At 34.7% G+C, this 57,671-nt stretch carries 66 protein-coding genes and 1 riboswitch (2 of these 67 running past the window's edge); of the genes, 46 read left to right on the top strand and 20 right to left on the bottom strand.

Features of this window, described 5'->3' with window-relative positions:
* The 4 genes from M1D73_RS06525 to M1D73_RS06540 form a co-directional block, all read left to right on the top strand.
* On the top strand, positions 1–1,095 hold the 3' portion of the coding sequence (locus M1D73_RS06525; RefSeq protein WP_000061930.1) for a LutB/LldF family L-lactate oxidation iron-sulfur protein. 327 nt of this gene lie to the left of the window's left edge; only the last 1,095 of its 1,422 coding nucleotides appear in the window; its start codon lies beyond the left edge, outside the window; its stop codon occupies positions 1,093–1,095.
* On the top strand, positions 1,095–1,805 hold the full coding sequence (locus M1D73_RS06530) for a LutC/YkgG family protein (protein WP_000147189.1): 711 nt from the start codon (positions 1,095–1,097) through the stop codon (positions 1,803–1,805). The genes M1D73_RS06525 and M1D73_RS06530 overlap by 1 nt, the downstream gene beginning before the upstream one ends.
* 113 nt (positions 1,806–1,918) lie before the next feature.
* Positions 1,919–2,641 (top strand): prepilin peptidase, encoded by a 723-nt coding sequence (locus tag M1D73_RS06535; protein WP_000495726.1) that lies wholly within the window; start codon positions 1,919–1,921, stop codon positions 2,639–2,641.
* Positions 2,642–2,655: 14 nt separating this feature from the next.
* Positions 2,656–2,967, top strand: a complete 312-nt coding sequence (locus M1D73_RS06540; protein WP_001103770.1) for a cyclic-phosphate processing receiver domain-containing protein — start codon at positions 2,656–2,658, stop codon at positions 2,965–2,967.
* Between the two features lie 27 nt (positions 2,968–2,994).
* Here M1D73_RS06540 and M1D73_RS06545 read toward each other — a convergent pair whose 3' ends face one another.
* From M1D73_RS06545 to phaQ, 7 genes are all read right to left on the bottom strand, one after another.
* Complete coding sequence (locus M1D73_RS06545; RefSeq protein WP_000893025.1) at positions 2,995–3,846, bottom strand: formate/nitrite transporter family protein; 852 nt, start codon at positions 3,844–3,846, stop codon at positions 2,995–2,997.
* Between the two features lie 202 nt (positions 3,847–4,048).
* On the bottom strand, positions 4,049–4,843 hold the full coding sequence (locus tag M1D73_RS06550) for a TerC family protein (protein WP_000383314.1): 795 nt from the start codon (positions 4,841–4,843) through the stop codon (positions 4,049–4,051).
* A gap of 295 nt (positions 4,844–5,138) precedes the next feature.
* Complete coding sequence (locus M1D73_RS06555) at positions 5,139–6,458, bottom strand: TrkH family potassium uptake protein (protein WP_000822360.1); 1,320 nt, start codon at positions 6,456–6,458, stop codon at positions 5,139–5,141.
* Positions 6,459–6,567: 109 nt separating this feature from the next.
* Entirely contained in the window at positions 6,568–6,753 is a 186-nt protein-coding gene (locus tag M1D73_RS06560) for an alpha/beta-type small acid-soluble spore protein (RefSeq protein ID WP_000241212.1), read from the bottom strand.
* 147 nt (positions 6,754–6,900) lie between these two features.
* A complete protein-coding gene (locus tag M1D73_RS06565; protein ID WP_001067916.1) occupies positions 6,901–7,344 on the bottom strand; it encodes a MaoC family dehydratase in 444 nt (147 codons plus the stop codon).
* A 101-nt stretch (positions 7,345–7,445) separates the two neighbouring features.
* The gene (phaP, locus tag M1D73_RS06570; protein WP_000448594.1) at positions 7,446–7,970 is read right to left on the bottom strand and encodes a polyhydroxyalkanoic acid inclusion protein PhaP; all 525 of its coding nucleotides are present in this window, start codon (positions 7,968–7,970) and stop codon (positions 7,446–7,448) included.
* 42 nt (positions 7,971–8,012) lie between these two features.
* The gene (gene phaQ / locus M1D73_RS06575; protein ID WP_440046464.1) at positions 8,013–8,465 is read right to left on the bottom strand and encodes a poly-beta-hydroxybutyrate-responsive repressor; all 453 of its coding nucleotides are present in this window, start codon (positions 8,463–8,465) and stop codon (positions 8,013–8,015) included.
* A 198-nt stretch (positions 8,466–8,663) separates the two neighbouring features.
* Between phaQ and phaR the strand changes: the two genes are divergently transcribed.
* The 5 genes from phaR (at position 8,664) to M1D73_RS06600 (ending at position 13,887) form a co-directional block, all read left to right on the top strand.
* Positions 8,664–9,146, top strand: coding sequence for a polyhydroxyalkanoic acid synthase subunit PhaR (gene phaR, locus M1D73_RS06580; RefSeq protein ID WP_000566942.1), 483 nt, complete (start codon positions 8,664–8,666; stop codon positions 9,144–9,146).
* A gap of 150 nt (positions 9,147–9,296) precedes the next feature.
* Positions 9,297–10,040: an acetoacetyl-CoA reductase gene (locus M1D73_RS06585; protein ID WP_000250414.1), complete on the top strand. Its 744-nt coding sequence runs from the start codon at positions 9,297–9,299 to the stop codon at positions 10,038–10,040.
* Between the two features lie 85 nt (positions 10,041–10,125).
* Positions 10,126–11,211, top strand: a complete 1,086-nt coding sequence (phaC, locus tag M1D73_RS06590) for a class III poly(R)-hydroxyalkanoic acid synthase subunit PhaC (protein ID WP_000206336.1) — start codon at positions 10,126–10,128, stop codon at positions 11,209–11,211.
* Positions 11,212–11,305: 94 nt separating this feature from the next.
* A complete protein-coding gene (locus M1D73_RS06595; protein WP_121868147.1) occupies positions 11,306–12,514 on the top strand; it encodes an NAD(P)/FAD-dependent oxidoreductase in 1,209 nt (402 codons plus the stop codon).
* A 23-nt stretch (positions 12,515–12,537) separates the two neighbouring features.
* Positions 12,538–13,887 (top strand): TrkH family potassium uptake protein, encoded by a 1,350-nt coding sequence (locus M1D73_RS06600; protein ID WP_001204705.1) that lies wholly within the window; start codon positions 12,538–12,540, stop codon positions 13,885–13,887.
* Between the two features lie 38 nt (positions 13,888–13,925).
* Here the strand turns inward: M1D73_RS06600 and M1D73_RS06605 are convergent, their stop codons facing one another.
* The gene (locus tag M1D73_RS06605) at positions 13,926–14,261 is read right to left on the bottom strand and encodes a DUF3905 domain-containing protein (protein ID WP_121868148.1); all 336 of its coding nucleotides are present in this window, start codon (positions 14,259–14,261) and stop codon (positions 13,926–13,928) included.
* 148 nt (positions 14,262–14,409) lie between these two features.
* On the opposite strand from M1D73_RS06605, the gene M1D73_RS06610 reads away from it, so the two are divergent.
* The 11 genes from M1D73_RS06610 (at position 14,410) to cbpA (ending at position 27,005) form a co-directional block, all read left to right on the top strand.
* The gene (locus tag M1D73_RS06610; protein WP_000240799.1) at positions 14,410–14,562 is read left to right on the top strand and encodes a hypothetical protein; all 153 of its coding nucleotides are present in this window, start codon (positions 14,410–14,412) and stop codon (positions 14,560–14,562) included.
* Between the two features lie 228 nt (positions 14,563–14,790).
* Entirely contained in the window at positions 14,791–15,867 is a 1,077-nt protein-coding gene (locus tag M1D73_RS06615; protein ID WP_000750893.1) for a putative 2-aminoethylphosphonate ABC transporter substrate-binding protein, read from the top strand.
* 19 nt (positions 15,868–15,886) lie between these two features.
* On the top strand, positions 15,887–16,888 hold the full coding sequence (locus tag M1D73_RS06620) for a putative 2-aminoethylphosphonate ABC transporter ATP-binding protein (RefSeq protein WP_000006197.1): 1,002 nt from the start codon (positions 15,887–15,889) through the stop codon (positions 16,886–16,888).
* A complete protein-coding gene (locus tag M1D73_RS06625) occupies positions 16,889–18,646 on the top strand; it encodes a putative 2-aminoethylphosphonate ABC transporter permease subunit (protein WP_000425521.1) in 1,758 nt (585 codons plus the stop codon). It begins immediately after the preceding gene.
* Positions 18,647–18,667: 21 nt separating this feature from the next.
* Entirely contained in the window at positions 18,668–19,462 is a 795-nt protein-coding gene (gene phnX, locus M1D73_RS06630; protein ID WP_000687397.1) for a phosphonoacetaldehyde hydrolase, read from the top strand.
* Between the two features lie 15 nt (positions 19,463–19,477).
* On the top strand, positions 19,478–20,575 hold the full coding sequence (phnW, locus tag M1D73_RS06635; protein ID WP_121868149.1) for a 2-aminoethylphosphonate--pyruvate transaminase: 1,098 nt from the start codon (positions 19,478–19,480) through the stop codon (positions 20,573–20,575).
* A complete protein-coding gene (locus tag M1D73_RS06640; RefSeq protein WP_000862162.1) occupies positions 20,572–21,756 on the top strand; it encodes a saccharopine dehydrogenase family protein in 1,185 nt (394 codons plus the stop codon). The genes phnW and M1D73_RS06640 overlap by 4 nt, the downstream gene beginning before the upstream one ends.
* A gap of 40 nt (positions 21,757–21,796) precedes the next feature.
* A complete protein-coding gene (locus M1D73_RS06645; protein WP_481158007.1) occupies positions 21,797–22,579 on the top strand; it encodes a DeoR/GlpR family DNA-binding transcription regulator in 783 nt (260 codons plus the stop codon).
* Between the two features lie 420 nt (positions 22,580–22,999).
* Complete coding sequence (locus M1D73_RS06650; RefSeq protein ID WP_481158039.1) at positions 23,000–25,300, top strand: NEAT domain-containing leucine-rich repeat protein; 2,301 nt, start codon at positions 23,000–23,002, stop codon at positions 25,298–25,300.
* A gap of 325 nt (positions 25,301–25,625) precedes the next feature.
* Entirely contained in the window at positions 25,626–26,255 is a 630-nt protein-coding gene (locus tag M1D73_RS06655; protein WP_000896006.1) for a class II aldolase/adducin family protein, read from the top strand.
* Positions 26,256–26,381: 126 nt separating this feature from the next.
* Positions 26,382–27,005, top strand: a complete 624-nt coding sequence (gene cbpA / locus M1D73_RS06660) for a cyclic di-AMP binding protein CbpA (protein ID WP_001264208.1) — start codon at positions 26,382–26,384, stop codon at positions 27,003–27,005.
* 183 nt (positions 27,006–27,188) lie between these two features.
* Here cbpA and M1D73_RS06665 read toward each other — a convergent pair whose 3' ends face one another.
* Positions 27,189–27,959: a divergent polysaccharide deacetylase family protein gene (locus M1D73_RS06665; RefSeq protein ID WP_481158008.1), complete on the bottom strand. Its 771-nt coding sequence runs from the start codon at positions 27,957–27,959 to the stop codon at positions 27,189–27,191.
* Between the two features lie 475 nt (positions 27,960–28,434).
* On the opposite strand from M1D73_RS06665, the gene M1D73_RS06670 reads away from it, so the two are divergent.
* The gene (locus tag M1D73_RS06670) at positions 28,435–28,716 is read left to right on the top strand and encodes an aspartyl-phosphate phosphatase Spo0E family protein (RefSeq protein WP_000495536.1); all 282 of its coding nucleotides are present in this window, start codon (positions 28,435–28,437) and stop codon (positions 28,714–28,716) included.
* A 29-nt stretch (positions 28,717–28,745) separates the two neighbouring features.
* On the opposite strand, the gene M1D73_RS06675 is transcribed toward M1D73_RS06670, so the two are convergent.
* The gene (locus tag M1D73_RS06675) at positions 28,746–30,242 is read right to left on the bottom strand and encodes a DUF3149 domain-containing protein (RefSeq protein WP_000865067.1); all 1,497 of its coding nucleotides are present in this window, start codon (positions 30,240–30,242) and stop codon (positions 28,746–28,748) included.
* 195 nt (positions 30,243–30,437) lie between these two features.
* Here M1D73_RS06675 and M1D73_RS06680 point away from each other — a divergent pair, with 195 nt between their 5' ends.
* From M1D73_RS06680 to M1D73_RS06695, 4 genes are all read left to right on the top strand, one after another.
* A complete protein-coding gene (locus M1D73_RS06680) occupies positions 30,438–30,884 on the top strand; it encodes a MarR family winged helix-turn-helix transcriptional regulator (protein ID WP_000203336.1) in 447 nt (148 codons plus the stop codon).
* Between the two features lie 156 nt (positions 30,885–31,040).
* Entirely contained in the window at positions 31,041–32,735 is a 1,695-nt protein-coding gene (locus M1D73_RS06685) for a M3 family oligoendopeptidase (RefSeq protein ID WP_000008577.1), read from the top strand.
* 137 nt (positions 32,736–32,872) lie between these two features.
* A complete protein-coding gene (locus M1D73_RS06690) occupies positions 32,873–33,406 on the top strand; it encodes a DinB family protein (protein WP_000941961.1) in 534 nt (177 codons plus the stop codon).
* Between the two features lie 108 nt (positions 33,407–33,514).
* Positions 33,515–33,631: a DUF6254 family protein gene (locus tag M1D73_RS06695; protein ID WP_000038355.1), complete on the top strand. Its 117-nt coding sequence runs from the start codon at positions 33,515–33,517 to the stop codon at positions 33,629–33,631.
* Positions 33,632–33,642: 11 nt separating this feature from the next.
* Here the strand turns inward: M1D73_RS06695 and kinB are convergent, their stop codons facing one another.
* Positions 33,643–34,851 (bottom strand): sporulation sensor histidine kinase KinB, encoded by a 1,209-nt coding sequence (kinB, locus tag M1D73_RS06700; RefSeq protein WP_121868150.1) that lies wholly within the window; start codon positions 34,849–34,851, stop codon positions 33,643–33,645.
* 206 nt (positions 34,852–35,057) lie between these two features.
* Positions 35,058–35,101, top strand: a riboswitch (PreQ1 riboswitch).
* A 93-nt stretch (positions 35,102–35,194) separates the two neighbouring features.
* Between kinB and queC the strand changes: the two genes are divergently transcribed.
* From queC to queF, 4 genes are read left to right on the top strand one after another with little or no spacing between them, the layout of a single operon-like run.
* Positions 35,195–35,857 carry a 7-cyano-7-deazaguanine synthase QueC gene (gene queC, locus M1D73_RS06705; RefSeq protein ID WP_000711595.1) on the top strand — a complete coding sequence of 221 codons (663 nt, stop codon included), beginning with the start codon at positions 35,195–35,197 and terminating at the stop codon, positions 35,855–35,857.
* Positions 35,857–36,348, top strand: coding sequence for a 6-carboxytetrahydropterin synthase QueD (gene queD / locus M1D73_RS06710; protein WP_000368414.1), 492 nt, complete (start codon positions 35,857–35,859; stop codon positions 36,346–36,348). Before queC ends, queD begins: the two co-directional genes overlap by 1 nt.
* Positions 36,341–37,057 carry a 7-carboxy-7-deazaguanine synthase QueE gene (gene queE / locus M1D73_RS06715; protein WP_000036294.1) on the top strand — a complete coding sequence of 239 codons (717 nt, stop codon included), beginning with the start codon at positions 36,341–36,343 and terminating at the stop codon, positions 37,055–37,057. The genes queD and queE overlap by 8 nt, the downstream gene beginning before the upstream one ends.
* An 18-nt stretch (positions 37,058–37,075) precedes the next feature.
* The gene (gene queF, locus M1D73_RS06720) at positions 37,076–37,573 is read left to right on the top strand and encodes a preQ(1) synthase (protein WP_001986050.1); all 498 of its coding nucleotides are present in this window, start codon (positions 37,076–37,078) and stop codon (positions 37,571–37,573) included.
* Positions 37,574–37,621: 48 nt separating this feature from the next.
* On the opposite strand, the gene M1D73_RS06725 is transcribed toward queF, so the two are convergent.
* Entirely contained in the window at positions 37,622–37,807 is a 186-nt protein-coding gene (locus tag M1D73_RS06725) for a YkvS family protein (protein ID WP_001165082.1), read from the bottom strand.
* A gap of 260 nt (positions 37,808–38,067) precedes the next feature.
* Between M1D73_RS06725 and M1D73_RS06730 the strand changes: the two genes are divergently transcribed.
* Positions 38,068–38,223: a hypothetical protein gene (locus M1D73_RS06730; protein ID WP_000461432.1), complete on the top strand. Its 156-nt coding sequence runs from the start codon at positions 38,068–38,070 to the stop codon at positions 38,221–38,223.
* A gap of 88 nt (positions 38,224–38,311) precedes the next feature.
* A complete protein-coding gene (locus tag M1D73_RS06735; RefSeq protein WP_000703104.1) occupies positions 38,312–38,914 on the top strand; it encodes a hypothetical protein in 603 nt (200 codons plus the stop codon).
* Positions 38,915–38,949: 35 nt separating this feature from the next.
* Here the strand turns inward: M1D73_RS06735 and M1D73_RS06740 are convergent, their stop codons facing one another.
* Positions 38,950–39,528, bottom strand: a complete 579-nt coding sequence (locus M1D73_RS06740; RefSeq protein WP_000619542.1) for a GNAT family N-acetyltransferase — start codon at positions 39,526–39,528, stop codon at positions 38,950–38,952.
* A gap of 334 nt (positions 39,529–39,862) precedes the next feature.
* On the opposite strand from M1D73_RS06740, the gene M1D73_RS06745 reads away from it, so the two are divergent.
* The 11 genes from M1D73_RS06745 (at position 39,863) to M1D73_RS06795 (ending at position 49,422) form a co-directional block, all read left to right on the top strand.
* Positions 39,863–40,057: a hypothetical protein gene (locus M1D73_RS06745; protein ID WP_000356684.1), complete on the top strand. Its 195-nt coding sequence runs from the start codon at positions 39,863–39,865 to the stop codon at positions 40,055–40,057.
* Between the two features lie 100 nt (positions 40,058–40,157).
* A complete protein-coding gene (locus M1D73_RS06750) occupies positions 40,158–40,475 on the top strand; it encodes a hypothetical protein (RefSeq protein WP_121868151.1) in 318 nt (105 codons plus the stop codon).
* Between the two features lie 477 nt (positions 40,476–40,952).
* A complete protein-coding gene (gene nrdI, locus M1D73_RS06755) occupies positions 40,953–41,312 on the top strand; it encodes a class Ib ribonucleoside-diphosphate reductase assembly flavoprotein NrdI (RefSeq protein ID WP_000959447.1) in 360 nt (119 codons plus the stop codon).
* Positions 41,299–43,383 carry a class 1b ribonucleoside-diphosphate reductase subunit alpha gene (gene nrdE / locus M1D73_RS06760; RefSeq protein ID WP_001215839.1) on the top strand — a complete coding sequence of 695 codons (2,085 nt, stop codon included), beginning with the start codon at positions 41,299–41,301 and terminating at the stop codon, positions 43,381–43,383. The genes nrdI and nrdE overlap by 14 nt, the downstream gene beginning before the upstream one ends.
* Before the next feature lie 81 nt (positions 43,384–43,464).
* Positions 43,465–44,433, top strand: a complete 969-nt coding sequence (gene nrdF, locus M1D73_RS06765; RefSeq protein ID WP_001203029.1) for a class 1b ribonucleoside-diphosphate reductase subunit beta — start codon at positions 43,465–43,467, stop codon at positions 44,431–44,433.
* Positions 44,434–44,649: 216 nt separating this feature from the next.
* Positions 44,650–45,030 carry a GntR family transcriptional regulator gene (locus tag M1D73_RS06770; protein ID WP_000687512.1) on the top strand — a complete coding sequence of 127 codons (381 nt, stop codon included), beginning with the start codon at positions 44,650–44,652 and terminating at the stop codon, positions 45,028–45,030.
* On the top strand, positions 45,027–45,725 hold the full coding sequence (locus M1D73_RS06775; protein WP_000137744.1) for an ABC transporter ATP-binding protein: 699 nt from the start codon (positions 45,027–45,029) through the stop codon (positions 45,723–45,725). The genes M1D73_RS06770 and M1D73_RS06775 overlap by 4 nt, the downstream gene beginning before the upstream one ends.
* Positions 45,722–46,513 (top strand): ABC transporter permease, encoded by a 792-nt coding sequence (locus tag M1D73_RS06780; protein ID WP_000080432.1) that lies wholly within the window; start codon positions 45,722–45,724, stop codon positions 46,511–46,513. Before M1D73_RS06775 ends, M1D73_RS06780 begins: the two co-directional genes overlap by 4 nt.
* A 14-nt stretch (positions 46,514–46,527) precedes the next feature.
* On the top strand, positions 46,528–47,430 hold the full coding sequence (locus tag M1D73_RS06785) for an ABC transporter ATP-binding protein (protein ID WP_000528788.1): 903 nt from the start codon (positions 46,528–46,530) through the stop codon (positions 47,428–47,430).
* Positions 47,430–48,206, top strand: coding sequence for an ABC transporter permease (locus M1D73_RS06790; RefSeq protein ID WP_000475456.1), 777 nt, complete (start codon positions 47,430–47,432; stop codon positions 48,204–48,206). The genes M1D73_RS06785 and M1D73_RS06790 overlap by 1 nt, the downstream gene beginning before the upstream one ends.
* A 202-nt stretch (positions 48,207–48,408) precedes the next feature.
* Positions 48,409–49,422: a CPBP family intramembrane glutamic endopeptidase gene (locus tag M1D73_RS06795; protein ID WP_000558808.1), complete on the top strand. Its 1,014-nt coding sequence runs from the start codon at positions 48,409–48,411 to the stop codon at positions 49,420–49,422.
* A gap of 28 nt (positions 49,423–49,450) precedes the next feature.
* Here M1D73_RS06795 and M1D73_RS06800 read toward each other — a convergent pair whose 3' ends face one another.
* Both M1D73_RS06800 and M1D73_RS06805 read right to left on the bottom strand, forming a co-directional pair.
* Positions 49,451–49,633 (bottom strand): DUF3913 family protein, encoded by a 183-nt coding sequence (locus M1D73_RS06800; protein ID WP_000707107.1) that lies wholly within the window; start codon positions 49,631–49,633, stop codon positions 49,451–49,453.
* A gap of 100 nt (positions 49,634–49,733) precedes the next feature.
* On the bottom strand, positions 49,734–50,186 hold the full coding sequence (locus tag M1D73_RS06805) for an Lrp/AsnC family transcriptional regulator (RefSeq protein WP_001175498.1): 453 nt from the start codon (positions 50,184–50,186) through the stop codon (positions 49,734–49,736).
* Positions 50,187–50,312: 126 nt separating this feature from the next.
* On the opposite strand from M1D73_RS06805, the gene M1D73_RS06810 reads away from it, so the two are divergent.
* The 3 genes from M1D73_RS06810 (at position 50,313) to M1D73_RS06820 (ending at position 51,773) form a co-directional block, all read left to right on the top strand.
* On the top strand, positions 50,313–50,723 hold the full coding sequence (locus tag M1D73_RS06810) for a carboxymuconolactone decarboxylase family protein (RefSeq protein ID WP_000439756.1): 411 nt from the start codon (positions 50,313–50,315) through the stop codon (positions 50,721–50,723).
* Positions 50,724–50,733: 10 nt separating this feature from the next.
* Positions 50,734–51,288: a cysteine hydrolase family protein gene (locus tag M1D73_RS06815; RefSeq protein ID WP_000184436.1), complete on the top strand. Its 555-nt coding sequence runs from the start codon at positions 50,734–50,736 to the stop codon at positions 51,286–51,288.
* 86 nt (positions 51,289–51,374) lie between these two features.
* Positions 51,375–51,773 (top strand): SseB family protein, encoded by a 399-nt coding sequence (locus tag M1D73_RS06820; RefSeq protein WP_000435265.1) that lies wholly within the window; start codon positions 51,375–51,377, stop codon positions 51,771–51,773.
* Between the two features lie 33 nt (positions 51,774–51,806).
* On the opposite strand, the gene M1D73_RS06825 is transcribed toward M1D73_RS06820, so the two are convergent.
* On the bottom strand, positions 51,807–52,727 hold the full coding sequence (locus tag M1D73_RS06825) for a S66 peptidase family protein (RefSeq protein ID WP_000640079.1): 921 nt from the start codon (positions 52,725–52,727) through the stop codon (positions 51,807–51,809).
* A 115-nt stretch (positions 52,728–52,842) separates the two neighbouring features.
* Between M1D73_RS06825 and M1D73_RS06830 the strand changes: the two genes are divergently transcribed.
* Positions 52,843–53,931 (top strand): NAD(P)H-dependent flavin oxidoreductase, encoded by a 1,089-nt coding sequence (locus M1D73_RS06830; protein WP_000495279.1) that lies wholly within the window; start codon positions 52,843–52,845, stop codon positions 53,929–53,931.
* 21 nt (positions 53,932–53,952) lie between these two features.
* Here M1D73_RS06830 and dltD read toward each other — a convergent pair whose 3' ends face one another.
* The 4 genes from dltD to dltA all read right to left on the bottom strand — a co-directional run.
* A complete protein-coding gene (gene dltD, locus M1D73_RS06835) occupies positions 53,953–55,128 on the bottom strand; it encodes a D-alanyl-lipoteichoic acid biosynthesis protein DltD (RefSeq protein ID WP_121868152.1) in 1,176 nt (391 codons plus the stop codon).
* On the bottom strand, positions 55,125–55,364 hold the full coding sequence (gene dltC, locus M1D73_RS06840; RefSeq protein ID WP_000807310.1) for a D-alanine--poly(phosphoribitol) ligase subunit DltC: 240 nt from the start codon (positions 55,362–55,364) through the stop codon (positions 55,125–55,127). Before dltC ends, dltD begins: the two co-directional genes overlap by 4 nt.
* A 68-nt stretch (positions 55,365–55,432) precedes the next feature.
* Positions 55,433–56,608 carry a D-alanyl-lipoteichoic acid biosynthesis protein DltB gene (gene dltB, locus M1D73_RS06845; RefSeq protein WP_000127933.1) on the bottom strand — a complete coding sequence of 392 codons (1,176 nt, stop codon included), beginning with the start codon at positions 56,606–56,608 and terminating at the stop codon, positions 55,433–55,435.
* Positions 56,605–57,671, bottom strand: partial view of a D-alanine--poly(phosphoribitol) ligase subunit DltA gene (dltA, locus tag M1D73_RS06850; protein WP_000770505.1) — the 3' portion only. The gene runs 448 nt beyond the window's last position; 1,067 of the gene's 1,515 nt are visible here — the last part of the coding sequence; its start codon lies beyond the right edge, outside the window; the stop codon is at positions 56,605–56,607. The genes dltB and dltA overlap by 4 nt, the downstream gene beginning before the upstream one ends.

Consider the following 57,671-nt stretch of genomic DNA (forward strand, 5'->3'; position numbering starts at 1 on the left):
GTAAAATCAAAGTCGATGGTAACAGAAGAAATTAGTATGAATCATGCGCTTGAAGAGATTGGCTGTGAAGTATTAGAGAGTGACTTAGGAGAGTATATCTTGCAAGTAGATAATGATCCACCTTCACATATTATTGCACCTGCACTTCATAAAAATAGAACGCAAATTCGCGATGTATTTAAAGAAAAGCTAGGCTATGAAAATTCTGATGACCCATATGAAATGACAAAGTTTGTTCGTAAACAACTTCGTGAGAAATTTATGGATGCAGAAATTGGTGTAACTGGTTGTAACTTTGCTGTTGCCAATACTGGATCTCTTTGTTTAGTAACGAATGAAGGTAATGCAGATCTTGTTATGTCAATTCCTAAAACACAAATTGCGGTAATGGGTATGGAACGTATGGTTCCGACAATGGAAGAATTAGATGTTTTAGTTGGTTTACTATGTCGTAGTGCAGTAGGTCAAAAATTAACAAGTTATGTAACAGTAGCAGGACCAATTCAAGAAGAGGAAGTTGATGGACCTGAAGAATTCCATTTAGTGGTTGTTGATAATGGTCGCTCTCAAATTCTTGGATCTGAATTCCGTTCCGTATTACAATGTATTCGTTGCGCTGCTTGTGTTAACGTATGTCCTGTATATCGTCACGTTGGTGGACATTCATATGGATCGATTTACTCAGGACCAATCGGTGCGGTATTAACACCGCTTCTAGGTGGATATGATGATTACAAAGAGCTTCCTTATGCATCTAGTTTATGCGGAGCATGTACAGAAGCTTGTCCAGTAAAAATTCCATTGCATGATTTATTATTAAAACATCGTCAAGTCATCGTTGAGCAAGAAGGTCGTGCACCACTTGCAGAAAAACTAGCGATGAAAATGTTTAGTATGGGTGCTTCTTCAGCTGCTTTATATAAAATGGGTTCAAAAATGGCACCAGCGGCAATGAGTCCATTTACATCTGGTAATCGTGTATCAAAAGGTGTTGGACCACTTAAAAACTGGACGGATATTCGTGAATTCCCAGCTCCAAGTAAAGAACGATTCCGTGATTGGTATAAAGATCATAAGAAAGGCGGGGATAAATAATGACAGGATTAATTCAAAACCGTGATGCCTTTCTAGATAACATTGCAAAAGAACTTGGGCGCGCACGTAAAACAGAAGGTGTAGAGCGTCCAGTATGGAAAAGTAATGTGAATATAGAAACGTTAAAAGATTATTCACAAGAAGAATTACTAGAAGTGTTTAAAAAGCAATGTACAAACATTCATACAACTGTAGTAGAAACGACAAATGACCGTTTAGGTGAAGAACTTCAAAAAGTAATCATGGAAAACGGCGGGGGACCTATTTTATTATCAGCAGATGATCGTTTTGATGCATATGGTTTAACATCTTTATTTAAAGAAGAACTTCCAAAGCGAGACGTTGAAGTAAACGTATGGGATCCAGAGAGAAAAGACGAAAATATGCGTTTAGCTGAAAAAGCGAATATTGGTATTGCATTTAGTGATTATACATTAGCCGAATCTGGTACAATTGTTGTACAAAGTCATAAAGGGCAGGGACGTTCTTTACACTTTTTACCGACTGTATATTTTGCTATTATTCCACGTGAAACACTTGTGCCTCGTATTACACAAGCAGTTCAGGATATGAACTCACGCGTAGAAAATGGGGAGACAGCGGCATCTTGTATTAACTTTATTACAGGGCCAAGTAACTCGGCTGACATTGAGATGAATCTTGTTGTCGGAGTACATGGACCATTAAAAGCAGTATATTTCATCGTATAAAAGAGGGGAAAGCAGGCCGGAAAATGGCCTGCTTTTTTAGTAGAATAAAGGATAATATGAAGTAGAAGTTCTCTCCTTTTTTTGCTATGTTTTTTGGGAAAGGAGAGGAAGGGATGTTCACTTATTTATATGCACTGTTAGCAGGGATGGTGTTTGGTTCTTTTTTTATGTTAGTTGCGGTGAGGGTTCCATTAGGTGCGTCTATTATTACCCCGCGTTCACATTGTTATTATTGCAAATATGTGCTAAGGCCAAAAGAACTAATCCCCATCATTTCATTTTATATACAAAGAGGCTGTTGTACGAATTGTAAGAGGAAAATTCCAATTATATATGTAGCATTTGAATGTATAACAGGAAGTATATTTCTTCTTACCGTGTATATGATTGGAATAGAACGAGAACTTATTATCATTTTATCCCTTTTTTCGCTACTTCTTATTATTTCAGTTACAGATTACTTATATATGTTAATTCCTGATTGTATTTTAATTTCGTTTGCGGTTTTACTCATTCTCGAAAGTGTTTTTGTACAATTAGTTACTTGGACAGATAGTATAGTTGGTAGTGGTGTTATATTCCTTTTGTTATATTGCATGCAAAAGATATATCCAGAAGGGCTTGGCGGAGGAGATATAAAACTACTTTCGTTACTTGGTTTTATAGTAGGAGTGAAGGGAGTTTTTATCGTTTTATTTTTAGCATCTTGTTTTAGTCTTTGTTTTTTCGGGATTGGTATCGGATTAAAACGTATAGAAGTACGAAAGCCAATTCCATTTGGTCCTTTTATTAGTCTTGGGGCAATGTGCTATGTATTAGCTGTTTATTCAAATTAGAGAGGGAATCGAAAATGAACGTATATATGGATGATCAAAGAAGTTGCCCGTTCGGGTATGTGTCCGCAACTACAGTAGAATGTGCCTTGCAAATGGTTCGGGATTATGATGTGAATATTCTTTCCCTTGATTATAATATGGGCTGGGGAGCAAAAAATGGACTAGATTTTGTAGAAGCTTTTTGTACAGAGGGATTATATGTAAATGAAATTCACCTTCATACGAATGATGTCATCGGTATGCACAAGATGAAACAGAGAATGGATAAGGGAAAGGAAGAAGGAGAAATTAATCCTCACCTTGTTGTTAAATACGTGGGAAGCTAAAAACTCCAAAGTAAAACTTTGGAGTTTTTAGTGTTTCATATGTGCTTGTAAAGGAATAATCTCTTCTTGTTGAGCTACTGCGATTTCAGTTTCTTCCTGTTGAACTTCAGGTGTTTTCTTTGTTAAGTAGTGGTATACCATACCGACAAATACTGATCCGCCAATAATGTTACCGATTGTAACAGGAATTAAGTTATGAATAGCACCTGAAAAAGAAATTGTCTCAGGATGCGGTGAAACTAAAGATAAAGCAAAGAGTGATAAGTTTGCAATACTATGTTCGTAACCAGATAAGAAGAATGTGAAAACAAGTAGCATCATGACTATTATTTTTGCTGTGTCACCTTTAACCTGAGAAGGTAAGAAACAAGCAAGACATACGAGCCAGTTACATAAAATGGCTTTAAAGAATAACTGCATTGTAGGTGTGTTCATCTTTCCTTCAACGACTTTATTCATTAAGTGACCGTGATCAATTGCTTCAAAAATTCCAGTTGCGTAAAATAGTAAGGCAAAGAATAACGCGCCGGCTAAGTTACCTGCATAACAAGCAACCCAGTTACGTAGTGTATCAGAAATCGTTGTTTCTTTTCTTAAAGTTGCTACAGTAAAGTACATTGTGTTCCCAGTAAACAATTCAGCACCGCCATATATAATAAGTACGAGAGCAATCCCGAAAAACATAGAAGCAGCTAAATAAGTTGCTGGTGAATCTGCAATGTGAAAAAAGTTACCTAATTTAAAACATAGTACAATAATAAAACCGATATAAATACCCGCAAGTGCAGCACGAATGAAATATTGCATTGGGTTTGTATCTAGTATTTTCTTTTTGCTTTTAGCCAGTTTGACAACATAATCTAGTCCTTGTTCTAGCATGAGTAATACGCTCCTTTAGTAAATCTTCTATAAATACTCCTTATATGAATAAAGTACATGGAATTGTTCTCACTTTCAATAAGTTTGTGCAATGTTTCACAAAAAGGACATACATACATTAAGAAAACGTTTACAAAAGGTAGTATAATGTAATTTTTTCTGGACATTGAGAGGAAGAAAGAAAAAAGAAAAAGCGCTGTAATTACAGCGCTTTTTCGTCTAAATTCTTTTCTACTTTTACTTCTACTTCTTTTGAGAAGAACCAACCACCAACTGCGATTCCGACTAATACAATCCAGAATGTAAGCTTCCACGGAGTGGATTCTGGGAATGAATGTGGAATTACATTTAATGCAGGGTGTGCTAATGTATAAACTGCTAGCTTCACACCAACCCAACCTACAATTAAGAATGCTGCGGTTTCAAGTCCTGGTTTACGTTTTAAGATTTGTACGAAAGCAGTTGCTGCAAATCGCATAATGATTAATCCGATAAGTCCACCTACAAAGATAACAGCGAATTGCCCAGTATCAAGACTACCAATTGTACCTAATCCTGTTTTTGGTAAAGTCATTGCTAGTGCAACAGCAGCTAAAATTGAATCAACTGCGAAGGCGATATCAGCAACCTCAACTTTAAATACAGTCCACCAAAAGTTCTCTTGTTTTTTCTTTGCTTCTTTTTCTTCTGTTTCTTCATCTGTATTCTTTTTAACATATGTTTTAAATAAGTGATTACCAGCGATAAACATAAGGTAGATGGCACCGATTGCTTGCACTTGCCATACATCGACTAAGAACGAAATCATAAATAACGATCCAAATCGGAAAACAAATGCCCCCGCTAATCCATAAAATAGTGCTTTCTTTCGTTTTTCTTCTGGTAAATGTTTTACCATAATTGCAAGAACAAGAGCGTTATCAGCCGCTAAAATCCCTTCAAGTGCAATTAGGATGAGTAATACCCAACCATACTCCAATAATAATGATACATCCATGTACATTCTCCTCTCATTTCTATAAGTTCTAAATAAGTGAAGAATTTCCCCACTATTTAGTTTCCCCATACTCCTGCCTATTAACTTTGGAAAAATCTGGAAGTGAATGCAAAAAAGACCTCTGCCGTTAATAGGCAAAGGTCTTGCTAGACATATGTAATAAAAAATGCCAACAAAGCCGGAAGAACTAAGTTCTACGTAATGACGACTTTGTTTCCAAGAAATATTCTTGGACGCTACTCCCCTTTGGAGATATGTTATTGTATTCTCATTATATGGATAATTTATACGGTTGTCAACCTGTTAAAATATCTTCATTCGGATATTTTATTTTCAGGTTCTTTTTACGAGCAAATGAAAAAGCCAATGTTAAAGGACCCATTTTCCCGAAAAACATCATAAAGATAATAATAGCTTTTCCGATTATAGTTAAGTGGGGTGTTAAATTCATACTGAGGCCAACAGTCCCAAATGCTGAAAATACTTCGAAAGCACTCATCAATAGAGGAACTCGCTCAGTAATACTCAAAATTAAAATAGCAAAAAAGATAAATGAAATGGAAATAATAGTAATGGTTAATGATTTGACAATGAGAGTATCTTTAATGGATTTTTTAAATACGACAATATCCTCTTGTTCTTGTAAAAATTTAAATACGCCAAAAAATATGATTAAAAATGTTGTTAACTTAATCCCACCACCAGTTGAAGCGCTACCAGCACCAATAAACATAAGGAGCATCATTAATAGGAGAGAAGGTTTTGACAATGTAGAAATATCAACAGTATTAAACCCGGCAGTTCGCGTTGAAATTGCTTGAAAATAAGAGGCCAATCCTTCTTCAAATGGGGTAAAACCTCTCATAGAAAGGGAGTTATGGAACTCGAATATAAAAATAAAAAGGGTAGCAATAATGTTGACGATTAGAGTAGAAGAGAGCATAAGTTTTGAATGTAGTGTAAGGTTTTTAAAGTTTTTCTTTCTTTTTATGTCTACGATTACTGTAAAACCAATTCCACCTAAGATGATGAGAGAGGAAATGACGAGATTGACAAGAATGCTATGAGAATGGGACATTAAATTATCGCTCCACACAGAAAAGCCAGCATTGTTAAAGGCTGAGATTGAATGGAAAAAACTATAATAGATCCCTTTCATAACCCCATATTTTGGTACCCATTCAAAAGAAAGAATTATAGTAGCGATACATTCGACTGTAAAAGAGAATAAAAATAATGCTTTGGCAAGACGGATGATGCCGCCGATATTCGTTTGATTTAATGCTTGTTGCAGTAAAATTCGATTTTGAAGACCGATTTTTCTTCCGAGCATAATCGCAATTAAGACAGCAAAGCTCATAATGCCAAGCCCGCCAACTTGTATAAGCGTTAAAATGACACATTGTCCAAACAAAGTAAATACTTTTCCAGTATCTACAACACCAAGCCCAGTAACAGTACAAGCGGAAACGGTTGTAAATAAGGCATCGAGCCATGAAATGGACGTTGTCGTAGCAATGGGTAGTTTTAATAAACATGTGCCGACAACTGATAATACAAGAAAAGACAAAGTAAGAACGCGGGGAGGGCTCATGCTAATATTAATCCGTTTCATTTTACAGATCGCTCCTTTCGTTTTGATTAGTATGTGAAAAAGCACCATTATGTATGTTGAAAATAGAAAGAGGCAGAGAATATCTGCCTCTAAGCCATATGTTATATTATTATCCACGTAATTGTTGTTGAGCTAAAGCAACAAGACGTTTTGTTACTTCACCGCCAACTGAACCGTTAGAACGAGATGCTGTATTAGATCCTAAGCTTACACCAAATTCTTGTGCAATTTCATATTTAAATTGTTCAAGTGCTTGTTCTGCACCTGGAACTAATAATTTGTTTGTTTTTACCATGTTGATACACATCCTTATGAGTAGTCCAGTTCAGCTAAGTTCTTATCTAAACTGGTAACGTTATTTTATGTGGAAACGACGTACTCATACGCGGAAGTAATCGGTGCGATTAGAAGTTCTTGGATAGAAAAAAGAGTAGCAAATTTGCTACTCTTTTTTTAGTATTGTCGCTGTTCCTTCCACGACAATATCATCTGATTGATTATATATGTTTGTTTGCAGCGTAATGATTTTTTTATCATCACGCTTTTTAATAACCTCTGCCACAACGCGAAGTGTATCACCGATTTTGACAGGGGCACGGAATGAAACATTTTGGGATAAATAAATCGTATTTTTGCCTGGGAGTTTCGTTCCAAGGATGGTAGAAATAAAACTCGAAACGAGCATACCGTGAGCAATACGTTCTTTAAACATTGTCGTTTTTGCAAAAGAATCTAAAATGTGAATAGGATTCACATCCCCAGTCAATTTTGCAAAATTGATAACATCTTCATCTGTAATTGTTTTTGTAAGGGATGCTTGATCACCGACTTGAATCTCATCATAGCGAAGCTCCGGAACAGTTTGTGCTTCTTGAAATGGATTCATTTTGTCCTCCTTCTTTTCCATATCGAAAAATGTTAGCCATCTTGATGTAGTAGGAGGAAGAAAGAGTTTTGTTTGTGCTGCGGTTAGCTCCCACATTTTTCTTACTTGATGGAAGTAAATAGATTTTTTGAGTTTTCCTCGAACTTTTTTGCGAGTTCCAACTGTTTTGACTTGAACTCTTCCAAAAAACCCTCTAACTGTTTTTGAGCCTCTTCACGTTGTAATTGTTGTTGCTCAATAAATTGTTTTGTTGTTTCTTCAAATTGGCCGCTTGTTTGGGTAAGAATTGACAATGATGTTTTTGTAGGAGAAACAGTAAGCTGATGCATATGAGCAGAAAGTTCCTTCCATTTGTCCTGCCACTCGTTAATTTGATCATTTAAGGAGTTTCCAGTTAATTGTTTCACGTAATCTGTATATTGGTTATTGAACTGAGCAGTGAGTTGTTGTAGTTCTTTTTCTAGTTCATCTACTCCTGATGTTAATTTATGCAAAGCGTCTTGTTGTTGTTTTAATGTTTCTAAAGTAAGTTGCTCTAATTGCTTCCCAGCTGAAGAGAAAAGGGAAAGTGATTGAGACCAGTTTTTCCAAAATGCATCGACTAATTCGTATGGTTTAGTTTCCATTGTTTGACCCCCAAATGTTTTTTTGCATATTGTGAACGCAGATTACTCTGCTGTACCACCAGGTGAAGATGAAGAATCCTTTTCATCCTTTTCTGGAGAAGTAGAAAATGGAAAGAATGCATTGGTGTATAACGTGAAAAACGTTCGCAACATATTTTGATAATGTTCAAAAGAAGTCGCACATGTTGTTAAATATTGCTCTCCATATTCAGTTAAAGAATAAATTCTTTTTGCCGGCCCTCCATCGCTTGTATCCCAAGTAGAAGAAATAAGGTTTTCTTTTTCTAATTTGCGTAGTGTTCTATAAACATTACCTTGGTCAACAGAAGAAAAGCCGATATCCATTAGCATTTGAATAAGTTTGTAACCATGAAGACTCCAGTCTTTTAGACAGAGAAGTAAGAAGGGAACTAAGAAGTTTTTTGGCATGGAGCTTGGTTGTTTCGCTTGGTTGCTCTCCAAACTTTCGCGTTGTTCTGGTTCATTTTGTAGCATGATTGTGCATCACCTCATGAATCAGTTAGATGGAATTTTTTGCTTATAAGTGCAATTTACACCTATCTGTTTTTAAAGTCAACACATTTGTTAGAAAATAGAAAAAAATAAAATATAGACTTGAAGTTTTATTCAGAATATTAGAAAATAGTGAATAGGTTGAATTGTTTCAAAAACGAAAAAGGGAGTGTAGGTAAAGTGATTGATCAAAAATTCGATCCACTACAAGCATGGAAAAATGCTTATGAACAAACCGAAACATTTTGGGGAAAAGCGCTCAATGAAACAATTAAAACAGAAGAATATTCTGCTTGGATGGGCAGCGTTCTAGATTTGAATTTGTTTTATCAAAAAGCATTAAATGATACGACAAAAAACTATTTAGAACAAGTAAATGTGCCGACGAAAGAGGATATCGCAAGAGTGGCTACGCTTGTTATTAACTTAGAAAATAAAGTAGATAACATTGAGGAGTTTCTAGAGGAGAAAGTAGATTCTTTAGGGCAAGCTCCTACATTAAAGCGTGATGTAACGAAAGTAAAACAAGATATTCGTACGCTTGAAACAAAAGTAGATCAAATTTTAGAATTGCTAGAAAAGCAAAATGCAGTACTAGCTAAACTACAAGTACCTGTAAAAGAAGAGGTAAAGCCTGCGAATAAACCAGAAAATAAAAAATGATAAAAGCGCTTGTTTATAACAGATAAAAGAGAGAGGGAGAATCTCTTTTCACGTATAAACAGCGAAACATAATTATATATGGACTCTATAGTATGAGTACCAAAATGATTCATAACAATCGTTCACAAATTCATTTAAGGGGGAAAAGAAATGGTTCAATTAAATGGAAAAGTAGCAATCGTAACAGGTGGAGCAAAAGGAATTGGAAAAGCAATTACAGTAGCATTAGCACAAGAGGGAGCGAAAGTAGTTATTAACTATAATAGCAGTAAAGAAGCAGCTGAAAATTTAGTAAATGAATTAGGAAAAGAAGGACATGACGTTTATGCAGTGCAAGCGGATGTTTCTAAAGTAGAAGATGCAAACCGACTTGTAGAAGAAACTGTGAATCATTTTGGTAAAGTTGATATTCTTGTTAATAATGCTGGTATTACAAGAGACCGTACATTCAAAAAGTTAAATCGTGAAGATTGGGAGCGCGTAATTGACGTGAATTTAAGCAGCGTATTTAATACGACAAGTGCGGTTCTTCCATACATAACGGAAGCAGAAGAAGGAAGAATTATTAGCATTTCTTCTATTATTGGTCAAGCAGGTGGATTTGGCCAAACAAACTACTCAGCAGCAAAAGCGGGTATGTTAGGATTTACAAAATCATTAGCGTTAGAACTTGCAAAAACAAATGTCACTGTAAATGCTATTTGCCCAGGATTTATTGATACTGAAATGGTAGCAGAAGTACCAGAAGAAGTACGTCAAAAAATCGTTGCAAAAATCCCGAAAAAACGTTTTGGTCAAGCTGATGAAATTGCAAAAGGTGTAGTATACCTATGCCGTGACGGTGCGTATATCACAGGTCAACAATTAAACATTAACGGCGGATTATATATGTAATGAAGTAAGAAAAAAGTGCATATCCATAGCAGGAATGCACTTCTTTTTTTTTAAGAAGGAAATCGACCAAAAAGGAGATAGAAAAATGACTACATTCGCAACAGAATGGGAAAAGCAATTAGAGCTATACCCAGAAGAGTACCGAAAAGCATACCGCCGAGTGAAAAGGGCGAGTGAAATTTTATTACGTGAACCAGAGCCGCAAGTCGGATTAACGCCGAAAGAGGTTATTTGGACGAAGAATAAGACGAAGCTTTATCGCTACATTCCAAAACAAGAAAAAACACAAAGAGTTCCAATTCTGTTAATATATGCTCTTATTAATAAACCATATATTATGGATTTAACTCCTGGAAATAGTTTAGTGGAATATCTAGTGGATCGTGGTTTTGATGTATATATGCTTGATTGGGGCACATTTGGTTTAGAAGATAGTCATTTGAAATTTGATGATTTCGTGTTTGATTATATTGCAAAAGCAGTAAAAAAAGTAATGCGAACTGCAAAATCGGACGAGATTTCTTTACTTGGTTATTGCATGGGTGGAACGCTAACTTCTATTTATGCAGCGCTTCATCCGCACATGCCAATTCGTAATTTAATTTTCATGACAAGTCCTTTTGATTTCTCTGAAACAGGATTGTATGGTCCTTTATTAGATGAGAAATACTTCAATTTAGATAAAGCGGTTGATACATTTGGAAATATTCCGCCAGAAATGATTGATTTCGGAAACAAAATGTTAAAGCCAATTACGAACTTTGTTGGTCCATATGTTGCTCTAGTAGATCGTTCAGAGAATGAACGCTTCGTCGAAAGCTGGAGATTGGTTCAAAAGTGGGTTGGTGATGGTATTCCGTTCCCAGGTGAATCATACAGACAGTGGATTCGTGATTTTTATCAAAATAATAAATTGGTTAAGGGTGAACTCGTTATTCGCGGACAAAAGGTAGATCTTGCAAATATTAAGGCGAATGTCTTAAATATTTCCGGGAAACGTGATCATATCGCTTTGCCATGTCAAGTAGAAGCATTACTAGACCATATTTCTAGCACAGATAAACAATATGTATGTTTACCAACAGGGCATATGTCTATCGTTTACGGTGGAACAGCTGTAAAACAAACATATCCGACGATTGGAAATTGGCTTGAAGAGCGTTCTAATTAAAAATAAAAAATCCAACTAGCCTATGTTAGTTGGATTTTTTTGTGAAAAATAACAAAACATAGAAAGGAGAAATTTATATTTTAGGAGTATAATTATGAAACTTATGACAGGTAAGTTGTTTTGGAATACAGGAGTTTCAGTACCTTGTTATCCACCGTTAGGAAGTGATATGATATGTGATGTGCTTGTAGTCGGAAGTGGCGAAGCAGGTGCCCATATAGCGTATTCTTTAGCGAAAATAGGTATGAGTGTAATGCTTATTGAAAAAAGAGAAATTGCATGTGGTAGTACATTTGCAAATGTAGGTGTATTACAGTTTATTCATGATAAATCGTTAACCTCACTTATCCATACATTTGGTGAAGAGAAAGGGGTACGAGCATATAAACTGTGTTACGAAGCGTTACGGACAATGGAGAAAGTGGTACCTACTCTCGATATTGATCCCTATTTTATTCCGAGAAGTAGTTTATATTATGCAAGTAAAAGTGAGGATGTCTCATTTTTACAAGAGGAGTACAATACGTTACAGAATTATGGATTTCCTGTTGAGTATTTTACAGAATCTGATATTAAGAAACGTTATCCTTTCATAAAACAAGCGGCATTATATACACACGGTGATGCCGAGGTGAATCCGTATTTATTAGCGCACAGTCTTTTGCATAAAGCAAATCAAATGGGAGCTAATATATATGAACATACAGAGGCAATACATATAAAAAAACGTAAAAATGATTTAATTTGTTACACGAAAATAGGAAATCAAATTGTAGCAAAGAATATTATTATGGCGACAGGTTATGAAGCGCTTTTTGGAAAGAAAGAAAGAAAGAAAGAAAGAAAAAATACAACAGTAGACACCTCTTATGCAATTGTAACAAATGAAATAGATCAGTTTGAAGGCTGGCATGAGCGATCGTTAATTTGGGAAACGGCACGACCCTACTTATATTTTCGAACGTATCGAAGCCGCATTATAGTAGGCGGATTAGATGAAGCGCTGCAAATTCAAACAATTGGTGATACGAAATTATTGCATAAGCGTGATATCCTTATTAATATTGTAAAAGAGATGTTCCCGCAGTATAAAAATATACAGGCAGACTACTATTGGGCAGCCGCATTTGGTGGTACTCATGATGGTCTCCCCATTTTAAAAGAAGACGAAAAGATACATAATTTGTTTTACGCATTGCCGTATGGAGGTAATGGAACTGTATATGGAATGGTCTTTGCCAAATTATTTGAGCAGTTATTTACAAATAAAGAAAGTAAAGATTTTTCTTTATTTAATCGATAGAAAAAAGGTAGCGAAGTGATGGAATGAGAGATATAAAAAAGTTTTTACAAAAATTACGTCCTGTACAACTCATCGTTTTGTTTTATTTGTTAGCAGTAGTTGTATCGGTGATATTGCTTAGTTTACCGTTTGTTACGAAGCCTGGTGTGAAATGGACATTTATAGATGCGCTTTTTACATCGGTTAGTGCGGTAAGCGTTACGGGACTGTCTGTTATTACGATTTCAGATACGTTTACTACAGCAGGAATTATTGTTTTAGCCCTTATTCTACAATTAGGCGGCTTAGGAATTATGGCGCTTGGTACATTTGTTTGGATCATTACGGGGAAAAAGATTGGTTTGCAAAGAAGAAGATTAATTATGGCAGACCATAATCAAGGGAATTTATCGGGTCTTGTAGAATTGATGCGTTCTATTTTGATTGTAATTATTTCAATAGAACTTATTGGAGCAATCCTATTAGGTACAAGATTTTTACTTTACTTTCCGACTTGGAAAGAAGCTTATTTTCACGGTTTCTTTGCAGCTGTTAGTGCGACTACGAACGGCGGATTTGATTTAACAGGACAATCATTAATTCCTTATAAAAAAGATTATATTGTTCAAATGATTCATATGTTACTAATTATTTTAGGAGCGATTGGTTTTCCTGTGCTAATGGAAGTGAAACAATTCCTTAGTAAAAGGAGACAACAATTATTCCGTTTTTCATTATTTACAAAACTGACGACAACAACATTTTTTGCACTCGTTGTTGTTGGTACAATTATGATTTTTTTACTGGAGAGAAATCATTTTTTAGTAGGAAAGTCATGGCATGAAACTGTATTTTATACATTATTCCAATCTGTGACGACGCGAAGTGGTGGACTTGCTACGATGGATATACGTGAATTGTCACAACCGACGCTTTTATTTATGAGTATATTAATGTTTATAGGGGCATCTCCAAGTTCGGTTGGGGGCGGAATACGTACAACAACATTTGCTGTTAGTATATTGTCACTATATACCTTTGCAAGGGGTGGTAGAACAGTTAGAGTCTTCAAACGTCAGCTACATGAAGAGGATGTACTGAAAGCATCTGTCGTTATGACGATGGGGATTTTGTTATGTGCTACTGCGCTATTCATTTTATCTATTACGGAAAATGTACCGCTTATGAGCTTAATTGTTGAAGTTTGTTCTGCTTTCGGAACGACGGGACTATCAACAGGTGTTACGCCTGATTTAACAACTGTTGGGAAACTTGTACTTATTGTGCTTATGTTTATCGGACGCGTTGGTATTTTAACATTTATTTTAGCTAGTGGTGGAAGGGAACAACCACCTCGCTATAAATACCCGAAAGAGCGGATTATTATTGGATAGTATGAAACCATTCTACCTACGTTAGGTAGAATGGTTTTTTAGTCGTTAATTCCAAATTGTGGATGCATAAAAGTTTCATTTTTATTATCCGCTTCGTTTTTTAGCAACTCTTGATTTTCTTCTGAAATCCACCCAATATCATTTGTAGGATGGATCCACTCATCGCCAGCCATAATGGCAGGATCTATTTTATCACTCCAATTGTTAAGTGGACTGTTCTCGGAATTATATTTACTGTCTCCAATTACAACATCATATTGATTCACAAAAGGTTGTTGCATCGTTTTTCCTGTTCCTTTAAAAGATGGAAAATTCATTTGATGCGGGAGCGTTTCGTCTAAAATTGGTGATTGAATCTTTTCTTTTTTCTTCAAAATTATCGCTCCTTTTTATAATGATTTCTTCATACGTAGTATTTCCATCTAACGCCTCTTATGTACTTGTTAACACTTGCCAGTAATAATTATTTTAAGTTGTTTCAAACTAGAGTAGAAAGTGATTTCTTGAGAGCAGGTGAATGTATTGGTAAAAAGAAAAGTGAAACAAAATGCGGCAATCAATAATAATAAAACTCCGAAAGAAAGCTTACCAGATGCAGAATTTGCATTAGAGTATGAAGGAGAAAATAGCGCAAAGTATGCTAATCGTAATTCAAAAAAAGGGAAACAAAAATGAGGCGTTTTTTACAAACGCCTCATTTTTTTGTGGGATTATAAAGGTTTTTTTAATTATTTGTAAATTTAGTGTTTTCTATTAGCAGAAAAATGCGAAAAAACATAGAAGTAGCAACGTATTACACAAAAATAAACAACAAACAAAAGATTAATGTTGGTTTAATACTGCTTTTACACTAGTTGTTTATATTTGAGTTGTACATAAGATTTGTAAAAGGAGAGAGAAACAGTGAAAAAAACAATCTTTAAAGCTGTAGCGACTGGAATGGTATTTTCGTTATTAATGGGGTGTGGTGCAAAGAAGGAAGAAAGTGCTGGAGCGAAAGTGAAAGATGACAAATTATCTGGATCATTAACTGTTTACACAGCAATTGAAGAAGAGCTTGTACCAATTTATCTTGATTCCTTTAAAAAGAAATATCCTGATGTGAAATTGAACATTGTACGTGATTCAACAGGAGTTATTACTGCGAAATTGCTAGCTGAAGGGAAAAATACACAAGCAGATGTTGTATGGGGAACTGCGGCATCAAGTCTATTAGCTTTAGATAAAAAAGATATGTTAAAAGGATACTCTCCAAAAGGAGCAGATCGTGTTCTTCCACAATTTAAAGATGATAAGCAACCTGAAAAATGGGTAGGAAATACTGCATTTATGACGGGGATTGCTGTAAATAAAGAAGAGTTAAAGAAGAAAAATTTACCGATGCCAGAATCATATGAAGATTTAACGAAACCAGAGTATAAAGGAACACTTGTTATGCCACATCCAGCATCATCTGGAACAGGATTTTTAACAGTTTCTGCATGGCTACAAATCATGGGTGAAGATAAAGGCTGGGATTACATGAAGAAACTTCATGATAATATGGCAAGTTATACGCATTCAGGATCAAAACCAGCGAAATTAGCAGGAGCAGGTGAATATCCAGTCGGTGTATCAATGGTTTATAGTGCTTTAAAAGAGAAACAAAAAGGTGCACCAGTTGAAGTTGTACTGCCGAAAGAAGGATTAGGGTGGGAAGTAGAAGCGAACGCACTTATTAAGAAAGATAATGCGAAAAATGATAAATTAGCACAAGCATTTTTAGATTGGGCAATTACTGATGATGTAATGAAGTTATACTTTGAGAAAAATGGATTTGCGACAATTAAAAATGATTATAAACTTCCAGAGGGATTCCCGAAAGATGTTACTGAAAAATTATATAAAAAGAATGACTTTAAATGGGCAGCAGAAAATCGTGACAAAATTTTAGAAAAATGGGAAAAAGAGTTTGGCCAAAAAGCAGAACCGAAAAAGTAAGTGAGTGGGAGAGAGAAAAATGAGCGAATATTTATCAATTCAACACATTCAAAAACAGTTTGATGCATTTACAGCGTTAAAAGATATTTCTTTTACTGTGAACAAAAATGAGTTTGTTTGTTTATTAGGCCCGAGTGGCTGTGGGAAAACGACGTTGCTTCGCATTTTAGCGGGACTAGAGGAACCAACGACTGGCAGTATAGCTGTGAATGGAAAAGATATTACAGCATTGCCTCCTGGAAAGAGAAACTTCGGAATGGTTTTCCAATCGTATGCTTTATTTCCGAATTTAACAGCACTTGAAAATATTGAATACGGCTTAAAGACAAAAAAATATGGGAAAGCAGAAGTGAAAGAGAAAGCGCTAGATGCGTTAAAACTTGTAGATTTGCTGAATGTAAAAGATAAATATCCTGCTCAAATGTCTGGTGGACAACAGCAGCGAGTAGCACTTGCACGTGCGCTCGCTCTGTCTCCAGATATTTTGTTACTCGATGAGCCGTTATCAGCTTTAGATGCAAAAGTGCGTGAAAAATTACGTAGGGAAATGCGTGATTTGCAAGAGAAAATAGGAGTAACGACGATTATGGTAACGCATGATCAAGAAGAGGCATTAACAATGGCTGATAAAATTGTTGTAATGAATCATGCGGAAATTATGCAGATTGGAACACCAGAGGAGATTTATCAAAGACCAGCCAATCCGTTTGTGGCAGATTTTATTGGTTCTATTAATTTCTTTTCGAAAAATAACGAAGAACATGCAATTCGTCCTGAACATGTAACAATTGTACAAAAGGACGGTATTAAAACAGTTGTGGAAAGTATGGAATTTCGCGGATCTGTATATCGGACGGAAGTGCGAGTCTTAGAAGAAAACACACACCTTTATAATGAGAAAATTGTAGTGGATATATTAGCATCAGAAGTAGAAGCAACGGCTATTAGAAAAGGAAAGCCGATTCAAATCTCTTTCTCAGAAAATCATATGTTGTCATATGGAAAGAAGGTCATTGTATAGATGGAGATGTTAGAAAACTATAAGGTAGAAAGTACGAAAAAAAAGATTAAGAGAAGTATAGGGAAAGAGGAATGGATCCAACGGCTCGTAATTATCGGTATGATTTTTTCTTTCCTTATCATACTTGTATTACCGCTATTACAACTATTTACACAGGCTTTTTATAATAAAGATGGAGTTTTCGTTGGTTTAGCGAATTTCAGTAAATATTTCACAACACCAACTTTAGTTCAGTCTTTACAAAATACAGTATGGATTTCGGGCGCAACAACAATTATTTCAGTTGCAATCGCATTCGTTTACGCATATGCAATTGCCCGTACGAATGTTTTTGGAAAGCGTGTATTTCAGTATGTAGCGTTATTACCATTGTTCGCACCAACGATGATGCACGGTATAGCACTTACATATTTATTTGGTAATCAAGGGCTAGTAACGAAAGGAATGTTTGGTTTATTTGAAGGTATACAAATCCCTTTATATGGACCAGTAGGAATTGTAATAGCTGAAGTTATGTATACATTTCCACAAGCCTTTCTTATATTGCTAATTGCCTTCCAAGGATCTGATTATCGTTTATATGAAGCTTCTAATATGTTAGGGGCGAGTAAAACAAAGCAATTTTTCACGGTTACTTTACCTAGTGTAAAGTACGGATTAATTAGTGCAATGTTTGTTGTGTTTACACTTAGTTTTACTGATTTTGGGGCACCAAAAATTGTTGGTGGTCAATATAATGTGCTTGCTACTGACGTATACAAACAAGTAATTGGACAGCAAAATATGCCGATGGGTGCAACTGTCGGAATGATTTTATTAATCCCAGCTATATTCGCATTTGTAGTTGATCGTATTACGCAAAGAAAGCAGGCGAATTTCTTATCTTCAAAAGCAGTACCATACAGAATAATAGCTAATAAGAAAAGAGATGTAATCTCATTCATATATTGTAGTGTGATTACACTTATGATCATTCTATTATTTGTTGCAGTTGGTATTGCTGCAAGTGTGAAAGTATGGCCATATAATATGAGTTTTACATTTGAGCATTTTAATTTTTCAAGTTTAACAGGAGATGGACTTGAAGCATTTAAAAATAGCGTAATTGTTTCAGCAGTTACAGCAGTTATTGGGGCGATTTTAACATTTGTATTCGCATATGCAATTGAGAAAATAGACCAGCTACAATTTTTCAGAAAAACAGGTTACTTTTTCTCTATAGTGCCGTTAGCGATACCAGGTTTAGTACTCGGATTAGGATATGTCTTTTTCTTTAGTCAACCAACGATTCAAATTCTTGGACTATCAGTAACGAATCCGTTTCATTCTTTATACGGAACAATCGCTGTATTAGTACTAGTAAATATCATTCATTTTTATTCTGTAACATTTGTCACGGCAACGACTGCCTTAAAGAAATTAGACCGAGAGTTTGAGCTTGTTTCGCAGTCGATGGGTATTCCGTTTTATAAAACATTCTTCCGAGTAACAGTACCAATGTGTTTACCAGCAATTTTAGAAATGGTAATGTACTACTTCGTAAATTCAATGGTAACTGTATCGGCAGTTGTATTCCTATATGCAGCTGATTTTAAACTAGCTGCCGTATCAATCGTAAATATGGATGATGCAGGAAATGTAGCACCAGCAGCTGCAATGAGTGTACTTATTGTTGTTACAAATATTGTAGTGAGAGTTGTATATGAATGGGGAACGAAAGCACTTCGTAACCGAACTTCACAATGGCAAAAAAGATAAGTAAGAAGGGTGATGGACAGAATGAAAATTGAAGCAGTTATTTTTGATTGGGCAGGTACGACGGTTGATTACGGATGTTTTGCACCGCTAGAAGTATTCATGAAGATTTTTCAAAAACGTGGCGTTGAAATTACAGCAGCAGAAGCACGTAAGCCAATGGGATTATTAAAAATAGATCATGTAAGGGCACTAACAGAAATGCCTCGTATTGCGGATGAGTGGAAGCGTGTCTTCGGTCAATTACCAACAGAAGCAGACATCCATGAGATGTATGAAGAGTTTGAAGAAATTCTCTTTTCTATTTTACCAAGTTATGCTACGCCGATTGATGAGGTAAAAGAAGTAATCGCTTCTTTACGTGAGAGAGGCATTAAAATCGGTTCAACAACGGGCTATACGAGAGAAATGATGGAAATTGTAGCAAAGGAAGCAGCGTTACAAGGATATAAACCTGATTTTCTTGTTACGCCAGATGATGTTCCAGCAGGCCGCCCATACCCATGGATGTGCTATAAAAATGCAATGGAACTTGGTGTGTATCCGATGAACCATATGATAAAGGTAGGGGACACAGTATCAGATATGAAAGAAGGTAGAAATGCTGGAATGTGGACAGTTGGTGTAATTCTTGGAAGTAGTGAGCTCGGTTTAACGGAAGAGGAAGTGGAGAGTATGGATTCGGTAGAGCTTCGTGAAAAAATAGAAATAGTTCGTAATCGGTTTGTTGAAAATGGGGCTCATTTTACGATTGAAACGATGCAGGAGCTCGAAAACGTAATGGAACATATCGAGAAACAAGAACTTATTATTTCATAAAAGGGGTACGGGATCATGAATGAAAATCACTACTTATTATTAACACCAGGACCATTAACGACAACAAAATCAGTAAAAGAAGTTATGCTATACGATTGGTGTACGTGGGATGTTGAATATAATACGATGGTGCAAGAAGTAAGAGCTAAACTTGTATCGTTAGCGACGAAGGAAGAAGAGAAATATACAACAGTGTTAATGCAAGGAAGCGGTACGTTTTCAGTTGAAGCAGTAATTGGCTCTGTTATTCAGGGAAATGGGAAGCTTCTCGTTTGTACAAATGGTGCGTACGGTAAGCGCATTGTACAAATGGCAGAGATGTTACAGATTGATGTAGTGGTCAGCCAAACAGAAGAGTGGGAACCTACTAATATTGTAGAAGTAGAAAAGTTATTGGAAGAAAATAAAGAGATTACGCATATTGCAGTTGTTCATTGTGAAACAACGACAGGCATTATAAATCCAATTGTAGATGTATGTAAATTAGGAAAGCAGTATGGAAAGGTTACAATTGTTGATGCGATGAGTAGTTTCGGCGGGATTGAAATAGACATTGCTGATTTACAAATTGATTTTTTAATTAGTAGTGCGAATAAGTGTATTCAAGGGGTTCCTGGATTCGGATTTGTAATCGCAAAACGTGATGAATTATTGAAGTGTAAAGGGCAAGGACGCTCTTTATCTCTTGATTTATATGATCAGTGGGAAACGATGGAAAAACAAAATGGGAAATGGCGTTTTACTTCACCTACACATGTTGTACATGCTTTTTATCAAGCGCTACTTGAGTTAGAAAAAGAAGGTGGAGTAAGAGCACGTTACAATCGATATTACAACAATCAAAAACTACTAGTGAATAGAATGGGAGAAATCGGATTTAAGCCACTAGTAGATAAGAAATATCAATCTCCTATTATTACATCTTTCATTTATCCAAAAGAGGGGTTTGAGTTTCAACAGTTATATAACGAATTAAAGCGTTATGGATTTGTTATTTACCCTGGAAAAATTTCGAAAGTAGATACGTTCCGCATTGGAAATATCGGTGATGTACATGAAGAAGATATTAATCGCTTAGTTGATAGTATTGCTAAAGGAGTTGTTATTGGGTGAAAGTATTTTGCTTAGGTGGAGCAGGTAAAATTTGTCGTGAAGCTATTTTGGATTTAGTTCAATTTTCATCTTTTGAGACGATTACTGTGGCCGATTTTAACGAGGAAGAGGGCCGTAAAGTAGTAGAATGGCTCAACGATCCTCGTGTTGATTTTGTAAAAGTAGATGTAACAAATCACGAGGATACGGTTGCAAAAATGAAAGGTTATGACATTGTAATGGACGGTACGACGATAAAGCTAAATGGATTGTCGACTCGCTGTATTGCAGAAGCAGGCTGTCACGGTGTGAACTTAAATGGATTTGGTGAAGAAAATGAATCGCATGCTATATTTGTTCAAAATGAAAAAACATGTTTGCCTGGGTTTGGTATGACGCCAGGTGTAACGCAAATGATGGCAATGCATGCAGCAAATCAACTGGATACTGTAGAGTCTGTCCGCGTAAGTCACGGTTCGTATCGTCCGATTGCTTTTTCTGCTTCAATTACAGAGACAACGACATATGAATATGATCCACATTTACCATCGCGTACAGTGTATGAAGATGGTGAATTTAAACAAGTACTTCCGTTTGCGCGTCCGAGAGAAATAGAATTGCCAGCGCCTTATGGTAAGGAAACGCAGTATATCATTCCGCATTCTGAAACGATTACGTTAGCAAAGGCACTAGAAAATAAAGGTGTCAAACTGATAGAGACGAGAGGAACTTGGCCGAAGCAAAATATGCAACTTGTACGTGCTTTATATGATTACGGCATATTGCGTAATGATCAGATTGAAATAAACGGGAAAGAAATAGGCATTATGGATTGTATTTCGCAGTATTTATTGCAATCGAAAGAAGGACAAGAAACAGAGCTTTATGGTTATGCACTTCATGTAGAAGTAATAGGTATGAAAAATAATGAGAAGCAAAGACATGTGTTATATCATACACATCCGTTATCTGATGGTTCTGTTGTAGGATGGGAAAAATTAAGGGCGTATACGAGAAACGTCGGTATTCCATTTGGGATTGCTGCAGAGTTAATTGCAACTGGAAATGCAAGTAGGGTGGGTGTTGTTACGCCTGAAGAAGCTTTTGAAAATCCACAATTAATTTTTGATGAACTAGCAAAGCGCGGTATTCATATTCATGAAGAAGTTTCTACTTACAAAGAAAATTATAACTTTGTATAAGTAAGGAAGCTTATGAGGGAGATATAAATGAGGTGAATCTATGTCTGTAGTAGGAGAAGAAAGAAAGCGAACCATTCTTGAAAAGGTAGAATTTAAAGGAAAAGTAAAGGTTTCAGAATTAGCGAGAGAATTTGCTGTATCAACAGAAACGATTCGTCGATATTTAGAAGAATTAGATCGTGAAAAGAAGCTGAAAAAAGTGTATGGTGGAGCTGTTCAACTTCCAGGCGCTGGGGTAGAGGCGCCAATGTTAGAAAGAGAAATGCTACATATAGAAGAGAAGAAAAGAATTGGTTATAAAGCAGCGACATTTGTAGAAGATGGTGATGTCATTGCAATTGATGATGGAAGTACACCGCTTCAAATGGTTCCATACCTTGTTCATCGTAAAAACTTAACGATTGTAACAAGTTCATTTCCAGTCGCAACACAATTAATTTCTTCTATTAATAAAAAGATGTTTCACGGTGAAGTTTTATTTATAGGTGGAAAAGTATCTCCAAAGCATTCGCGTGTATCAGGGTCTATTTCTCAGCAAGTAATACAGCAATTCCATTTTCATAAAGCGTTCGTTTCGATTGATGGGTTATTACCTAGTTTTGGAGTTTCCAGCTTTGAATTAGAGAAAGCGAAATTGTCAGAGGCGATGTTGAAATTAGCTGAGAAGACATATATTTTATGTGATCATACGAAGGTAGGCGTGAAAGGGAATTATCGTATAGCAGCATTTTCACGTATTCAACATGTAATTTGTGATAAAAAAATGCCATATAGTTTTGAAGAAGAACTTATGAAGCATAATATTCAGTGGACAGTTTGTTAAATAAAGTGAAAGTGCCTAAACTCCCGCCTAATTTTTAGGAGGGAGTTTTATTGTCTGCAAATCGTAAAATAAAAGATTTGCATTTATGCAAAAAGTGGACACATTTTCTCATCTCTTTCATATAATTTACCAATACAAAAAAAGTTGGTCGAAGGAAAGAAGGGAGAACATGTCAGAACGAATATATAATAAACTTGTATTGTACGCGAATATTTTGCAAAAAATTGGTGTCATCAATGAGAAGGAAAAAAGTGAAATTCTTCATACGATAGGTAAAAAAGCCCTTTGAATAAAGGGCTTTTTATTTTTTATCTTTAAAAATATAAATTTAATGTAATATTCTCATTGACAATGATAATGATATTCATTATCATTTATTTGTGGGTAATTGATAAGGGTTATCAATTATAAAAATTGTATATGATAGGGGATATTATTTTGAAAAAAAATTATATGAAGGCGCTAGTAGTAGCGACAACATTAGCAATTCCATTTGCTACGTATTCTACTCCAGCATTAGCGGCATTAAAAGTTGAAGCAAATCAATCGGTAGCAGCAGCGAGTGATCGCACGTATGATACTGAGATTAAAATATATAAGGACCAAAAAGATGAGCCATCTATGGTTTCTCAATATATAAAAGATCCTAAAGTAACGATTGCAGCTGGCAAAAAAATTGTCACTGTAACAATGCAAGATAGCGATTATTTTCAATATCTTAGAATAGAAGATAAAAACCAGCCTGGTGTATTTCATGATGTGAAGGTTTTGTCAGAAGATAAGAGGAAGAATGGAACGAAGGTAGTTCAATTTGAAATTGGCGAGTTTGAGAAGAAGCACAATATGCAAATGCATATACTTATTCCAGCTATTGGATATGATCACAAATATCAAGTTCAATTTGAAATTAAAGATCCAACTGTAGGTAACAAAGAAACAGAGAAATCAGATGATAACTCTAATTCAGGAAATACGGAAACGGATAATCCAGTTGATAATCAAAATATGATAACAGATAACAAATTAAGAGAACTTGTGAATAAAAAAGTATTTAATAGAAAAGATTTAAATACACCAATTACGAAAGAAGAGTTATTACAAGTAAAGGATTTATTTTTAAATACAAATGAGATACTTGATTATAGTGCATTAAAATATATGCCAAATTTAAAATCTTTAACAGTTGCGAATGCGAAGATAAAAGACCCGTCGTTCTTTGCGAACTTAAAGCAATTAAATCATTTAGCTTTGCGTGGTAATGAATTTGCAGATGTAACGCCACTTGTTAAGATGGATAATTTAGAATCTCTTGATTTAAGTAATAATAAAATTACAAACGTTGCACCACTAACTGAAATGAAAAATGTAAAAAGTTTATATCTATCAGGCAACCAAATAGAAGATGTAACAGCATTAGCGAAAATGGAACAACTAGATTACTTGAATTTAGCAAATAATAAAATTAAGAACGTTGCTCCATTAAGCGCTTTAAAAAATGTAACATACTTAACTTTAGCAGGTAATCAAATTGAAGATATTAAAGCGTTATATTCATTACCTTTAACAGACTTAGTATTAACACGTAATAAAGTTAAAGATTTATCCGGCATTGAGCAAATGAAGCAATTAGAAGAATTGTGGATCGGGAAAAATGAAATAAAAGATGTTACTCCTCTAAGTAAGATGACACAGTTAAAACAATTACACTTACCTAACAATGAGTTAAAGGATATTACTCCATTATCAAGTTTAGTAAACTTACAAAAGCTTGATTTAGAAGCGAATTATATTTCAGACTTATCACCAGTTAGTAATTTAAAAAAATTAGTATTTCTAAGTTTTGTTGCAAATGAAATCCGTGATGTCCGACCAGTTATAGAACTAAGTAAGACGGCTTATATTAATGTCCAAAATCAAAAAGTATTTTTAGAGGAAACAGAAGTAAATAAAGAAGTAAAAGTACCTATATATGAAAAAGATGGTGAGATTTCTACGAAAATCCGTCTGAAGAGCGATAATGGTACGTATAGTAATGGTGTAGTGAAATGGAGTACACCAGGTGAGAAAGTATATGAATTTGGTGTGAAAGATCCATTCGCGGATACAGGAATCTTCTTTACAGGATCTGTTATTCAAAATGTAGTAGAAAGTAAAGACGGTAATACATCTAAAGAAGATGAGAAAACAGAAGTGGTAGAATTTAAAGATGTACCAAAGGGACATTGGTCAGAAGAAGCAATTAATTACTTAGCGAAAGAAAAATTATTTATAGGCTATGGAAATGGTGAATTTGGATTTGGTGATAACATTACTCGTGGACAAGTAGCACTTCTAATACAAAGGTATTTAAAATTAGAAAATAATCTAGAACAAAAAACGGCATTTACAGATACGAAAGGAAATATGTATGAAACGGCTATTGATGCAGTGGTTCAAGCTGGAATTATGACAGGCTATGGAAATGGTATGTTCCGTCCAGATGGAGTATTAACTCGATATGAAATGCCAGTAGTACTACAAAGAGTATTTCAGTTAAAAGAAAATGAAAATAGTGCAGAGAATTTTAAAGATGTACCAAATGGCCATTGGGCGAAAGGATATGTGAAAGCTTTAGTGGATAATAAAATATCAAAAGGCGACGGGGAAGGGAATTTTTTAGGAGATAATTTCGTAACACGTGAACAATACGCACAGTTTTTGTATAATGCAATAAAGAAATAAAGTGAAACTTTATTCAGTGGGGGTTTTGTTCATTCCCTACTGATTAGTAGCCCTCACCAATCGGGCTGCCCGTTAATGCGGAATAAAAAATGAGGAAAATACGCTATTCTTTAATTAAAGAATAGCGTATTTTTTATGTGCAAAATGAAATAGATAGGAGTATAGACATATGAATAGCCTATTTTAAAGAAGAACCACGAAACTATATTGACAAAAAAGCGTTCTCATGTGATAATTCAATTAAATTTTTAGAATAATCAAAAAATATTCCTTTTACATAGAAAGGATTCGAACCTTATATGAATATTATGCCGGGGGTGACGAAATGTTATTTTTTCTGAAGAAATGGAATGAATTAAAAGATGTGAAATCTGAATTGGCACTTCGTGATTGGTTTTATGGTACCAAAATTAGCTTATCGCTATGTACGTCAAAAGAGCCGTTAACATTTTTAGTAAATGTTGAGGGAAGAGATAAAGGGCTATTTTCGGAAGAAGATTTTATTGTCGTAAATTGCATGTGCGAGTCAGTATTTGAAAATGAAGAAAAACCAGCTGCAGAGTCATTTATGCATGCGGATATTTATAAAAAAAGTAGTGCAGGATGTATTTTACAAGTGCAGACTGTAGATAGTCATTTAATATCAGAGTTATATGGGGAAGAAGGAGAAGTAACGTTCGATAAACGCAGTGTGGAGCGTGTTTTCGGAAAAGAAGGTATAACAGAAATGACAATTCCAATTGTAGAAGATGAAAAAAAATTCGCTGATTTATTAGAAAGCAATGTTCCGAATTTCATTGAAGGTGGAGGAGTAGTTCTTGTTCATAATTACGGCATGATTGTGTGGGGAAAAACGCCAGAAGAAGCGAAAAAATGGCTAGAGGGTATAGAATATTTAATGAACTATCATGTAAAGTTATTAATGATTAAGGGTGCAAGGAGCTCTGTTATATAAAAATGGATGTGATATGGCTACAAGTTAATAAACAAATGAAAGCGTTTTAAAAATAATTTCACTCATAAAATATAGGTCTCCTTATTATATATAGATTACATGTTGACATGTAAGGAGGAACATATTTTGCGAGTTAAATATCATTTTCTGCCAAAGCAGCAAGTAACATTTTGCAAGATAAATGATTCTGGTGAAGAGGCACTGCAAATGATGAACGAAACGGGATTTCGAGCCATCCCGGTATTAGCAGAAGATGAGAAGAAATTCACGGGGATTATTTATAAAGTAGATTTATTAGAAAAAAAATGCAATAGCGGATTAGAGCATGTAAGTGCAGGGGATATGCTTGATGATTCCAATGCATTTATTTTTGAAAAGGATTCATTCTTCAGAGCTTTTTATGTAATTCGTCGGCTTCCGTTTTTAGCCGTGCTAAATGATTATAATGAATTTGTCGGTATGTTAACGCATTCGAATATATTTGATGTTATTGAAGATTCATTTGGTATGCGAACAGGTGGTTATATATTAACAATTGCAACACAAGATTGTAAGGGAACGATTAAAGAGCTTGGGACATTGTTAAAAGCATATAATATCGGTGGCCTATTTACGTTAGATAACGGTGATCAATATATCCGCCGCGTTATTGTAAATATATCAGATGAGTTAGATGAAACAAGATTAAAGCAATTAATCGGAAAAATAGAGAAAAAAGGATTCAGAGTGAGTCATGTAGATTATATTTAAGTTAAAAAAAGTACCTATCTGTTATATATAGATAGGTACTTTTTTGTCCCGCCATTTGTGGGCAGTAAAATCCGCGCCTCAAAATTCAGCGCAAGTAAAGAAGTTAAGTGGGGGGACGGATTGCCCATAAAAGCCCAATTGGTGAGGGCTGATTAAAGTTTTACTTTATGTGAGTAATGAACTTTATTTTGAAACAGGAGGCGGGGATAATGCTAGATCAGATAAGAAAATAAAGTCTGCATGCTCACGAATTTTAGGGATAGAAGTTTCAATAACGCGTGATGTAATTTCACCTGGAGGGCCCACATGCCCGATAGCTACCATAATAGGTTTTTCTTGAATTTTTTTGATGAGTAATTGGGCTTGTTTTGAAATATGTCCTGCTGTATACACATCATCAAAAAATAGTTGGTTTTCAATAATAGGAACTCCTAATTCTTTTCCGATTTTTGGGACGACACTATTAGGATTCGTTTTACTATCTAAGTAAAATAAACCGTGTTTTTTACAAGCAGCAAGTATAAGGCGAACAATTCTTTCATCCGCTGTTACTTTTGACCCCATATGATTGTTCATTCCAATTGCATGCGGTACTTCTTGAATCGCTTGTTCAAGTCGGTTGTTTATTTCTTCATCGCTTAAATCAGTTGTAATTGCTTTCGGCCCAAGCCATTCTTTTTTACCTTTTATAGGTTCCATTGGCATATGTATAATAACTTCATGGCCTTTCTTATGGGCAGCTATTGCATCTTCTTTTGTGGAAGGAAGAAAAGGCATAACAGCAACAGTGAGTGGAATGGGAAGTGATAACATTTGATTAGTCCCCTTCATATTATTTCCGAAATCATCAATGACAATAGCAACTTTATTCGTATGAGCGTTTGCTTGAATAGGAAATAAGAAGGACGGTAAAAACAAAACAATGATGAATAATGCAATCGTATAATTTCGCATATAAATATTTCCTTTCTATTGTTATCCCGCTATTTGTGGGGAGTAAGACTCCCACCTCAACATTGGGCTGGATAGGTGGGAGATTCACTGCCTACCCGATTGGTGAATGCTAATAATCAGTGGGGGCTGAACAAAAAACACTGATTAAAGTTTCACTTTATCAATCATCATTATGTTTTGCTTTTTTATATAAATTAAACAAAAAATGTCGAAGAAAAGTAGGTGGGAAATTAAGAATCCACGGTTTACGTAGCATTTATAAAAAAACAAGATGAAAAAAATGTCTATTATTGCGAATGTATTTACAAAGATAGAATAATTTGTAATAATTCTCAAAGTGAGGGTAAAGATTTGTAAATTACAGGGAGAAAATGTTAAAATTTCTGATTCTTCAAATTTGCATATGATTAAGTAGTTAAAAAAGTCAATGGAGAAGTGAAGTTAAGAGCATGGAAGTATAATAAGGGGGATATGGATGTTTACTGTAAAAAGGAAGTACACATTAGAAAAGCTTTCACGTGATATTCATATGAAACGTGAAGAAATGATTCAACTAGGATTAACAAGTGGGCTAAATAGTAGGGAGACAATTCAAGTTAGTCAAGAATTGGACAAGCTTATTTTACAATATCAATGTTATAAAGAAAAACAAACACCGAAATGGTTTTCAATTATAAAAATACCTATTTTCCAAATCGGGTATGAAGGAAAATCAAATAATTTTTGGCGAATGCTTGTGGCTGGTTTTATGAAATAAGTATAATTACCCTTATAGGATAAGGATAATTATACTATGTGTAACGGAATTTCGATATGAACTGCTGTTCCTTCGTTTTCTGTACTGTCAATAAAAATATGCCCATTATACATCTCTACAATTCGTTTACATATGACAAGTCCAAGACCTGTTCCAGTATCTTTATTAGTAAAGAACGGATGAAAGAGGTGTTTTTGAATATGTTGCGGAATCCCTTTTCCAGTATCTATAATCTGCAATTGTGCGTGTGTTTCATTGTTTTTTACTACAATGGTTAGTGTATCACTAGAAGTCATGGCCTCAATTGCATTTTTTGTAATGTTTAAAACCACTTGTTTCATATGGTCTTTCGAACAACGGATATGAACAGGATGGTCTGGCAAATGTAAATGGAATACAATGTTATGTAAATTCGCCTCAGATTGAATAATTAATGCTACCTCATTTAGAATTTTTCTTACATCATACGTTTGTTCGATGATGGCGGTTGGCTTTCCGAGAATAAGAAATTCACTTACAATTTCATTGATTCGCTCTATTTCTTGTTCAATTACGGAAAAGTAGAACTGATCTTGCTCATCTTTATATTTCTCTTTTAATAGAGCGACGAGTCCTTTAATTCCAGTAAGAGGATTACGGATTTCGTGTGCTGTACTCGCTGCAAAAGTTCCAACTAATTCAATTTTTTGTAGTTCATTTTGTTGCCTTTCAATTTTTGTTTGACGTTTTAACAACATATATTGAGCAAGTAAAAATAAAATAGACATTAAAAATAAAGTAGCTATACACTCTATTGCAACCCACTGGTATAAGGTTTTTTGATGAATAGGTAATGGAGAAACAGAGACCTTCCAATTTAATCTTTGGAGTGGGGTAGTAAGCATATTAGAATGCGTATCACTTGTGTCGTTATTATCATCGGTTAGAAAAACTACATCATGTTTATCAGTTACCTCAAAATGGTATTGTGGTTTAATGGCATTTAAAGAAGATGAAATGTAATCAAAGCGTAAACTAGCTAATAATAATCCTGAGAGCTCCTTCTGTTTATTAAATATGGGGGCAGCAATCATAATAGCTTTATGTCCAAGAACGCGATCAGTAATGACTGATGATACAGTGGTTTTTTTAGTTTGGAGCGCGTCTTGAATATATTTACGGTCTGAAACATCTATAGGCTTTGATTCATCTTCAGATGCGATTGTAATGACTCCTTCTGGTGTAGCGTAATATAGACCAGAAAAGCGTGCATCGTTTCCATCTGTATCATGTACAATTTGTTTAATACCATTTATATTACCAGTCTCGGTGCCTACAACTTTTGCAAGCATGTCTAAAGCAGAAATTGCTTCACCAAGATGATGATCCAAATAATCTCTATATAAAAAGAGAACTGTATGAGCAGATAATTTGTTTTCCTGTTTCATTTTATATGTATGATACGAATAAAATGTAGCACCAATCCCTATTGTCGGTAGGATAACAAGCAATATATATACAATTATGCTTTGGAATTTGACTTTCAAATGTGGTACTCCTTCTTTTTTTATTATCATTATATATAAACTATGTTAAAATTGTCATGTTTTTATTCAAGAATGATTCTTAATATATTAGGGGAGAGGAAATGGATGAGTGAATGCTCATTCGGAATTCACAGGAAGTATGAACTGGCATTTTCTTTTTATTGCTGAGAATTTAAGTGAAGGGTTGAAAGTTGTATGACATCAAATAATGAACGAGAAGATATTTCTCAATCTTTAAAAGTATTTATTGCATTATCTCGTGTACATCGTTCTGTTATGGATACTACAAATAAATCTATACAAAGTAACGGGTTAAATCCAACTGAATTTGCTGTATTAGAACTGCTATATCATAAAGGCGGTCAACCACTTCAGCAAATTGGTGAGCGTATTTTAATAGCTAGTGGCAGCATTACATATGTTGTAGATAAGCTGGAGAAAAAGGGATTAGTAAAGAGAATTCCATGTCCGAATGACAGACGTGTTATTTACGCGCAATTAACTGAGTCTGGCGAGAACTTTATTGCTTCTATTTTTCCGGGGCATGAGAAAGTTATACATCAGTCTTTTGAAATGTTAACGAAAGATGAAAAAGATGAATTACTTGATTTATTAAAAAAAATTGGGAAGTATGAAAAATAATATGTTCCAAAGGAGCTTTGGATAAATAAATCCAAGGCTTTTTTATTTGTAATGAGCTCAGGGCAATCACTGCCGAAATTTGTTGAAAATTAAGAGGAAATTCAAGAATACGTATTGAATTATAATAAAGGTATGTAATGGAGAGGAGGCTCGTTCATGTCATTTAAAGACTATGAATATAAACGCCCAAATATTGAAGAGTTAAAAGAGAAATTTACTGTTGCTTTAGAGAAGTTTGATAACGCAAAAACTGTAGAAGAACAAAAACAAGTCATTCATTCAATTAATGAGATTCGCAACGATTTTGGTACAATGGGAAACCTTTGTTACATTCGCCATTCTGTTGATACGACGGATACTTTTTATAAGGAGGAGCAGGATTTCTTTGATGAATTCTCTCCAGTTGTACAAGGATATGGTACAAAATATTATAAGGCACTCATTAATTCTCCATTTCGTGAAGAATTAGAGGCGTATTATGGAAAACAATTATTTGCTCTAGCAGAATGTGATTTAAAAACATATTCAGATGAAGTCGTGAAAGATTTACAATTAGAAAATAAATTATCATCGCAATATACACAGTTATTAGCATCTGCAAAAATTGACTTTGCTGGAGAAGAAAGAACGTTATCGCAACTGATTCCGTTTATGCAAGGAAAAGAAAGAAGCGAACGTAAAGCAGCAAGTGAAGCATACTACGGATTTTTAGCTGGAAATGAGGAAGAACTAGATCGTATTTATGATGAGCTTGTTAAAGTGAGAACGAAAATCGCAAAATCTTTAGGTTTCAAAAACTTTGTTGAACTTGGATATGCAAGAATGTACCGTACAGATTATAATGCGGAGATGGTGGCTAATTACCGTCAGCAAGTGCTAGATTATATCGTTCCCGTTACAACGGAATTAAGAAAGCGACAACAAGCACGTATCGGTGTAGAGAAGTTAGCTTATTACGACGAAAACTTTGAGTTTGCTACAGGTAACCCAACTCCAAAAGGAGATGCGGATTGGATTGTTGATCATGGAAAGACAATGTATAAAGAGTTATCGGCTGAAACAGATGAATTTTTCAATTTCATGCTAGATAATGATTTATTAGATTTAGTTGCGAAAAAAGGAAAAGCTGGTGGCGGATATTGTACATATATTGAGAATTATAAAGCGCCATTTATTTTCTCAAACTTCAATGGAACATCTGGTGACATTGACGTATTAACACATGAAGCAGGTCATGCTTTCCAAGTATATGAAAGTCGTAAATTTGAAATTCCAGAATATAATTGGCCAACATATGAGGCGTGTGAAATCCACTCTATGAGTATGGAATTCTTTACATGGCCATGGATGAAGCTATTCTTTGAAGAAGATGCAGATAAATATTACTTCTCTCACTTAAGTTCAGCACTTCTGTTTTTACCTTATGGTGTATCTGTTGATGAATATCAACATTATGTATATGAAAATCCTGAAGCATCACCTGAAGAGCGTAAGACAGCATGGCGTAACATAGAGAAGAAATATTTACCACATCGTGATTATGAGGAGAATGATTATTTAGAGCGCGGTGGTTTTTGGCAACGTCAAGGGCATATTTATAGCTCACCGTTCTATTATATTGATTACACGCTTGCTCAAATTTGTGCGCTACAATTTTGGAAACGTGCAAGAGATAATAGACAAGAGGCGTGGGAAGATTATGTGAATCTGTGCCAACAAGGTGGAAGTAAATCGTTCTTAGAATTAGTAGAGGTTGCAAATTTAACATCACCATTTGCTGAAGGCTGTGTGAAAAGTGTTATTACAGAAATTGAAGCATGGTTACATGCGATTGACGACACAAAATTGTAAAAAACATGCGCTTTTTTCACATGTTTAACATCGACATAATGGGAAAATGATGAGATAATAAAAGAAAATTCAGAATACTAAAGGGGTGTTTCTAATAAGGAGCACCTCTTTTCACCAACAAAAGGGGGGGAACAAGTATGCTTCAATCTAATATGGATGTAAGTTTAGAAAGTTTAGTAAATTCATTACAGGCTACTCGAAGCACGCTATTATCAGAAATTGAAATGTTAAATGACACAGAAGTGAATGTAAAGCCACGCCGTGATAAATGGAGTATTATTCAAATTTTACACCACTTGCATTTAGTTGAACAATCTGTCACGTCTGCCCTTGTATATGCTTTACAAAAAAATGAAAGAAACATGACTCCATTTAAAGACCTCCAACTTACGCTTGATCGCACACATAAACGAGAAGCTCCTCAGCAAATGCAACCAACAGAAACTTTAATGAAAAAACAGCAAGGAATTCAATTGCTAGAACATTCACGCCAAGAACTATTACACGCGCTTCATAGTGTTATAGATGAAAAAGATCTATTTGAAAATGGATTAAAGCATCCTGTTTTTAATGATCTGAATTTGTATCAATGGGTTCAATTTCTTGATTTGCATGAACAAAGACATCTTACGCAGTTAAAAGAGGCGAAACATGCAATTTTGCAACGCTAAAGTGGAAGAAGTGGGAAACCACTTCTTTTTTGATACGTGCATAGTTTTCTTTCTTATTTTGGAATACTACATGGAGAAATAAGAAAGAAAAGAAGGAGTTGAAAAAACATGTCTAAGAAGAAGCGAGAAGAAGAGCGCGCCTGGAAAGCACGTAAAGAAAATCAACAACCGCACGGAAAAGTGAAAGCTTTTGCTGAATTAGTTGAAGGAACAGAAAAAACGTGATGAGTATTTCATCACGTTTTTTGTATGAGTGGAAAAGTTAATAAAAAGGTTGTACCGATTCCTTTTTCACTTATAATATCAATTTTTCCATTCATAGCTTGAACAACACTGAATACGACCATCATTCCAAGTCCAGTACCTTTTTCTTTCGTTGAATAAAAGGGCGAACCAAGACGTTTTACTTGTTCTGAATCCATACCGACTCCTGTATCTTTTATATATAACTGAATATGCTTATGATCAGGAACTAATGTGAAATAAAGATCACCGCCTTTTGGCATAGCCTCAATGCAATTTTTTAAAATATTTAATAAACATTGATTTAGTTTTTGCTTTTCTCCAGCGATAAAAAAAGAAGTGCTTTGCTTTATATAATGAGTACGTACATTTGTTAAATTAGCAAGCGGTGTAATTAGCGACAATGCATGTAGTAATTCTTCTTCTAACTGTAATATTTGTTCTTTTTCAATGCTTGGTTTAGCAAAGGTTAAATAATCTGTAAGAACATGATTTGCTTGTTCGATGCCATTAATGGCAATGTCGATATATAATTTTCGTTCCTGCTCAGTGCATGTATCTGATTGTAACAGTTGTAAAAAACCTTTCGTTGAAGTTAATGGATTGCGAATTTCATGAGAGATAGACGCTGCCATTTCACCAATTAAATGAAACTTTTCAGCATTTATAAGTTCATTTTGGAGACGAACTTGAGTTTGTAATATGTGTAGTAAATATAAAATTAGAATCGTACCAAGCATTGAACATAATTCATACACAATAATATGCGGTATATAATCAGTCTTATTTGTAACCTTTGAAAGGAAGAAGGGTATCCAACTAAATCCGTATGTGAGACTGTAGATAATAGCAAGTGTTATTTTTATACGATTAGAAGTTCGATTGAAAAATTTATATGTTAATAATAGAACAATAAATAGAAGAACAGAACCGATAAGAGATGGGAAAACACCTACCCCACCTAATAATAAGCGATATATGTTTAATACAACTAAGATAGAACCACCAGCAATAGGCCCTCCCGTTAATGTACCGACAATTACTACAATATGGCGCATATCAAATTGAAAACCATTATTTGTTTTTGCTGCAAATGTAATACAGAGTACGGTAGCGAGGCAACAGAGTACAATGAATATAGCTGAATTTAATTTAGGAGAGCGTTTCCCTTTTTGATTCCAAAATAAATGATATACGAGCATTGTAATCAGGATGAATAATATATTTAAAAAGAGATAAATAATAAAGGATTTCAGTGGGATGCCTCCTCTCTTCTTATATTAAATTAATCATACTATAAAATGAAAGAAATGAAATAATAAATAGCGGAAAAATCAGAAATTTTTACGCTAGTATACAATATGTTACAATAAGCTATGTCAATGAAAGAAGAAATTCCGTGCACTGCGCGGGAGAGGTTCGCGAACTCCCTCTATAAAAAACTATGGAAACAACAATATCCTTAGGTATTGTTTTGTTTTTTTATTGTGACAGTTCAAGAACGTTCTTTCTTCTTATTTATAGTAGAGAAGGAGAATGAGTGAAATGAAAAAAGAAAAAGCAGTTGTTGTTTTTAGTGGAGGACAAGATAGTACGACATGTTTATTTTGGGCAATAGAGCAGTTTGCAGAGGTAGAAGCTGTAACGTTTAATTACAATCAACGTCATAAGCTAGAAATTGATTGTGCAGCGGAAATTGCAAAAGAACTAGGAATAAAGCATACGGTACTAGATATGAGTCTATTAAATCAACTTGCTCCAAATGCGTTAACGAGAACGGATATGGAGATTACACATGAAGAAGGTGAATTGCCATCGACATTTGTAGATGGACGAAATTTACTCTTCTTATCATTTGCTGCTGTATTAGCAAAACAAGTTGGAGCACGTCATATTGTAACGGGTGTATGTGAAACTGATTTCAGTGGTTATCCAGACTGCCGTGACGTGTTTGTGAAATCGTTAAATGTTACTTTAAATTTATCTATGGATTACCCGTTTGTCATTCACACGCCACTTATGTGGATTGATAAGGCTGAAACATGGAAATTATCAGATGAACTTGGAGCATTTGAGTTTGTTCGAGAAAAAACATTAACATGTTATAACGGAATCATTGGTGATGGTTGCGGTGAATGTCCAGCATGTCAACTTCGTAAAGCAGGATTAGATACGTACCTACAAGAACGCGAAGGAGCGAACAACTAATGGATAACTTTTTTGGATTTCGCATCGTAGAGAATTTGCAAAAAATGGACAAGGATATTCAGCGTAAACAACTCAAATACCATAATAAAAGAGTAATGGTCAGCAAGGAATTTACATTTGATGCAGCACACCATTTACACTGTTATGAAGGGAAATGTAAAAACTTACATGGTCACACATATAAAGTTGTATTTGGAATTAGTGGATATGTAAATGAAATAGGTCTTGCAATTGACTTTGGAGATATAAAAGAAATTTGGAAGAATGAAATAGAAATTTATCTAGATCATCGTTATTTAAACGAAACGTTACCTGCAATGAATACGACTGCTGAAAATATGGTCGTTTGGATTTATGAAAAGATGGCAGAAGCACTAACAAAAGAGAATAGAGTGAACGAATATAAAGGAGCTCGCGTTGAATTTGTTCGTTTATTTGAGACGCCGACTAGTTATGCGGAAGTAAGACGGGAGTGGATGCTTGATGAGTAAAATCCCTGTCTTAGAAATATTCGGTCCGACTATTCAAGGTGAAGGAATGGTTGTAGGGCAAAAGACAATGTTTATCCGTACAGCTGGTTGTGATTATAGCTGTGCTTGGTGTGATTCTGCTTTTACGTGGGATGGATCAGCTAAAGATCAAATTAGACAGATGACACCAGAAGATATTTGGGATGAGCTTGTTGCAATTGGAGGAGAAAATTTTTCTCATGTTACGATTTCAGGTGGAAATCCGGCATTATTGAAAAATATTGAGTTTCTTCTTTCTATATTAAAAGAAAATGGAATGCGAACGGCAATTGAAACGCAAGGGAGTAAATGGCAAGATTGGTTACTTCAAATTGATGAGATAACAATTTCTCCAAAACCACCAAGTTCAACGATGAAAACAGATTTTCAGAGGTTAGATGCTATTATTCAGAAACTAGCAGGAAAAGATATTAGTTTAAAAGTAGTAGTATTCGATGATCATGATTTTGAATATGCAGTTAAGATGCACGAACGTTATCCAAAGGTACCATTTTTCTTACAAGTAGGAAACGATGATACAAAAACAGTGGATGATGCGATGCTTATAAAAAAATTATTAGATAAGTATGAATGGCTGATTGATAAAGCTGTAAATTGTAAAGAGATGAATGATGCAAAAGTATTGCCTCAGCTTCATGCGTTAGTATGGGGAAATAAGCGCGGCGTATAACGAGAAGGGATGTTTAAAATGACAGGAAGATTAGATGAAGATTTAAAAGATGTAACATTACTAGGGAATCAAAATACAAAATATTTATTTGAATATAGCCCAGAAATATTAGAGGTATTTGATAATAATCATCCAAACCGTGATTATTTTGTAAAATTCAATTGTCCTGAATTTACAAGTTTATGCCCGAAAACAGGACAACCAGATTTTGCAACAATTTATATTAGCTATATTCCAGAGCAAAAAATGGTAGAGAGTAAATCTTTAAAGTTGTATTTATTTAGTTTCCGCAATCATGGTGATTTCCATGAAGATTGCATGAACGTTATTATGAACGATTTAATTAAATTAATGGATCCACGTTATATTGAGGTATGGGGGAAATTCACACCACGTGGTGGCATTTCAATTGATCCATACTGCAACTACGGGCGCCCAGGGACGAAGTATGAACAAATGGCTGATTACCGCATGATGAACCACGATCTATATCCGGAAACAATTGATAATCGTTAATAGAAAGAAAGGGCCTGTATAGTATACAGGCCCTTTCTTTCTATTATATTATGCATTTTGATTAATGACAGTATAGTTTTTATGACTTACAACTGTAAGAGGTTCCATATCTAGTTCTCTAAAATTCTTCATAATTGTTATATCAACAATAACAGAGTTTTGATTTACTTTTTGAACACGGCCTTGCATTCCACCTTTAAATTCGATGATATCTCCAGTTTCTGCGATCTGCATAAGCAACTCTCCTTGTTACAGTTTTCCCAAAAAAAGAATAAATTTGGGTTTTTTTATTTCCTCCTATTTTGAACCATATTTCCTACTTTGTAAATGTTTCCAAAGTAAAAATTCGAAAAATATTCACTTTTTGTAAGAAAATATGTAGAAAATCCATGTTTTTTGAAAAAAATAGCAAAAATGCGAGAATCTTTATATCGAGGTATAATGAAAAAGTAGAATAACCTGCTGAAGTGGGAGAAATTAGAGGCGGTAAAATGATGTTTGAATTTGTGGGGAGTGTTATAGCTTTAATTTTATTTTTATTTTCTTATATGCATTTAAAAAAGATTCGTCAATATGATACGAGTACATATTTTGATGGGATGGATGGTATCCATGCTTCGATAACACATGATAGTGGTGGGGAGATGTAAAGGTATATAACTTTATTTTCTTGCGTGGTATGATGTTTAGAACTAGTGCATAATAGAGTTCATAAGTGATGAATGGAGAGTGAAAAGAATGAAGATTTCTTTTATTCGTCATGGTCGCTTAGATTGTACTATAGAACCAATGACGGTTACATCCTTTCATGAATGGATAAAAGGATATGACTTACATACTATAACAGAAAAACAACCTATACCATTGGAAACAAGAGAAGCGGTTGAAGTAGCGAAATTGATTGTAACGAGTGATCAAAAGTGTGCTGTACAGTCAGCAGCTGAATTAATGGATTCTTTATCTTTTATACAAAATTCTCTTTTTAGGGAAGCGGCAGTTCCGGCGAGCTTTTATGCGCCAAAATGGTTGAAGTGTAAACTTAACGTATGGATGTGTATTGGACGAGCATTATGGATACTTGGTTACCATAAAAATGTTGAATCTTATAAGGAAGTAAGAGAGAGGGCAAGGCAAGCAGCTTACGTATTACATCGTTATGCTCTCGTACATGGAAGTATTGCTCTTGTAGGTCATAATTATTTTAATTCGATGATTGGAACGGAGCTGAGGGCAATGGGATGGTCTGGTTCGCCTATTTTGCATAGAAAGCCATGGGGATGTACAACATATACGTTTCACGAGGCGATGGATGGAAATATATTAAATACGAATTTAACATAAAAGCACACGATTTATATAAATCGTGTGCTTTCTTTTTAAGATACAGAAATTTTGACGTTTAATGGTTTTACGAGATGAGCATAAGGTTCGCCTACTAGCATAACAATTTCATCTTTTTTATAACCTAACTTTTCGTATAGTGAATAGGCGCGTGTGTTTTCTAAATTAACAAGTAAAGCGATTTTTTCATGCCCTTTTTCAGTTGCATAGATTTCGGCAGCTTCAATTAATTTAGAACCGATACCTTTTCCGCCGTGTGCACTTGAAACTGATAGTGTATCAATGTAATACTCATCAAGCTCAGCTTCTTTTTCTAACGTAATTGATTCATCTTTATGTAATTCTCTTAAGTGATGTACAATTGGTGCGTCAAGCTGTGTTGCTTCACTACCGTGATAAGCGACAATAACTCCAACTGCACTCTCGTCTTGTTCATAGACAAAACAGTTTTCGTAGCTCAGACGGTTATTTTCTTTTGAGAACCATGTCTCAAGTCCTAGTAATACTTCTGCTTCATCTGTGCTACCTGTGATTTTTTCAGCAATTTCATGCAGAGCATTATACAATAAAGGAGCTATTGCCATTGCATCTGTCTTTTTTGCTTTCCGAATCATAGTATCCCTCCTAGTTCTATTTGTATATTGTAGCATAGTGGTATGGAACTTTGCATAATTGAATGCCGAAATGTTTGATATAGAGAAGTAGCTATGTTAGTATATGATATTTAGTGGACATATAGTAAAACGATATTGTTTGCGAAATAACGAAAATAAAATCATGGCATAACAACGAGATAAAGTGAAACGTTAATCAGTAAGATTTTTTGTTCATTCCACGACTGATTAGTAGTCAACACCAATCGCACTACCTGCAAATAGCGGGATAAATTTACAGTTGTTGACCTATAGAATATACGATAAAATAAAATATTGCAGAGAGGTGAAATACATGGATAAAGAATTAGCAAATACAATTTTAGATCAGCTAAAAAATGGTGAAATAAAGGAGTATGTTGTTACGAAAGATGTATTTTATACGTTCAGAGAAGTTGTTGTAAATAGAGAAGACTTTAAGCATTTCATTGGTAACGCACAGCGAGGCGGGCAAGTGATTTATACATATTCAGAAACGCCACGTTCATAAAGAGGAATTTTGATCAGCAGGGCATCTCTCACTGATTAGTAGCCTTTCACCAATCGGACGTTTAATGCGGGATAAATAAAAGATAAAGGAGAGGGGAATTATGGGCGATTTTAGACAAGGCATTTTACCACATTGGGATTATATGTGGAAAGATAGAGCCGGCAATCGATTTATGGGAATGGTTATGTATCCAGAGAAACGAAAATGTTCAGCAAAAATGCTTCAGAAAATAAAAAGAGCATATGAAGAAGCAGTAGAAATTAAAGTAACTGTACAAGTTCGACATACATATCAGTACGTAGAAGGAATGATTGTATACTTTGATGAAGAGGCTCCGGTATGTACAATGATTGATAAAGATGAAAATCCGCATCATATATTTGTAAAAGATATTTTGCGCATTGAGCACTCTGAATAAACTTTTCATAAATAAATTGAAGTTCCATAATAATAATCTTTTTCTATAATAGTTATCTTTTAGTATGTAACGAGAAACGAAAGTATATGTATAATATATTTAATAAGGTAAATTTGATAAATGTAATCGTTTTTTAGAGCAGATTATAGTTTCATATCTGTTCTTTTTTGCGTGATGCTGGAGAAATATATTTCTTCAGCATCTACCGTTTTATGACAAAATATATTGTTAACTTTTTTAAAAATAAGGTTAAATTCGTTGACAACTTTTTTGAAAAGCACTTTATTGACATGAGTTTTAGAATGTTGTTTCATAGTCATTGTATTGAAAAAAAACGGCTATCATGTCGAAAAGTAAAAGTTAAAAAAAGAAAGAATTTATACATATATCTTGTGTCTTATTTTGAAACGTAATACAATATATAGAGAAATCAAGAACAACATATAGAGAATATAGATTTGAGAGGGAGGGTCGGAAATGTTAGTTGCATATGATTCTATGACAGGAAACGTGAAGCGTTTCATTCACAAATTAAATATGCCGGCCGTTCAAATTGATGAAGATCTAGTAATAGATGAAGACTTTATTCTTATTACGTATACAACAGGTTTTGGCAATGTACCAGAACGTGTTTTAGACTTTTTAGAGCGCAATAATGAAAAATTAAAAGGCGTATCTGCAAGCGGCAATCGTAACTGGGGAGACATGTTCGGTGCAAGTGCTGACAAGATTTCTACTAAATATGAAGTGCCTATTGTATCAAAATTTGAGTTATCTGGAACAAATAACGATGTAGAATATTTTAAGGAAAGGGTGCGGGAGATTGCGACACATTGAACTGAATAATGAAATCACGCAAATGCAGGACGGTTTTTATCAGCTTCATAAAGATAAAGAGGCATTAGAAGTCTTTATGGAAGAAGCTAGAGAGAATACCGTTCCTTTTAATAGCGTGGCAGAGCGAATGGAGTATATGAAAGAACATGATTACTATTACAACGTTCTGGACGAGTATAGCTTGGAGGAAGTAGAGGAAGTATATAACATCGCTTATGGTGAAAACTTCGAGTTCCAATCTTATATGGCAGCATCTAAGTTCTACAAAGATTATGCGTTAAAAACGAATGATCAAAAACAATACTTAGAAAGCTATGAAGATCGTGTAGCAATTGTTTCATTATACTTAGGACGCGGTGATGTTTCGAAGGCAAGACAATTCGCAAGCATGATTGTAAAACAAAATTACCAACCAGCGACACCAACCTTTTTAAATGCGGGAAGAAGCAGAAGAGGAGAAATGGTGTCTTGTTTCTTGTTAGAGATGGACGATAGCTTAAATTCGATCGGCTTTAACATTAATACTGCGATGCAATTATCGAAAATCGGCGGGGGAGTAGCTTTAAACTTATCTAAACTACGCGCACGCGGTGAGCAAATTAAAGGTATCGACAACGCTGCAAGTGGCGTAGTACCTGTTATGAAATTGCTTGAAGATTCGTTTTCATATGCGAATCAGCTTGGCCAACGAAAAGGTGCCGGTGCAGTATATTTAAACATTTTCCATTGGGATATTATTGAATTCCTTGATACAAAAAAAATAAATGCCGATGAAAAGAGCCGTATTCAGTCTCTATCAATCGGAATTATCGTTCCAAGTAAGTTCTTTGAGCTTGCTGAGAAAAACGAACCTTTCCATGTTTTCGCGCCTTACACGGTGTATAAAGAATACGGAAAGCATTTAGATGACATTGATATCGATGAAATGTACGATGAATTAATGAGCAATCCGAAAGTGAAGAAGAAGCCACTAGATATTAGTGCACGTGATATGCTTATTAAAATCGCTATGATTCAGCTTGAGTCTGGTTACCCATACTTAATGTTTAAATCAAATGCAAATAATCAACATCCATTGAAGGATATTGGAACTGTGAAGATGTCGAACTTATGTACAGAAATCTTCCAGCTTCAAGAAACTTCAGAAATAAATGATTACGGTACAGATGACATTATCCGTCGTGATATTAACTGTAACTTAGGATCGTTAAATATCGTAAACGTAATGGAAAATAAAGAAATTCGTGAAGCAGTTCATGCGGGAATGGAAGCTTTAACAGCTGTTTCTGATATGACGATTATTCCGAATGCACCAACTGTGAAAAAAGCAAATGACGAGCTTCATTCAGTTGGACTTGGAGCAATGAACTTACACGGATATTTAGCAAAAAATAAAATCGCTTATGAAAGTGCAGAAGCGAAAGAATTCGCTCGTACATTCTTTATGATGTTAAATTACTACTCTATTGAGAAAAGTATGGAAATCGCTACAGAAAAAGGCGAGACATTTAAGGACTTCGATAAATCTGATTATGCGAATGGCACATACTTCGAAAAGTATGAAACGACAGATTACAGCCCAGTAACTGAAAAAGTTCAGCAACTATTTGAAGGAATTCATATTCCAACAAAAGAAGATTGGACAAGTTTAAAAGAGCAAGTGCAGAAGAATGGTTTATACAACTCATATCGTCTTGCCATTGCTCCAACACAATCAATCAGTTACGTTCAAAATGCAACTTCAAGCGTAATGCCGATCGTAAGTCAAATCGAATCAAGAACATATGCGAATGCGACAACATATTATCCAATGCCGTATTTATCAAAAGATACGTTCTGGTACTATAAATCTTCTTACGATATGAATCAGTTTAAATTAATTGATTTAATCGCAGAAATTCAAGAACATATTGACCAAGGAATTAGTACAATTCTTTACGTTAATAGTGATATTTCAACACGTGAATTAGCACGTTACTACATCTATGCACATAAAAAAGGCTTAAAGAGTCTGTATTATACGAGAACACGTAAATTAAGCGTGGAAGAGTGTGTGGCTTGTACCGTTTAATATAAAAAGTGAGACATGATGAGCAGGGTTTTCTGAACCCTGCTCATGCTTAGTTATCATATTTAGAGAAGGGGCGATTTAATGCGTGCGGTAAACTGGAACAAAAAAGAAGATGATTTTAGTTTAATGTTTTGGAAGCAAAACATCGCTCAGTTTTGGACAGAAGAAGAAATTGCGGTTTCGTCTGACAAAAATACTTGGGTGCAATTATCGAAAGAAGAGCAAATTGCTTATAAGCGTGTATTAGGTGGTTTAACACTTTTAGATACGAAACAAGGTGGCGAAGGAATGCCACTTGTACTGGTTCATCTTGAAAATTTACAAGCGAAAAGTGTATTAGCTTTCATGGGAGCTATGGAAGAAGTACATGCGAAAAGTTATAGTCACATTTTCACAACATTAGCTACAGAAGAAGAGATTGATGATATTTTTGACTGGGTAGACAATCATCCGTTACTTGAGAAAAAAGCTGGTATTATTACTAGTTACTATCGTCGTTTATTAAAGCCTGAAGTAACAAAAAAAGAGTTATACATGGCAATGGTAGCAAGTGTGTTCTTAGAAAGTTACTTATTCTATAGCGGATTCTTCTATCCACTTTACTTAGCTGGTCAAGGAAAACTAACAGCAAGTGGTGAGATTATCAACTTGATAATTCGTGATGAGTCAATTCACGGCGTATTCGTCGGTATTTTAGCACAACAAATCTTCGCAGAACTTTCTGCAGAAGAGCAACAAGAAGTGCAAAAAGAAACACAAGAGTTATTAATGGAACTATATGAAATTGAAATGGCCTATACAGAAGAAATTTACACTTCTATCGGTCTTGTAGAAGATGTAAATCGTTTCGTTCGTTACAATGCGAATAAAGGGCTTATGAACTTAGGACTTGAGCCGAAGTTTGAAGAAGAAGAAATTAACCCAATCGTTTTAAATGGTTTACGTACAGATACGAAAAACCATGATTTCTTCTCTGTAAAAGGAAATGGTTACGTAAAAGCAACGAACGTTGAAAAGTTAGCTGACGATGACTTCGTGTTTAACTTTTAATATAGGATTATAAAGAAAAACTGTCTTATTCATTGATAAGACAGTTTTTCTTTATAATTTTGTTTACATAACACTATTATTTTTGTATAGCGATTTATATTTGGGAAGTTCTATTCGTTTAACGGATAGAACTTTTTTGTAATTAAATGGGTATTTACAAACTTTTTGTATCGGTGTATTATTTAACTAGTACACTAATACAAAAGGAGGGAAGAAATGAAAATAGAGTTTTCTCCAAATACACCAATTTACATTCAGGTAATGGAATACATAAAAAAAGAGATCGTAACAGGACATTTATTACCTGGTGATAAAATTCCCTCTGTCCGTGAATTAGCGAGTGAATTACAAGTGAATCCAAATACGATTCAGCGTACATTTCAAGAGCTAGAACGGGATGGAGTTGTTGTCACACGTAGAGGAATGGGACGGTATGTAACGAATGAAGGGGAGAAAATTATGGAGCTGCGAAAAGAGATGGCGAAAGAATTACTTCATTCTTTTATAGATGGAATGGACAATTTAGGTTTTTCAGAAGAAGAAATTCTTACAATTCTTCGTTCTTCATTACATGATAAGAGGGAGGAGAGCCAATGACAGAGCTATTGAAAATAGAAAACTTATGGAAGAGATACGGATTAAAAGCAGTGATCCGTGAATTAAACATAGAGATTACGGAAGGGAAAATCGTTGGGCTTGTTGGAGATAACGGGAGCGGGAAAACGACGTTATTGAAAATGATTGCAGGCTTGCAACACCCTTCTGAAGGTAGTATTACAATAGACGGTAAAAAGGTAGGGTTACAGACGAAAGAAATTGTTTCATTTATGTCCGATAAGCCAATCTTTGATGATTGGATGACTGTAAAAAACGCTTTATTTTTCTATCGAGATTTTTATAAAGACTTCGATATTCAAAAAGCGGTAGATACGATTGCAGAATTTAAAATACCGTTAGAAGAAAAAATTACAGCATTGTCAAAAGGTATGGTTGAGAAGTTGCAGATTATTTTAACGTTTTCTCGAAAAGCGAAGCTATATGTACTGGATGAGCCATTGGGCGGGATTGATCTTGTTTCTAGAGAACATGTACTTGAGTTAATACTTAAATTTTATCGTGAAGATTGTACGCTACTTATATCGACTCATTTAATAAGAGAAATCGAAAATATATTCGATGAAGTAATCTTTTTGAAAGATGGAGAAATAATAATGCATGAAAATGTGGAAGAACTACGATTTCAAAAGGGTAAAGCAGTACATGAGCTGTTTAAGGAGGCCTATGAGAAATGAGTCAGCTTTTTCTTTATCTATATAATTGTAATAAGAGAAAGATAGCCATTATTTACTTTGGTTTTATTACAGTTTCATTAATTCTTTTATTTAATATGAAAGGAGTTTCAGGAGTTAGAATTTCAGGTAGGCAAGATATAATTATTATTATATTCTTTATCGTACTAGGTATAAATGGATTTGCAATTCTTTTAACAGGTATATCGTCTTTTCGGAAAATGTTAAAAAACTCTATGCTACGTTATACTTCTATTTCAGCAAAAAAGTATATATGTGCAAATAGTTTATTCTGTGTACTACTCTTTATGATTTTGCTAGGAATAGGAATCATTTTTCTATACTATTTTTCTTTAAATATTTACAATGGAAAAACTAATTTAGGTATTCAGCAAGCAATACACAGTTTATATAATTATGGAATATTACATCATATGTTATCTATTTTCTTATGGGGACTAGATTTTCTTAATATGCTAGTTTCTATTTATTTCATTATAGTAATTGTAAAACTATTAAATGTGAAATCATCTATGAATAAAGTTGCTTGTTTAGTTTTATTCGTCATTTTTACCGCATTTAATGGAGGAATAACGTATATTTTTCAGCAAATAGAAAAGTATGTGTTTGCTATAAATAATATTGGATTTATAGATCAAAATGGTTTTTTAAATACATCATTTTATTCTGGTACAGAGGTTACAATTTTAAATCTATTTTTTAATTGTTTATTAACAATTATATTACTAGTAGTTACAGGTCACATAGTCGATAAAAAACTAGAAGTCTAAAGGAGGAATCAGCATTGGGAAACGTAGTAGTAAAGTTAGAGAATGTTCGAAAAAAGATTGGTGGAACGGAAATTATTCGTGGTTTATCATTTGAGGTTCGTGAAGGAGAAGTATACGGATTCCTTGGACCGAACGGTAGCGGTAAGACGACGACGATCCGTATGATGACAGGTCTTATTTCAATGACAGAGGGCGATATTACAATTTGTGGACATAGTATTCGCTCAGAGCGTGAAAAGGCACTAGAGCAAATTGGAGCGATTGTAGAAAATCCTGAACTATATGATTATATGACAGGGATGCAAAACTTAAAGCATTTTGCGAACATGGCCATTACACCAATTAGTAAAGAGCGCATTGCTGAGATTGTAAAGCTTGTTGAGTTAGAGCATGCGATTCATAAAAAGGTGAAAACATATTCACTTGGTATGAAACAACGTTTAGGAATTGCACAGGCATTACTGCATCAGCCGAAAATCTTAATTTTAGATGAACCGACAAATGGATTAGATCCAGCTGGTATTCGCCAAATTCGTGATTATTTACAACGTTTAGCGAAAGAAGAGAATATTGCTGTAATCGTATCAAGTCACTTATTGAGTGAAATTGAATTAATGTGTGATCGCGTCGTTATTATTAAACAAGGTGAGTTTGTACAAGAGTACAACTTACATGAAAAAGTGAAACATGATGAGGCAGTCGTTGTAGCGTTTGAAGTAGATGAAGTTCAGAAAGCAAATGAAATCATTAAAGGTAAAGCAAAAGGGAATGTAATTGTAGCATCTGTAACAAAAGACAACATTCCGCAACTTGTAAAAAAACTTGTTCATGCTGATGTGCTTGTATACGGAGTTACTGTTCAAAATAAAACGTTAGAGGATGAGTTCTTAGCGATTACTGGGGGAGTGAAAGCGTAATGTTTAAATTAATTCAAAATGAATTTTTAAAGTTGCATGCGAAAAAAGGTATGTATATTTTAATGGGTGTCATTGCGGCACTCGAAATTTTAGGTACTTTAGCAATGTTGAAGTGGGGAAAAGGTGATGAGTTTAAGGGATCATATTTAGATTATGCAAACTCAGAGATTGGCTTAATTGTTTTATTTACAACGATTTTTGGGATTACACTTGCTGCCCGTACTCTTACTGATGAGTTCCAAAAAGGTACAATTAAACAATTGTTAATCCGTCCAAGAAAAAGACTTGCAGTTTTATTTTCTAAATATATTACAGTGTTATTAGCAATGTTATTTATCGTATTAGCTGGTATGCTAATTGCAATGATTATTGGCGGTATTGTAATGGATGGTAGTAAAACAGAATTAACATTAGGAATCGTTATGAAGTCCACTTTATATCAACTACTTTCACCGTTCTTTTTTGCAACACTTGCATTTTTCCTAGCAAATGTCTTTAGAAAATCTGTATTACCATTAATTATTACGATGTTCCTATTCTTCTTACAAGGTGCAATTAATATGGTATTAATAATGTTTGCAAAAGGTGTAGCGAAGTTTGTAGTATTCAACCATTTGGATTTAAGAGCTTACGATAGTAATAAATTAATCAATGGTGGAATGGAACCAACATTTACAGAATTTACGTTTACAACTTCATTATTACTTGTAGCTGCATACTTTGTTGTGTTACTTGTAGCATCAAGTGCATTATTCCAAAAACGTGACGTATTATAATAAAAGAAATCCCCGCTTGTAAAAACGGGGATTTTTATTACATAAATTTCACTTGGATTGCAACTTGAAGAACAGCGATATGGTATTTTAAGAGCTATGTTGTTTGAAAGTAATTGAGAAAAATAGGAAGGGTTTCAACTATATTCATATTATAATGTAGTTATCCGACCATTTACTTTTACTATCTTTGGAGGTGTTCTATATGCACTATGCATTTTCACGTATAAGGCTACGCAGCTTTTTTGGATGGATGATTATAGGGGTGTTCCTTATAATGATACCATTAGGTCTAGCAAATGTTTCTGAGAATACGATGGAGGTTATTTCACAAATAACTGTATTTTTTGTATTTCCATTACTTTGGCTATACGTAAAAACAAATAAAAATAATATTGTATTTAACAGTTTTTTTGATAAGCCAGGACGTTTATCTTGGGGATTAATTGTATTAGCAACGATAATGGGGATGATTTTTTCAGTTGGCATATCTCAGATTCAATTTTACATATTAGCACATACGTTACCGAATTTCTTAGTTACTATGCTAGAAGACGGAAATGTTATTAATACGAGTAACGTATATATGACGATATTTACTTTCATTTCAGCATGTGTGTTAGCACCTATTATGGAAGAGGTTATTTTTAGGGGATTTTTCTTACAGCGAATGGCTCATAAATGGGGAATTAAAAAAGCTGTAATTATATCTTCAATTATTTTTGGCCTAGGACATTTTGATGTTATTGGTGCGTTCATGTTTGGTGTCGTTATGTGTCTTTTATACATAAAGACAAAAAATATATGGACGAATATAGCTGTGCACGCTCTAAATAATTTGATTGCAACAAGTATGCAATTTTTCGGTGGAGAAGAAAGTGGTACAATCTCAATTACTGAATTACAAGCGCAAAGTAATTTATGGATCGGTATCGGTCTTACAGTTGTTGGATTACTATGGTTAATTCCGTATGTTTGGAAACAATGGCGTACAGTAAAAGAAGTTGGCGTGCCACCAGTACGTTTTATAAATGAGCAAAAAGTAGTGAATTCATCACAAGAAAATGAAGTGTATAGTCAAGTGATCGTAACCGATAGATTGATGGCCATAGAGTTACCAGATGAGGCTGTAAATAAGCTTCGGTTAGAAGAAAATGATTATGTAACAGTAGCTGTAGAAGAAGATAAAATCGTTATAAAGAAAGCACATAATAGATAATTAAAAAGTAGCTCTTAGGAGCTACTTTTTAATTTGTAATAATTTCTACACGAAAATTATTACCGTTCTTGACATATTTAATATCTGTAACAGTGCGGACTGTCTTTAAAATCTCCACTTTTTCACCAATTCGCGGGATGGTCGGAACATTGTCCCAAATACCAAGCAAGTCATCTAATTGTGCCGTTTTTTCATAAAACCAGATTTTCAATGTAAAGCCCCTTTCTCGAATTTTATGTATTTTAATACATAATATATTATTTTTATTCTTATTGTAAGGGGTTTTTTTATAATTTATGAATAAAAATAAATTAATCTTCTGGGAAGATATGTTCAATATCAGGAGTAAGAGATACTTCTGATAATACGATATGAGAAACTGTCGTTGCATATGAAGAAACATCATTGATAAATTCTTCAAGTTCAACGAGTGAAGGAACAGAAATTTTTACAATGTAGCATAAGCTTCCTGTTACTCGGTAACAAAAACTTGCAGATGGATAAGACTGAATAAACTGTTGCATACGTGTTGTATCACCATTTTTTAAAGTGATTTCTAAAATACAATCTAAAACTAGTCCTGCTTTTTTATAGTCGATATCGATTGTATATTTTTGAATAACGCCTTCACTTTCAAGTTTACGAACACGTTCTGCAGTAGACGGAGCAGATAAGTTTACTCGTTTCGCCAATTCACGCATAGAAAGGCGACTATCATTATATAATTCATTTAAAATTTTTCGATCAACACGGTCTAGTTGCATTTGTAAATATACCTCCAGTAAAATAATGATTTTTGTAAAGGAAAAATATAAATTAAGATTCATATGAAATGTAAAGTGAACGTTATTTATTTTACAATAAAACAGAAGGAAATAGGAGGGGAAATGATGGAGAGAATTTCATTATCAAATGTAGGAGATACAAAGTTTCAAAAGTTATTAGGGCATAATTCGGATATATTACACTCGTGGAGTACGTTAGAAGATACACTGTACAATAAAGGGACTCTTTCAGCAGAGTTAAAGGAGCAAGTGAGAAGAACATTAGCGTATGGGAATGAATGTCCGTACTGTATGGCAAAGGGAAGACCTGATGATGTGCAAAAGGCAGAGGAGATTGGTGTAGCCGTTACTTTTGCGCATACATTTGTTCATGACCGAAAAGCAATAGATGATACTATGTTTCACGCTTTAAAACAATATTGGACAGAAAAAGAAATTGTAGAGCTTTGCGCCTATGTTTGCTTTATTACTGCGTCACAACAACTTGGTTTTCTATTTCAATTACAGCCAAATTAAGGGGGAAATGATGACAAATCAAATAGCACTTATCATAATCGATGTACAAAAGGCATTTCAATTACCAGATTGGGGCGAGAGAAATAATATTTTTGCTGAAGAAAACATGAGAATTTTGTTAGAAGAATGGAGAAAAAGGAAACGACCAGTTTTTCATATTCAACATGTAAATAAAGAAAATGCTCAGTCAATGTTTTATGAGAGAGCGGAAACGGTAAACTTTAAAGAAGAAGTGCAACCACTACTTGGTGAAGTGGTTATTCAGAAATTCGTTAACAGCGCGTTCATTGGGACAAATTTAGAAGAGCAATTAAGAAAGAACAAATGTAATGCAGTAGTGGTTGTAGGATTAACGACAAATCATTGCGTGGAAACTACGACACGAATGGCAGGGAATTTAGGATTTACAACATATTTAGTGAGTGATGCAACGGCTACTTTTAACCGTATAGGTTTAGATGGTAAAGAGTATAGTGCAGAAGATATTCACAATATGACACTTGTAAATTTACATGAAGAGTTTGCTACGATTGTGACGACAAAAGAAGTGTTAAAATTATTTTAAGAAAATAATTGCGAATTATGTAGAAAAAAATAAGAATATTTCGTATAATCTAAGTACAATCATTTTGAAAATAGGGGTGGCATCATATGGAGCAAATTTCAGTAAAGAAATTAGAAGAGGTACTTGTTGTAGCAGGGGATGATAAACAGAAGCAAAAGGAATTTTATGAATTGCTCTTATCTACTGAGTTTTATGTTGCTGGTTCACTAGAAGCAGAGGACGGGGCAACAGAAGGAATACTTCGTTTGCGTCATTTCCAAGGAGAAGGTAGATGGATCGTTCCGTTCTTTACACAAATGGAATTTGTAAAAGATGTGTTGCCAGAAGGAACGCCCCTTATTACGATACGTGGGAAAGAGTTATTTGGTAGCATTGAGAAAGATGCTACAGCTGTATTAAATGTTGGCACTGATATAAGTAAAACATTTATTCCAGAAGAAATTGCAGATATCGCATCTGGACGAATTTTTAATTATTATAAGTAAAAGGAAAAGCGTAATCGCTTTTCCTTTTACTTTTTAATTTGAATATGAAGTGGCTATACCAGAAGAAATAGAGACTGTTTTATTATTCGTGTTTATTGTCGCTGTAGCTCCAAGTGGAATACCGATGTTTGGACTTATATGTCCAATTGGTAAATCGAATAGGACAGGTATATGATATGGCGCGAAATATTCATATAATATTGTTTGCAATGATTGAGAGGGCTTTGAAGGAGTGCAGTCGTGACAACTTGTGAAAATAACGCCCCTGCATTCATTAAACTTTCCAGATAAAAGTAGCTGATTTAACATACGGTCAATGCGGTACGGTTCTTCACCAATGTCTTCAAGTAATAAAAGTGTATTGTTCGTAATTATCTCGTAGGGCGAGCCAATTATACTTGTTAACACAGCTAAATTTCCTCCAACTAACGTACTTGTAACTGTACTGTGAGAGCTAGGTACGATACATTCTGATGCAGATAAAATGGTTGAATACGGATGGAATAGCTGATTAAAAGAGGATAAAGATAGGGAATCAATGCCTTTTCCTAGCTCTTCAATCATCGGACCATGAAATGTTATAAGCTTTGCATAACGTGAAACAGCAGTATGTAAAGCTGTAATATCGCTATATCCCCAAAAGATTTTTGGATTTTGCCTAATAACTTCATATTGAATGTGAGGAAGAAGACGAGCACTTCCATAACCACCTCGTGCACAAAAAATTGCCTTCACTTCATTATTTGTAAATGCTTCATGTATATCGTCAAGCCGAACTTGATCACTTCCGGCTAAAAATCCATATTTCTCGTAAACACTCTTCCCGATTATTACGGATAACCCCATCTCTTGTAATACATTCACACCTTTTAATACACTTTCGATTGTAGGTGGACCAGATGGTGCAATAATCATTACTGTATCACCTTGTTTTAATGCATTTGGATAAATCATTAAGCTCAGCCTCCTTCTCTTTCAATATATTCGCTTCATATGAAGTTCAACCCTTGCAAAAGCAGGGGAAAGCTTATCAAATAAAGAAGATATAAAGGAAATAGGAGGGAAAATGATGTTTACAAGTCGAGTAACAGACATATTAAAAATTGAGTATCCCGTTGTTCAAGCCGGTATGGCAGGCGCGATTACGACGCCAGAACTTGTTGCAGCAGTAAGTAATAGTGGAGGATTAGGGACGCTTGGAGCCGGCTATATGAGCCCAGAACAAATTCGTGAAGCGATTTATAGAATAAGAGAACTAACAGATAAGCCTTTCGGTGTTAATTTACTTGTAACGAAAGAGATAGAAATAGAAGAAGAGAAGGTAAATGAGGCGAAAGTATTACTAAGCGGAGTGAATAGAGAATTAGGTATAGAAGTAGAAGGAACGTTAAAGCTTCCAAAAAGCTATAAGGAACAATTACAAGTGCTATTAGATGAAAAAGTACCGGTCGTTAGCTTTGCATTTCAAACGTTAGAAAAAGAAGAAATAAATGATTTAAAAAGAAGTGGAATAAAAGTTATCGGAACAGCTACCCATGTGAAGGAAGCGAAAGTACTTGCTGAGCTAGGAGTAGATATTATTATTGGGCAAGGTAGCGAAGCAGGAGGGCATAGAGGAACGTTTATTGGGAAAGAACGAGATGCTATGATTGGTACGTTTGCGTTAATACCTCAGTTAGTAGGGGTTATTCCGCATATCCCAATTGTCGCAGCAGGTGGTGTAATGAACGGACAAGGGCTTGTTGCGGCTTTGGCATTAGGAGCAGAAGGTGTTCAAATGGGATCAGCCTTTTTAACAAGTGAAGAGAGTATTACGCACGATGTGTATAAAGAAGCGGTTTTACATAGTACAGATACGAGCACAACTGTAACTCGTGCGTTTTCCGGGAAATATGCACGCGGTATTCGGAATGAATTTATAGAAAGGCATGAAGGAAAAGAAGAAGGGCTTCCGGTATATCCAGTGCAAAACGTATTAACTTCTAAAATACGCCAAGAGGCAGCGAAGCAAAATAAGGAAGAATATATGTCACTTTGGGCAGGACAGGCAGCATCATTGGCACGAATCGAATCAGCTCAGCATGTAGTGGAGCGAGTTATGAAAGAAGCGGCGAATGCAATCGAGCAATTACAAAATATATACAAAAAGACCACTTGAGTAATTCAAGCGGTCTTTTCGTTAGTTTGCTTTATAAAATTGTTGGATGGCTTCGTCGATGTAAACCCAGCCTTTCCAACCTAAGTGCATATGATCTTTTAAGAAGTATTTATCGTATTCATGATTTGAGAAGTCGGCAATTGGATAACCAGCTTTTTCAATTTGCTCATGAACTTTCTTATAGTATGCTTCGCGGCGTTCTTTCGGGAAGCCAGCGTAGTCGTACCAAGGACCTTTGACAGGAACAGAAATGAAGAGTGGTTTTGCACCAGATTGTTTTAATAAATCAAGTACAATTTGTAAATCTTTATATTCTGGCGATTGGTCATAAGCATCATTTTTTAAGTAACCTTCACGTTGCTTTAATTTTTTCTTAATTTTGCTATTGAAGTAACCATCTTCGATACCATATTCATTAGATCCAGATTCTGCTGCACCTGTTTGATCCGCATGTTTACGAGCCTCTTCCCAGTTCATTTGTTTTAATGAAGGATCGAGCTTCTCTTTGTGCGGTTTAATATTAAACATAGCTGTAAATAAATCTTTACGATCTAAAATGTTACGATAAATATAAGCGAAAGGTTTAGCAGCAAGTGCTTTTACTTTATACTTCGTATCATCATAAGCGATACCTTCAAGCGAAATTTTTAATAAAGTTTCTTTTTTTACAATCTCAAAGTTTAATAAACGCTTTGCAATTTGTTTTTTCATTTCAGGTTTTAAATCATTGTTGAAAATGAAGTGGTAACCTTGTTGTTTTGAAAAGTTAGGTGCAAAGTGCGTTTCGTCAATACCTTGTGGTACAAACCATTGCGGAGAAAGAACGAATACCATTTTCTTATCTTTCAATTGATCCATTGTAGATGCGAAGTTTAATACATGTACAAGGTCTTGTGTTCCGCCGCGTCCAAGAAGGAATGGCGTAAATCCTTCAGGCTTTACTTTAAAATAATTAGATGGATGGAAAGCATCCATACGTGCGAATTCCGATGAACCGTACATCGGAAGATATTTTGGATCTGCTAACATCTTTTGCTGTAAAATCATACTTTGAATTTTTTCTTCTTTTAAAGAAGTAGCAGCTTGTTCTACTTTTTCATCACTTAAAAGTGGAAGTAGGAAGCGCGTTGGAATAAGTAAGAATACAGCAAAAAGGGCCAATGCTAAAAGCATCGGACCAAATTTTGCTTTGTTCATCGGATTTCTTCCAACTTTTTAATAACCATGTTTGGTGTAGCCCACTCGTCACGGTCAAAATCAGAAATAGAAACTTCAATATCTAAACGCTCTTGGAATTCAACTAATAAAGATACTACAGCGAAAGAATCAAGGATACCTTCTTCAAATAATTGAACATCTAAGTTTTCTTTCACAATATCGTTTTCACATACTTCTTCTAAAATATCTAATACTTGCTCTTTGAATTCTGCCATTTTTAAAATCTCCTTTATATCCGAAATATATTATATGTGCAACTTCTTAATGGAATAAGAAGGGTGCATTAAAAGTATCTGTTAAGGTGTCCAGAGAAGATTAGGAAACCGAAACATACAACGTGGAACGTAATTACAATCGCAAGAATGTGTGTAAATTTATTGTTTGGCCAAAACTTATGCTTCTTGTTTTTTCGTTCAAAAATATCGAATAAAATAAACAGTGCGGCATGGTATAGACCATAAATAACATACTGCGCAACAGCGCTTCCTTGGATGTGCCAAATTCCCATAATGAAGAAGTTTAAAAATGCACCGATATACGAAATAGTGTAACGGTTCTTAATTAACTTTTTCTTCGTTGCAAAAAAGACGAAACGCATGTAAATAAAATCACGGAACCAGAATGATAAACTCATGTGCCAGCGGTTCCAGAAGTCTTTAATATTACGACTAAGGAATGGCTTATTGAAGTTTTCTGGCGTTTTAATTCCCATCATATAACTTACACCAATTACAAAAGAGCTATAACCAGCAAAATCAAAGAATAGATATAAGCTATAGCTATACATGTAAATCATATTTGAAAATATTGTATCGTGTTGAGCGAATGCTGGATCCATACAATATTGCTTTATTAAGTAAGCAATAATAAATTTATACAAGAAACCTTGGAAAATACGATTTAGTCCTGTATATAGTAAATTTTGATATTCTTCAGCGCTAGGTGGCTTTTGAATATCTTTTTGGAATCTTCGGTAACGATCGATAGGTCCTGTTGAAATCGCAGGGAAGAATAAAACGAATTCCCAGAAGTTAAAGAAAGAAAGCTCTTTAATTAAACCATCACGAACTTCAAATACCATTTGAACTGCTCTGAATGTTACGTAAGATATACCTAGGAAAACAACAAGTTTTAACTCAGGTAAAAACGATGCAAACGGCGCGATTTTTGCCAAAATAAGAGGCAAAATCGATAAAATAACAGCTATGCAAAATGTGAATGTACTATTATTTTGTTTTCTTAAAATTAAATAGCCTTTAATAAGGACATATTGCCAAATAATAAATGCAGCTAGCATCATTGCTTGCTTTGGTTTATCTGAGAAGATAATAGCAATCATGACTAATGTTAAAACGGCATTATATTTGCGCAACATTTTACCTTTTAATCCAGCTATGATAGTAGGTATTAATAAAATGCCCACTATAGCGAAAAAATAAAATGATCCATATGCGGTCATGCTGTAACCTCACTCAATAATTTTTTGCGATCTACCTTTCCATTTGGTGTCATTGGAATAGAAGATTGATACATGAATTTACGTGGAATCATGTAGTTTGGTAATCGCTCATTGAGTTCTTTTTTGATTGCAGATGTTAATTTGAATTCTTTTTCAAATGAATGTTCTCCAGGAACAACAACCGCTAATAAATAATCGTATTTCTCACCTTTTTTAATTGGAACGATAACTGCTCCTTCTACGTAAGAACACGCACGAAGGTGATGCTCAATTTCTTCTAATTCCATTCGATAACCATGCAGCTTAATTTGGAAATCAAGACGACCATTATAGAATAGAAGACCATTTTCAACATAGCCAGCATCGCCTGTTTTATAGGCGCGCTCACCGTCAATCATAGTAAATGCTTTTTCTGTTAATTCAGGGCTTCCTAAATATCCAACGCTTACGCTTGGACCGACAATTACGATTTCACCTTTTTCACCATCAGGTGCGATCGTGCCATCTTCTTTCATAATAAGAAGGCGACAGTCTGATTTACAATAGCCAACTGGAAGTGATTTGTATTGATCAAGCACTTCTTCTGTAACGTGAATACCTGTTACAGCGACAGTAGCTTCTGTTGGACCATACGTATTCATAATTGTTGCTTTAGGGAAACGTTCAATTAATTTTCTAGCCACTTCATTTGGTAACACTTCGCCGCAGAATAAGAATGTTTTCATGTTCGGTAGCATACTCTCAGAGAAAGATGCTTCCATTAAACACATTTCAGCGAAAGAAGGTGTGGAAGTCCATACTTGAATATCCGATTGCTCTAAAGAAGCAAACAAGTCTTTTGGACGCGCAATCATATCTTTATCGATTGCCCAAAGTGTACCACCTGTTACTAATGATGGGTAAATATCCATTACAGATAAATCGAATGAGAAAGGTGCTTGGTTTAAGAATACTTGCCCTGTTTGTAAGTTGAAATCTTCTACAGCCCATTTTGTAAAGCTAACAAGGCAGTTATAAGTAATCTGAACCCCTTTCGGATTACCTGTGCTTCCTGATGTGTAAA

The sequence above is a fragment of the Bacillus sp. PK3-067 genome (assembly GCF_056738645.1).

Coding starts and splice junctions, on each gene's coding strand:
- M1D73_RS06530 (WP_000147189.1), top strand. CDS start 1,095: ATGACAGGATTAATTCAAAACCGTGATGCCTTTCTAGATAACATTGCA.
- M1D73_RS06535 (WP_000495726.1), top strand. CDS start 1,919: ATGTTCACTTATTTATATGCACTGTTAGCAGGGATGGTGTTTGGTTCT.
- M1D73_RS06540 (WP_001103770.1), top strand. CDS start 2,656: ATGAACGTATATATGGATGATCAAAGAAGTTGCCCGTTCGGGTATGTG.
- M1D73_RS06545 (WP_000893025.1), bottom strand. CDS start 3,846: ATGCTAGAACAAGGACTAGATTATGTTGTCAAACTGGCTAAAAGCAAA.
- M1D73_RS06550 (WP_000383314.1), bottom strand. CDS start 4,843: ATGGATGTATCATTATTATTGGAGTATGGTTGGGTATTACTCATCCTA.
- M1D73_RS06555 (WP_000822360.1), bottom strand. CDS start 6,458: ATGAAACGGATTAATATTAGCATGAGCCCTCCCCGCGTTCTTACTTTG.
- M1D73_RS06560 (WP_000241212.1), bottom strand. CDS start 6,753: ATGGTAAAAACAAACAAATTATTAGTTCCAGGTGCAGAACAAGCACTT.
- M1D73_RS06565 (WP_001067916.1), bottom strand. CDS start 7,344: ATGAATCCATTTCAAGAAGCACAAACTGTTCCGGAGCTTCGCTATGAT.
- phaP (WP_000448594.1), bottom strand. CDS start 7,970: ATGGAAACTAAACCATACGAATTAGTCGATGCATTTTGGAAAAACTGG.
- phaQ (WP_440046464.1), bottom strand. CDS start 8,465: ATGCTACAAAATGAACCAGAACAACGCGAAAGTTTGGAGAGCAACCAA.
- M1D73_RS06585 (WP_000250414.1), top strand. CDS start 9,297: ATGGTTCAATTAAATGGAAAAGTAGCAATCGTAACAGGTGGAGCAAAA.
- phaC (WP_000206336.1), top strand. CDS start 10,126: ATGACTACATTCGCAACAGAATGGGAAAAGCAATTAGAGCTATACCCA.
- M1D73_RS06595 (WP_121868147.1), top strand. CDS start 11,306: ATGAAACTTATGACAGGTAAGTTGTTTTGGAATACAGGAGTTTCAGTA.
- M1D73_RS06600 (WP_001204705.1), top strand. CDS start 12,538: ATGAGAGATATAAAAAAGTTTTTACAAAAATTACGTCCTGTACAACTC.
- M1D73_RS06620 (WP_000006197.1), top strand. CDS start 15,887: ATGAGCGAATATTTATCAATTCAACACATTCAAAAACAGTTTGATGCA.
- M1D73_RS06625 (WP_000425521.1), top strand. CDS start 16,889: ATGGAGATGTTAGAAAACTATAAGGTAGAAAGTACGAAAAAAAAGATT.
- phnX (WP_000687397.1), top strand. CDS start 18,668: ATGAAAATTGAAGCAGTTATTTTTGATTGGGCAGGTACGACGGTTGAT.
- phnW (WP_121868149.1), top strand. CDS start 19,478: ATGAATGAAAATCACTACTTATTATTAACACCAGGACCATTAACGACA.
- M1D73_RS06645 (WP_481158007.1), top strand. CDS start 21,797: ATGTCTGTAGTAGGAGAAGAAAGAAAGCGAACCATTCTTGAAAAGGTA.
- M1D73_RS06650 (WP_481158039.1), top strand. CDS start 23,000: ATGATAGGGGATATTATTTTGAAAAAAAATTATATGAAGGCGCTAGTA.
- M1D73_RS06655 (WP_000896006.1), top strand. CDS start 25,626: ATGTTATTTTTTCTGAAGAAATGGAATGAATTAAAAGATGTGAAATCT.
- M1D73_RS06665 (WP_481158008.1), bottom strand. CDS start 27,959: ATGCGAAATTATACGATTGCATTATTCATCATTGTTTTGTTTTTACCG.
- M1D73_RS06670 (WP_000495536.1), top strand. CDS start 28,435: ATGTTTACTGTAAAAAGGAAGTACACATTAGAAAAGCTTTCACGTGAT.
- M1D73_RS06680 (WP_000203336.1), top strand. CDS start 30,438: ATGACATCAAATAATGAACGAGAAGATATTTCTCAATCTTTAAAAGTA.
- M1D73_RS06685 (WP_000008577.1), top strand. CDS start 31,041: ATGTCATTTAAAGACTATGAATATAAACGCCCAAATATTGAAGAGTTA.
- M1D73_RS06690 (WP_000941961.1), top strand. CDS start 32,873: ATGCTTCAATCTAATATGGATGTAAGTTTAGAAAGTTTAGTAAATTCA.
- M1D73_RS06695 (WP_000038355.1), top strand. CDS start 33,515: ATGTCTAAGAAGAAGCGAGAAGAAGAGCGCGCCTGGAAAGCACGTAAA.
- kinB (WP_121868150.1), bottom strand. CDS start 34,851: ATGCTCGTATATCATTTATTTTGGAATCAAAAAGGGAAACGCTCTCCT.
- queC (WP_000711595.1), top strand. CDS start 35,195: ATGAAAAAAGAAAAAGCAGTTGTTGTTTTTAGTGGAGGACAAGATAGT.
- queD (WP_000368414.1), top strand. CDS start 35,857: ATGGATAACTTTTTTGGATTTCGCATCGTAGAGAATTTGCAAAAAATG.
- queE (WP_000036294.1), top strand. CDS start 36,341: ATGAGTAAAATCCCTGTCTTAGAAATATTCGGTCCGACTATTCAAGGT.
- queF (WP_001986050.1), top strand. CDS start 37,076: ATGACAGGAAGATTAGATGAAGATTTAAAAGATGTAACATTACTAGGG.
- M1D73_RS06725 (WP_001165082.1), bottom strand. CDS start 37,807: ATGCAGATCGCAGAAACTGGAGATATCATCGAATTTAAAGGTGGAATG.
- M1D73_RS06730 (WP_000461432.1), top strand. CDS start 38,068: ATGTTTGAATTTGTGGGGAGTGTTATAGCTTTAATTTTATTTTTATTT.
- M1D73_RS06735 (WP_000703104.1), top strand. CDS start 38,312: ATGAAGATTTCTTTTATTCGTCATGGTCGCTTAGATTGTACTATAGAA.
- M1D73_RS06740 (WP_000619542.1), bottom strand. CDS start 39,528: ATGATTCGGAAAGCAAAAAAGACAGATGCAATGGCAATAGCTCCTTTA.
- M1D73_RS06745 (WP_000356684.1), top strand. CDS start 39,863: ATGGATAAAGAATTAGCAAATACAATTTTAGATCAGCTAAAAAATGGT.
- M1D73_RS06750 (WP_121868151.1), top strand. CDS start 40,158: ATGGGCGATTTTAGACAAGGCATTTTACCACATTGGGATTATATGTGG.
- nrdI (WP_000959447.1), top strand. CDS start 40,953: ATGTTAGTTGCATATGATTCTATGACAGGAAACGTGAAGCGTTTCATT.
- nrdF (WP_001203029.1), top strand. CDS start 43,465: ATGCGTGCGGTAAACTGGAACAAAAAAGAAGATGATTTTAGTTTAATG.
- M1D73_RS06770 (WP_000687512.1), top strand. CDS start 44,650: ATGAAAATAGAGTTTTCTCCAAATACACCAATTTACATTCAGGTAATG.
- M1D73_RS06775 (WP_000137744.1), top strand. CDS start 45,027: ATGACAGAGCTATTGAAAATAGAAAACTTATGGAAGAGATACGGATTA.
- M1D73_RS06780 (WP_000080432.1), top strand. CDS start 45,722: ATGAGTCAGCTTTTTCTTTATCTATATAATTGTAATAAGAGAAAGATA.
- M1D73_RS06790 (WP_000475456.1), top strand. CDS start 47,430: ATGTTTAAATTAATTCAAAATGAATTTTTAAAGTTGCATGCGAAAAAA.
- M1D73_RS06795 (WP_000558808.1), top strand. CDS start 48,409: ATGCACTATGCATTTTCACGTATAAGGCTACGCAGCTTTTTTGGATGG.
- M1D73_RS06805 (WP_001175498.1), bottom strand. CDS start 50,186: ATGCAACTAGACCGTGTTGATCGAAAAATTTTAAATGAATTATATAAT.
- M1D73_RS06810 (WP_000439756.1), top strand. CDS start 50,313: ATGGAGAGAATTTCATTATCAAATGTAGGAGATACAAAGTTTCAAAAG.
- M1D73_RS06815 (WP_000184436.1), top strand. CDS start 50,734: ATGACAAATCAAATAGCACTTATCATAATCGATGTACAAAAGGCATTT.
- M1D73_RS06820 (WP_000435265.1), top strand. CDS start 51,375: ATGGAGCAAATTTCAGTAAAGAAATTAGAAGAGGTACTTGTTGTAGCA.
- M1D73_RS06825 (WP_000640079.1), bottom strand. CDS start 52,727: ATGATTTATCCAAATGCATTAAAACAAGGTGATACAGTAATGATTATT.
- M1D73_RS06830 (WP_000495279.1), top strand. CDS start 52,843: ATGTTTACAAGTCGAGTAACAGACATATTAAAAATTGAGTATCCCGTT.
- dltD (WP_121868152.1), bottom strand. CDS start 55,128: ATGAACAAAGCAAAATTTGGTCCGATGCTTTTAGCATTGGCCCTTTTT.
- dltC (WP_000807310.1), bottom strand. CDS start 55,364: ATGGCAGAATTCAAAGAGCAAGTATTAGATATTTTAGAAGAAGTATGT.
- dltB (WP_000127933.1), bottom strand. CDS start 56,608: ATGACCGCATATGGATCATTTTATTTTTTCGCTATAGTGGGCATTTTA.